This window comes from Paenibacillus sp. FSL W8-0187 (assembly GCF_037969755.1).
In the GTDB taxonomy this organism is placed as follows: Bacteria; Bacillota; Bacilli; order Paenibacillales; family Paenibacillaceae; genus Paenibacillus_AQ.
The window spans coordinates 82,501-140,000 of the sequence record NZ_CP150206.1; the positions used below are offsets into that span (position 1 = coordinate 82,501).

Annotated in this window: 49 protein-coding genes, 1 tRNA gene, 2 rRNA genes, 1 other RNA gene and 1 riboswitch (2 of these 54 only partly in view); of the genes, 37 read left to right on the forward strand and 16 right to left on the reverse strand. The window is 49.1% G+C overall.

Going from position 1 to position 57,500, the window contains the following annotated elements; genetic code table 11:
• The 11 genes from MKY48_RS00390 to MKY48_RS00440 form a co-directional block, all read left to right on the forward strand.
• Positions 1-2,414, forward strand: a 23S ribosomal RNA gene (locus tag MKY48_RS00390); it begins 512 nt to the left of the window's first position.
• A 66-nt stretch (positions 2,415-2,480) separates the two neighbouring features.
• A 5S ribosomal RNA gene (gene rrf / locus MKY48_RS00395) occupies positions 2,481-2,597 on the forward strand.
• A gap of 422 nt (positions 2,598-3,019) precedes the next feature.
• Complete coding sequence (guaB, locus tag MKY48_RS00400) at positions 3,020-4,477, forward strand: IMP dehydrogenase (RefSeq protein WP_339269244.1); 1,458 nt, start codon at positions 3,020-3,022, stop codon at positions 4,475-4,477.
• Positions 4,478-4,629: 152 nt separating this feature from the next.
• On the forward strand, positions 4,630-6,048 hold the full coding sequence (locus tag MKY48_RS00405) for a D-alanyl-D-alanine carboxypeptidase family protein (protein ID WP_339269246.1): 1,419 nt from the start codon (positions 4,630-4,632) through the stop codon (positions 6,046-6,048).
• 163 nt (positions 6,049-6,211) lie between these two features.
• Positions 6,212-7,093 carry a pyridoxal 5'-phosphate synthase lyase subunit PdxS gene (pdxS, locus tag MKY48_RS00410; protein WP_215163952.1) on the forward strand — a complete coding sequence of 294 codons (882 nt, stop codon included), beginning with the start codon at positions 6,212-6,214 and terminating at the stop codon, positions 7,091-7,093.
• A 15-nt stretch (positions 7,094-7,108) separates the two neighbouring features.
• The gene (gene pdxT / locus MKY48_RS00415; RefSeq protein WP_339269249.1) at positions 7,109-7,696 is read left to right on the forward strand and encodes a pyridoxal 5'-phosphate synthase glutaminase subunit PdxT; all 588 of its coding nucleotides are present in this window, start codon (positions 7,109-7,111) and stop codon (positions 7,694-7,696) included.
• 189 nt (positions 7,697-7,885) lie between these two features.
• A complete protein-coding gene (gene serS / locus MKY48_RS00420) occupies positions 7,886-9,169 on the forward strand; it encodes a serine--tRNA ligase (protein WP_076326360.1) in 1,284 nt (427 codons plus the stop codon).
• A 73-nt stretch (positions 9,170-9,242) separates the two neighbouring features.
• Positions 9,243-9,331, forward strand: a tRNA-Ser gene (locus tag MKY48_RS00425).
• 170 nt (positions 9,332-9,501) lie between these two features.
• On the forward strand, positions 9,502-9,843 hold the full coding sequence (locus tag MKY48_RS00430) for a hypothetical protein (protein ID WP_076326361.1): 342 nt from the start codon (positions 9,502-9,504) through the stop codon (positions 9,841-9,843).
• 107 nt (positions 9,844-9,950) lie between these two features.
• Positions 9,951-10,100 (forward strand): spore protein, encoded by a 150-nt coding sequence (locus MKY48_RS00435; protein WP_076326362.1) that lies wholly within the window; start codon positions 9,951-9,953, stop codon positions 10,098-10,100.
• A gap of 307 nt (positions 10,101-10,407) precedes the next feature.
• Positions 10,408-11,493, forward strand: a complete 1,086-nt coding sequence (locus MKY48_RS00440) for a hypothetical protein (RefSeq protein ID WP_339269253.1) — start codon at positions 10,408-10,410, stop codon at positions 11,491-11,493.
• A gap of 87 nt (positions 11,494-11,580) precedes the next feature.
• Here MKY48_RS00440 and tadA read toward each other — a convergent pair whose 3' ends face one another.
• Complete coding sequence (tadA, locus tag MKY48_RS00445; RefSeq protein ID WP_339273343.1) at positions 11,581-12,018, reverse strand: tRNA adenosine(34) deaminase TadA; 438 nt, start codon at positions 12,016-12,018, stop codon at positions 11,581-11,583.
• A 419-nt stretch (positions 12,019-12,437) separates the two neighbouring features.
• Here tadA and MKY48_RS00450 point away from each other — a divergent pair, with 419 nt between their 5' ends.
• Together MKY48_RS00450 and rluF are read left to right on the forward strand one after the other, a co-directional pair.
• The gene (locus MKY48_RS00450) at positions 12,438-14,732 is read left to right on the forward strand and encodes an ATP-binding protein (protein WP_339269255.1); all 2,295 of its coding nucleotides are present in this window, start codon (positions 12,438-12,440) and stop codon (positions 14,730-14,732) included.
• Positions 14,733-14,765: 33 nt separating this feature from the next.
• Entirely contained in the window at positions 14,766-15,467 is a 702-nt protein-coding gene (gene rluF / locus MKY48_RS00455) for a 23S rRNA pseudouridine(2604) synthase RluF (RefSeq protein WP_076326366.1), read from the forward strand.
• Positions 15,468-15,581: 114 nt separating this feature from the next.
• On the opposite strand, the gene motB is transcribed toward rluF, so the two are convergent.
• Both motB and motA read right to left on the reverse strand, forming a co-directional pair.
• Complete coding sequence (motB, locus tag MKY48_RS00460; RefSeq protein WP_339269257.1) at positions 15,582-16,388, reverse strand: flagellar motor protein MotB; 807 nt, start codon at positions 16,386-16,388, stop codon at positions 15,582-15,584.
• Entirely contained in the window at positions 16,372-17,172 is an 801-nt protein-coding gene (gene motA, locus MKY48_RS00465; protein WP_339269259.1) for a flagellar motor stator protein MotA, read from the reverse strand. The genes motB and motA overlap by 17 nt, the downstream gene beginning before the upstream one ends.
• A gap of 190 nt (positions 17,173-17,362) precedes the next feature.
• Here motA and MKY48_RS00470 point away from each other — a divergent pair, with 190 nt between their 5' ends.
• Positions 17,363-17,656 (forward strand): hypothetical protein, encoded by a 294-nt coding sequence (locus tag MKY48_RS00470; RefSeq protein WP_339269261.1) that lies wholly within the window; start codon positions 17,363-17,365, stop codon positions 17,654-17,656.
• Between the two features lie 109 nt (positions 17,657-17,765).
• The gene (locus MKY48_RS00475; RefSeq protein WP_098741259.1) at positions 17,766-18,080 is read left to right on the forward strand and encodes a 4a-hydroxytetrahydrobiopterin dehydratase; all 315 of its coding nucleotides are present in this window, start codon (positions 17,766-17,768) and stop codon (positions 18,078-18,080) included.
• A gap of 99 nt (positions 18,081-18,179) precedes the next feature.
• Here the strand turns inward: MKY48_RS00475 and MKY48_RS00480 are convergent, their stop codons facing one another.
• From MKY48_RS00480 to MKY48_RS00505, 6 genes are all read right to left on the reverse strand, one after another.
• A complete protein-coding gene (locus MKY48_RS00480; RefSeq protein WP_076326397.1) occupies positions 18,180-18,536 on the reverse strand; it encodes a cytochrome c in 357 nt (118 codons plus the stop codon).
• A gap of 161 nt (positions 18,537-18,697) precedes the next feature.
• Positions 18,698-19,198, reverse strand: coding sequence for a GNAT family N-acetyltransferase (locus MKY48_RS00485; RefSeq protein WP_339269264.1), 501 nt, complete (start codon positions 19,196-19,198; stop codon positions 18,698-18,700).
• A 138-nt stretch (positions 19,199-19,336) separates the two neighbouring features.
• Positions 19,337-19,810, reverse strand: a complete 474-nt coding sequence (locus tag MKY48_RS00490) for a C40 family peptidase (protein ID WP_339273344.1) — start codon at positions 19,808-19,810, stop codon at positions 19,337-19,339.
• Between the two features lie 437 nt (positions 19,811-20,247).
• A complete protein-coding gene (locus tag MKY48_RS00495) occupies positions 20,248-20,721 on the reverse strand; it encodes a C40 family peptidase (protein ID WP_076326372.1) in 474 nt (157 codons plus the stop codon).
• A 4-nt stretch (positions 20,722-20,725) separates the two neighbouring features.
• Positions 20,726-20,866: riboswitch (cyclic di-AMP (ydaO/yuaA leader) on the reverse strand.
• Positions 20,867-21,215: 349 nt separating this feature from the next.
• Entirely contained in the window at positions 21,216-22,043 is an 828-nt protein-coding gene (locus MKY48_RS00500) for a hypothetical protein (protein WP_339269266.1), read from the reverse strand.
• 11 nt (positions 22,044-22,054) lie between these two features.
• Positions 22,055-24,046: a M1 family metallopeptidase gene (locus MKY48_RS00505; RefSeq protein WP_339269268.1), complete on the reverse strand. Its 1,992-nt coding sequence runs from the start codon at positions 24,044-24,046 to the stop codon at positions 22,055-22,057.
• 148 nt (positions 24,047-24,194) lie between these two features.
• Here MKY48_RS00505 and MKY48_RS00510 point away from each other — a divergent pair, with 148 nt between their 5' ends.
• The gene (locus MKY48_RS00510) at positions 24,195-24,713 is read left to right on the forward strand and encodes a YwhD family protein (RefSeq protein ID WP_339269270.1); all 519 of its coding nucleotides are present in this window, start codon (positions 24,195-24,197) and stop codon (positions 24,711-24,713) included.
• 95 nt (positions 24,714-24,808) lie between these two features.
• Here the strand turns inward: MKY48_RS00510 and MKY48_RS00515 are convergent, their stop codons facing one another.
• From MKY48_RS00515 to MKY48_RS00525, 3 genes are all read right to left on the reverse strand, one after another.
• Positions 24,809-25,978, reverse strand: coding sequence for a copper amine oxidase N-terminal domain-containing protein (locus tag MKY48_RS00515; RefSeq protein WP_339269272.1), 1,170 nt, complete (start codon positions 25,976-25,978; stop codon positions 24,809-24,811).
• Between the two features lie 185 nt (positions 25,979-26,163).
• Positions 26,164-28,422 (reverse strand): heavy metal translocating P-type ATPase, encoded by a 2,259-nt coding sequence (locus MKY48_RS00520; RefSeq protein WP_339269274.1) that lies wholly within the window; start codon positions 28,420-28,422, stop codon positions 26,164-26,166.
• Positions 28,423-28,806 carry a metalloregulator ArsR/SmtB family transcription factor gene (locus MKY48_RS00525; protein ID WP_076326378.1) on the reverse strand — a complete coding sequence of 128 codons (384 nt, stop codon included), beginning with the start codon at positions 28,804-28,806 and terminating at the stop codon, positions 28,423-28,425.
• 410 nt (positions 28,807-29,216) lie between these two features.
• Here MKY48_RS00525 and MKY48_RS00530 point away from each other — a divergent pair, with 410 nt between their 5' ends.
• Positions 29,217-30,098 (forward strand): hypothetical protein, encoded by an 882-nt coding sequence (locus tag MKY48_RS00530; RefSeq protein ID WP_076326379.1) that lies wholly within the window; start codon positions 29,217-29,219, stop codon positions 30,096-30,098.
• Between the two features lie 113 nt (positions 30,099-30,211).
• Here MKY48_RS00530 and MKY48_RS00535 read toward each other — a convergent pair whose 3' ends face one another.
• On the reverse strand, positions 30,212-32,272 hold the full coding sequence (locus tag MKY48_RS00535) for a PBP1A family penicillin-binding protein (protein ID WP_076326399.1): 2,061 nt from the start codon (positions 32,270-32,272) through the stop codon (positions 30,212-30,214).
• 336 nt (positions 32,273-32,608) lie between these two features.
• On the opposite strand from MKY48_RS00535, the gene speE reads away from it, so the two are divergent.
• The 3 genes from speE (at position 32,609) to MKY48_RS00550 (ending at position 35,431) form a co-directional block, all read left to right on the forward strand.
• Complete coding sequence (gene speE, locus MKY48_RS00540) at positions 32,609-33,436, forward strand: polyamine aminopropyltransferase (RefSeq protein ID WP_076326380.1); 828 nt, start codon at positions 32,609-32,611, stop codon at positions 33,434-33,436.
• Between the two features lie 17 nt (positions 33,437-33,453).
• Positions 33,454-34,323 carry an agmatinase gene (speB, locus tag MKY48_RS00545; RefSeq protein ID WP_076326381.1) on the forward strand — a complete coding sequence of 290 codons (870 nt, stop codon included), beginning with the start codon at positions 33,454-33,456 and terminating at the stop codon, positions 34,321-34,323.
• A gap of 628 nt (positions 34,324-34,951) precedes the next feature.
• On the forward strand, positions 34,952-35,431 hold the full coding sequence (locus MKY48_RS00550; protein WP_339269276.1) for an SRPBCC family protein: 480 nt from the start codon (positions 34,952-34,954) through the stop codon (positions 35,429-35,431).
• Between the two features lie 99 nt (positions 35,432-35,530).
• Here MKY48_RS00550 and MKY48_RS00555 read toward each other — a convergent pair whose 3' ends face one another.
• Entirely contained in the window at positions 35,531-37,600 is a 2,070-nt protein-coding gene (locus MKY48_RS00555; RefSeq protein WP_339269278.1) for a serine hydrolase domain-containing protein, read from the reverse strand.
• A 155-nt stretch (positions 37,601-37,755) separates the two neighbouring features.
• Positions 37,756-38,280 (reverse strand): phosphatase PAP2 family protein, encoded by a 525-nt coding sequence (locus MKY48_RS00560; protein ID WP_071221142.1) that lies wholly within the window; start codon positions 38,278-38,280, stop codon positions 37,756-37,758.
• A 342-nt stretch (positions 38,281-38,622) separates the two neighbouring features.
• On the opposite strand from MKY48_RS00560, the gene MKY48_RS00565 reads away from it, so the two are divergent.
• The 5 genes from MKY48_RS00565 (at position 38,623) to argS (ending at position 43,408) form a co-directional block, all read left to right on the forward strand.
• Positions 38,623-39,480, forward strand: a complete 858-nt coding sequence (locus MKY48_RS00565) for a carbon-nitrogen hydrolase family protein (protein WP_339269280.1) — start codon at positions 38,623-38,625, stop codon at positions 39,478-39,480.
• 50 nt (positions 39,481-39,530) lie between these two features.
• Positions 39,531-40,202 carry a GNAT family N-acetyltransferase gene (locus MKY48_RS00570; protein WP_339269282.1) on the forward strand — a complete coding sequence of 224 codons (672 nt, stop codon included), beginning with the start codon at positions 39,531-39,533 and terminating at the stop codon, positions 40,200-40,202.
• Between the two features lie 84 nt (positions 40,203-40,286).
• Complete coding sequence (locus tag MKY48_RS00575; RefSeq protein WP_339269283.1) at positions 40,287-40,958, forward strand: GNAT family N-acetyltransferase; 672 nt, start codon at positions 40,287-40,289, stop codon at positions 40,956-40,958.
• 348 nt (positions 40,959-41,306) lie between these two features.
• Positions 41,307-41,732, forward strand: coding sequence for a DUF1934 domain-containing protein (locus MKY48_RS00580; protein WP_076326387.1), 426 nt, complete (start codon positions 41,307-41,309; stop codon positions 41,730-41,732).
• A complete protein-coding gene (argS, locus tag MKY48_RS00585) occupies positions 41,729-43,408 on the forward strand; it encodes an arginine--tRNA ligase (RefSeq protein WP_339269286.1) in 1,680 nt (559 codons plus the stop codon). The genes MKY48_RS00580 and argS overlap by 4 nt, the downstream gene beginning before the upstream one ends.
• A 102-nt stretch (positions 43,409-43,510) precedes the next feature.
• On the opposite strand, the gene MKY48_RS00590 is transcribed toward argS, so the two are convergent.
• Complete coding sequence (locus MKY48_RS00590) at positions 43,511-44,659, reverse strand: S8 family peptidase (RefSeq protein WP_339269288.1); 1,149 nt, start codon at positions 44,657-44,659, stop codon at positions 43,511-43,513.
• A gap of 367 nt (positions 44,660-45,026) precedes the next feature.
• On the opposite strand from MKY48_RS00590, the gene rpoE reads away from it, so the two are divergent.
• The 12 genes from rpoE to recR form a co-directional block, all read left to right on the forward strand.
• On the forward strand, positions 45,027-45,593 hold the full coding sequence (gene rpoE, locus MKY48_RS00595; protein ID WP_076326390.1) for a DNA-directed RNA polymerase subunit delta: 567 nt from the start codon (positions 45,027-45,029) through the stop codon (positions 45,591-45,593).
• A gap of 641 nt (positions 45,594-46,234) precedes the next feature.
• Complete coding sequence (locus tag MKY48_RS00600) at positions 46,235-47,836, forward strand: CTP synthase (RefSeq protein WP_071221150.1); 1,602 nt, start codon at positions 46,235-46,237, stop codon at positions 47,834-47,836.
• Between the two features lie 272 nt (positions 47,837-48,108).
• Complete coding sequence (locus tag MKY48_RS00605; RefSeq protein ID WP_339269290.1) at positions 48,109-48,501, forward strand: response regulator; 393 nt, start codon at positions 48,109-48,111, stop codon at positions 48,499-48,501.
• A 174-nt stretch (positions 48,502-48,675) separates the two neighbouring features.
• On the forward strand, positions 48,676-49,530 hold the full coding sequence (fba, locus tag MKY48_RS00610) for a class II fructose-1,6-bisphosphate aldolase (RefSeq protein WP_076326392.1): 855 nt from the start codon (positions 48,676-48,678) through the stop codon (positions 49,528-49,530).
• A 306-nt stretch (positions 49,531-49,836) separates the two neighbouring features.
• Complete coding sequence (locus MKY48_RS00615; protein ID WP_071222334.1) at positions 49,837-51,096, forward strand: UDP-N-acetylglucosamine 1-carboxyvinyltransferase; 1,260 nt, start codon at positions 49,837-49,839, stop codon at positions 51,094-51,096.
• A gap of 153 nt (positions 51,097-51,249) precedes the next feature.
• Positions 51,250-52,578 (forward strand): transcription termination factor Rho, encoded by a 1,329-nt coding sequence (gene rho, locus MKY48_RS00620; RefSeq protein WP_071222335.1) that lies wholly within the window; start codon positions 51,250-51,252, stop codon positions 52,576-52,578.
• A gap of 32 nt (positions 52,579-52,610) precedes the next feature.
• Positions 52,611-53,888, forward strand: a complete 1,278-nt coding sequence (locus tag MKY48_RS00625) for a radical SAM protein (RefSeq protein ID WP_339292097.1) — start codon at positions 52,611-52,613, stop codon at positions 53,886-53,888.
• Positions 53,889-54,066: 178 nt separating this feature from the next.
• Positions 54,067-54,264 carry a 50S ribosomal protein L31 gene (gene rpmE / locus MKY48_RS00630; protein ID WP_006207505.1) on the forward strand — a complete coding sequence of 66 codons (198 nt, stop codon included), beginning with the start codon at positions 54,067-54,069 and terminating at the stop codon, positions 54,262-54,264.
• Positions 54,265-54,381: 117 nt separating this feature from the next.
• Positions 54,382-54,648, forward strand: an RNA gene (gene ffs, locus MKY48_RS00635) — signal recognition particle sRNA large type.
• Positions 54,649-54,942: 294 nt separating this feature from the next.
• Entirely contained in the window at positions 54,943-56,655 is a 1,713-nt protein-coding gene (gene dnaX / locus MKY48_RS00640; RefSeq protein WP_098741282.1) for a DNA polymerase III subunit gamma/tau, read from the forward strand.
• A gap of 41 nt (positions 56,656-56,696) precedes the next feature.
• Complete coding sequence (locus tag MKY48_RS00645; RefSeq protein ID WP_009595540.1) at positions 56,697-57,008, forward strand: YbaB/EbfC family nucleoid-associated protein; 312 nt, start codon at positions 56,697-56,699, stop codon at positions 57,006-57,008.
• Between the two features lie 25 nt (positions 57,009-57,033).
• A protein-coding gene (gene recR, locus MKY48_RS00650) for a recombination mediator RecR (RefSeq protein ID WP_071222338.1) crosses the window boundary here: on the forward strand, positions 57,034-57,500 show its 5' portion. 133 nt of this gene lie beyond the right edge of the window; 467 of the gene's 600 nt are visible here — the first part of the coding sequence; the start codon lies at positions 57,034-57,036; the stop codon falls past the right edge of the window.

The following is a 57,500-nucleotide window of genomic DNA, read 5'->3' on the forward strand; positions in this document are numbered from 1 at the left end:
GAGGGAAAGGTGAAAAGCACCCCGGAAGGGGAGTGAAATAGATCCTGAAACCGTGTGCTTACAAGAAGTCAGAGCCCGATCTATGGGTGATGGCGTGCCTTTTGTAGAATGAACCGGCGAGTTACGTTCCCATGCAAGGTTAAGGCGAGAAGCCGTAGCCGCAGCGAAAGCGAGTCTGAACAGGGCGAGTTAGTATGTGGACGTAGACCCGAAACCGTGTGATCTACCCCTGTCCAGGGTGAAGGTGCGGTAACACGCACTGGAGGCCCGAACCCACGTATGTTGAAAAATGCGGGGATGAGGTGGGGGTAGCGGAGAAATTCCAATCGAACTCGGAGATAGCTGGTTCTCCCCGAAATAGCTTTAGGGCTAGCCTCGGAATGAGAGTCGTGGAGGTAGAGCACTGATTGGGTGCGGGGCCCGCAAGGGTTACCAAGCTCAGTCAAACTCCGAATGCCATAGACTTATATCCGGGAGTCAGACAGTGAGTGCTAAGATCCATTGTCAAAAGGGAAACAGCCCAGACCATCAGCTAAGGTCCCCAAGTGTGTGTTAAGTGGGAAAGGATGTGGAGTTGCACAGACAACCAGGATGTTGGCTTAGAAGCAGCCACCATTTAAAGAGTGCGTAATAGCTCACTGGTCGAGTGACTCTGCGCCGAAAATGTAACGGGGCTAAACACACCACCGAAGCTATGGCTTGATGCTTTGCATCAGGGGTAGGGGAGCGTTGTATGTAGGTTGAAGGTGTACCGTAAGGAGCGCTGGACAGCATACAAGTGAGAATGCCGGTATGAGTAACGAAAAGATCAGTGAGAATCTGATCCGCCGAAAGCCCAAGGTTTCCTGAGGAAGGCTCGTCCGCTCAGGGTAAGTCGGGACCTAAGGTGAGGCCGAAAGGCGTAATCGAAGGACAACAGGTTGAAATTCCTGTACCACCGTAAACCGTTATGAACGATGGGGTGACGCAGGAGGGTAGTGACGCGGACTGATGGATGTCCGTCCAAGCAGTGAGGCTGATGTGTAGGCAAATCCGCACATCGATAAGGCTGGGCTGTGATGGGGAGTGAAAATTATAGTAGCGAAGGTCATGATCTCACACTGCCAAGAAAAGCCTCTAGTCAGGTGAAGGTGCCCGTACCGCAAACCGACACAGGTAGGCGAGAAGAGAATTCTAAGGCGCGCGGAAGAACTCTCGTTAAGGAACTCGGCAAAATGACCCCGTAACTTCGGGAGAAGGGGTGCCTCGGTAGGGTGAATAGCCCGAGGGGGCCGCAGTGAAAAGGCCCAAGCGACTGTTTAGCAAAAACACAGGTCTGTGCGAAGCCGTAAGGCGAAGTATACGGGCTGACGCCTGCCCGGTGCTGGAAGGTTAAGGGGAGCGGTTAGGAGCAATCCGAAGCTGTGAACCGAAGCCCCAGTAAACGGCGGCCGTAACTATAACGGTCCTAAGGTAGCGAAATTCCTTGTCAGGTAAATTCTGACCCGCACGAATGGCGTAACGACTTGGGCGCTGTCTCAACGAGAGATCCGGTGAAATTTTAATACCTGTGAAGATGCAGGTTACCCGCGACAAGACGGAAAGACCCCATGGAGCTTTACTGCAGCTTGATATTGGATTTGGGTACGATCTGTACAGGATAGGTGGGAGCCTTTGAAGCATGAGCGCCAGCTTGTGTGGAGGCGACGTTGGGATACCACCCTGATCGTATCTAGGTTCTAACCTGGTACCGTAATCCGGTACGGGGACAGTGTCAGGCGGGCAGTTTGACTGGGGCGGTCGCCTCCTAAAGAGTAACGGAGGCGCCCCAAGGTTCCCTCAGAATGGTTGGAAATCATTCGAAGAGTGCAAAGGCATAAGGGAGCTTGACTGCGAGACCTACAAGTCGAGCAGGGACGAAAGTCGGGCTTAGTGATCCGGTGGTACCGCATGGAAGGGCCATCGCTCAACGGATAAAAGCTACCCTGGGGATAACAGGCTTATCTCCCCCAAGAGTCCACATCGACGGGGAGGTTTGGCACCTCGATGTCGGCTCATCGCATCCTGGGGCTGAAGTAGGTCCCAAGGGTTGGGCTGTTCGCCCATTAAAGCGGTACGCGAGCTGGGTTCAGAACGTCGTGAGACAGTTCGGTCCCTATCTGTCGTGGGCGTAGGAAATTTGAGAGGAGCTGTCCTTAGTACGAGAGGACCGGGATGGACGTACCGCTGGTGCACCAGTTGTTCCGCCAGGAGCATGGCTGGGTAGCTACGTACGGAAGGGATAAGCGCTGAAAGCATCTAAGCGTGAAGCCCCCCTCAAGATGAGATTTCCCAATTCGTAAGACCCCTTGAAGACCACGAGGTAGATAGGTTGGAGGTGGAAGTGCAGCAATGCATGGAGCTGACCAATACTAATCGGTCGAGGGCTTATCCAAAACATATTTCAATGTGCTGCAAATTCGTTTCGTATCTAGTTTTCAGGTGATCAAGCATCTGAACCGTTTGGTGGCGATGGCGGAAGGGTTCCACGCGTTCCCATACCGAACACGACCGTTAAGCCTTCCAGCGCCGATGGTACTTGGACCGAAGGGTCCCGGGAGAGTAGGACGTCGCCAAGCGAACAACCATAAAGACCGTTATCGATTACTCGATAACGGTCTTTTCCTATATTCAATAGCATGTATTTATGAAATCGAGACTATCTCGTACCAGGTTGGGTGATACTAAACGACAGCTATTCATTGGACCTCTAGGAAATGCCTTAAGGGATTGGCATATTGGCAGACGAGGCTTAAACGCGGGTGATTCTCCATTTAATAGAAGAAACCCGCCGTTTGTCCATTCCTAAGGGACAGGATAACGCGCTGGATGGATACTTGCGAACTTCGGGCAAAGGGCGAATTTCAATCCTTGACAGCCTATGGGCCCTTTGCTAAGATGGCAATAATATATTTCTGAAAATACTTGAAAATGCCGTCCGGTCCAGCTCTGACAGTAGTTGTAGTCCGCAGGAAGACGACAAAAAGGAGGAATAACCCAGGTGTGGGAAGATAAGTTTAGCAAGGAAGGCTTCACTTTTGACGATGTATTGTTGGTTCCTAGAAAATCCGAGGTACTTCCAAAAGAAGTGGATGTTAGCACCAAATTGAGCGAGCATGTGAAATTAAACATCCCGCTCATCAGTGCTGGGATGGACACCGTAACGGAAGCTCCTTTGGCAATTGCCATTGCTAGAGAAGGCGGAATCGGCATTATTCATAAAAATATGACCGTTGAGCAACAGGCAGAAGAGGTTGATCGGGTTAAACGTTCGGAAAGTGGTGTTATTACGAATCCTTTTTCCCTCCATGCTAATCATCTTGTATCCGATGCAGAGGAGCTCATGGGTAAGTTCCGGATTTCCGGTGTACCGATCGTAGATGAGAACAATAAGCTGATCGGGATTTTGACGAATCGTGATCTTCGTTTTGTTCATGACTACAATACGGTAATCAGTGAAGTGATGACCAGCGAGAATCTGGTGACAGCTCCGGTCGGAACGACTCTTCAAGATGCCGAAATGATCCTACAGAAGCATAAGATTGAGAAGCTGCCTTTGGTAGACGATGATAATGTTCTTAAAGGACTTATCACCATTAAAGACATTGAGAAGGCGATTCAGTTCCCTAGAGCAGCTAAGGACGCTCAGGGTCGCCTGCTTGTAGGTGCAGCGATCGGAATCTCCAAGGATACCTTCGAAAGAGCAGAGGCGCTTGTGAAAGCTGGCGTAGACGTCATTACCGTTGACTCCGCCCACGGTCATCACATCAATATCATTGACTCCGTTCGCAAACTGCGCGAAGTGTATCCGGATTTGACGATTATCGCTGGTAACGTGGCTACAGGCGAGGGCACAAGAGAGCTTATCGAAGCTGGTGCATCCGTCGTTAAAGTCGGAATTGGGCCTGGATCGATCTGTACGACCCGTGTCATTGCCGGGATTGGCGTACCGCAAATCACAGCAATTTATGACTGTGCAACGGTTGCTAAGGAGTATGGAGTGCCAATTATCGCAGATGGCGGTATCAAATACTCAGGCGAAATTACGAAGGCGATCGCAGCCGGTGCAAATGCCGTTATGCTGGGCAGCATGTTTGCCGGTACGGAGGAGAGCCCAGGCGAAGCTGAGATCTATCAAGGACGCCGTTTCAAGGCTTACCGCGGTATGGGTTCCCTTGCTGCCATGAAACAAGGCAGTAAAGATCGTTATTTCCAAGATGACGACAAGAAATTGGTTCCGGAAGGTATCGAGGGTCGTGTTGCTTACAAAGGGCCTTTGGCAGATACTATCCATCAGTTGATCGGTGGATTGCGCTCCGGGATGGGCTATTGTGGTACGGAAAACCTGGAGGAACTACGGACGGACACCCAGTTTATCCGTATCTCTGGCGCAGGACTTCGTGAGAGCCATCCGCATGATATCCAAATTACCAAAGAAGCACCTAACTATTCCTTGTAATTCACTCGAAAGAACAAGGATAAACAATATATGTCATTTATTTCCTGGACAGGCTGGATGAAATTCATCTAGCTTGTCTTTTTTTGATACCCCCCCTATGATAGAATAGAACAAGTTAATGACTTATTGAGAATTAGAGGGGAGTAGTTCCATTGATAGACATGTCTGTAAAGAAGAATAAGCGACAACGCATTCAAAGAACGTTGGCATCCTTGATGCTGTTTAATATACTTTGTTTCTCTGCTGCACCTGCGGTTTCACTCGCGGCACCTAATTTGCTGGCAACAGCGGATACAACGAACGCCACAGAGGACAAAGCAACAACCGAGAAGGCGACAACAAATAATGCGAAGCCGGATAAAGTGCCATCGATTGATCAGCTTGGACTGGATGTAAGCTCTGCCGTATTGATAGAGCCATCAACAGGACAAGTCCTACTATCCGTTAATGCTGATGAGGCATTACCACCGGCGAGCATGACGAAGATGATGACGGAGTACATTGTTGCAGAGAAAGTGAAGCAAGGCGAATTGGCTTGGGATGATGTGGTCACTGTAGGGGAGAATGCAGCCAAGACAGTAGGATCACGCATATTTTTGGCTGAAGGCGATCAACATACAGTGGAAGAACTCTACATAGCAATGGCTGTTGGTTCAGCGAATGATGCTACAGTAGCATTGGCGGAACGTGTGGCTGGTTCCGAAGCGGAGTTTGTTACCATGATGAACGATACGGCGAAGAAGATGGGACTGAAGACGGCTTTCTTCATTAATTCAACTGGCCTCAGCCGTGCTGATATGCCAGAGAAATATCGCCCTGCAGAAGATAAAGAAACGGTAATGTCGGCAATGGATACCGCTTTACTTGCTAAATATATTGTCGAGGATCACCCTGATTTTGCAAGATTCACAGCAATACAATCCCACAAATTCCGGGATCGAGATACGAATCCGATCATCAACTACAACTGGATGCTTGAAGCCAATAAAGATATTACCAACTTCAAGAAATATGCTTATGAAGGATTGGATGGTTTAAAAACAGGTCATACCAATGCGGCTAAGTATTGCTTCGCGGGTACCGCTGAGCGTGATGGCATGCGGCTGATTAGTGTGGTCATGGGTACGAAATCCGAAGGAGCCCGTTTTGTAGAGTCCAAAAAAGTCCTTGATTACGGCTTTGACAACTTCGAAGTGAAGGAAGCTCAAGCTGCCGGTGCAACCGTGCAAGGCTTTGAAAACGTCGAAGTGAAGAAGGGTAAAGGCAAGGAAGCTGCACTCGTAACCGATAAAGCAGTCACTTTTGTTGTACCCAAAGGCTCAACAGGCAAGAACATTACCTTTGAAGCCAAGCAGGACTCCTCCAGCTTGACAGCTCCTGTTGCTAAGGATACGAAGGTTGGTACGGTGACCTACACATATAAAATAGAAGGTATGAAGGACACCCAGACCGAAACGGTAAATCTAATCACTGCGGAGGAAGTTGAGAAGGCAGGCTGGTTCAGTTTGTTCCTGCGGGCGATTGGAGACTTTTTCGCTGATTTATTTGATTCCATCAAAAATCTTTTCTAACCACCGATAAATTCCGAGTAAATGGGTTGTGTATTTGATTTTGATGCGGTAAAATATCAAGTTAGATTCATTGCAAGCATGCACCTATACAGGTACAGACTAGGTCGCCAGGTAATGCTGTAATGGCGATGAGATACAACATATAATCGGGAGGCTAGGGGACATGGAAACAGGAACATCAACTGTAAAAAGAGGTATGGCGGAAATGCAAAAAGGCGGCGTCATTATGGACGTCATGAATGCGGAACAAGCGAAGATCGCTGAAGCTGCCGGTGCAACGGCAGTTATGGCGCTGGAGCGCGTTCCTTCCGATATTCGCGCTGCTGGGGGAGTAGCACGGATGGCTGACCCAACCATCGTTGAGGAAGTCATGAAAGTTGTATCCATTCCAGTTATGGCCAAAGCTCGTATCGGTCATTATGTCGAGGCGAAAGTGCTTGAATCTCTTGGCGTGGATTATCTCGACGAGAGTGAAGTGCTGACACCGGCGGATGAAGTGTTCCATATCGATAAATGGGATTTCACGGTACCGTTCGTATGCGGTGCGAAGGACCTCGGTGAAGCGCTTCGTCGTATTGGTGAAGGTGCATCCATGCTCCGTACGAAAGGCGAGCCGGGAACAGGTAATATCGTGGAAGCCGTTCGCCATATGCGCCTCATCAACAGTCAAATCCGTAAAGTTCGTAACATGTCGAAGGACGAGCTGTATGCGGAAGCGAAGAACCTCGGTGTTTCCTTTGACCTCCTGAAGGGCATTCATGAGACAGGCAAGCTGCCTGTCGTTAACTTTGCAGCTGGCGGCGTGGCAACACCTGCAGATGCCGCATTGATGATGCATTTAGGCGCTGACGGCGTCTTTGTTGGATCCGGTATTTTCAAATCGGACAGCCCTGAGAAGTTCGCTCGTGCGATTGTTGAAGCGACTACGCATTATGATGATTATAAATTGATTGCTGAAGTATCCAAGAACCTGGGTACTCCGATGAAAGGCATCGAGATATCCAAGCTTAGTCCAGCTGAGCGTATGCAGGATCGCGGCTGGTAAGAGAGAAGGGGTAACATGAAGGTCGGAGTACTGGCACTTCAGGGTGCCGTTGCAGAGCATATACGGAGCATTACGCTTGCTGGTGCCGAGGGGGTGCCGATTAAGAAGGTCGAGCAGCTAGACTGCATTGACGGCTTGATCATCCCTGGCGGCGAGAGCACCACCATCGGCAAGCTGATGCGCAAGTATGATTTTATGGATGCGATTCGTCAGTTCTCAGCCCAGGGTAAACCGATATTCGGAACATGCGCCGGACTGATCGTGCTGGCTGAGCGAATTCAAGGCGACGAAGAGGCTCATCTGAAGCTGATGGACATTACGGTGGCGCGGAATGCATTTGGACGTCAGCGTGAAAGCTTCGAGACCGATTTGCCTGTAAAAGGAATCGAGGAACCGGTACGGGCTGTCTTCATCCGTGCGCCGCTCATTCTAGAAGTGGGTGCGGGCGTTGAGGTCCTGTCCACTTATAAGGATGAGATCGTCACAGCCAGACAAGGACATCTGCTCGCAGCTTCCTATCATCCGGAGCTGACGGACGATTACCGACTTCATCAATATTTTGTGGAGATGGTTCGATCGCAGTCTACGGCACCACAGACGTAATAGTTACAGTAGAAGACATCTTGACTCTTTGGCAGTATGTGGGAGTCAAGTTGTCTTTTTCGCTGAAATACAATAAGATGTATCGTATGTAATAACGTACAATGCAGCCTTGTCCCAAGGCTTTTTATCAACATATAGGGCAGCTGCTTCGATATACTTGATGGATGTTTTACTTTAGGAGGGTTTCCCGTGTTAGACGTAAAAATATTGCGCAGCGAGTACAGTCGTGTAGAAGAAGCGCTGAAGAATCGAGGCAAATCGCTTGATCTGATTGCGGATTTTCCTAAGCTTGACGCCCGGCGCCGGGAATTGCTGCAGGAAAGCGAAAGTTTGAAGAATCGCCGCAACACCGTGTCGGCTGAAGTAGCTAAGCTGAAGAAGAATCGTGAGAATGCCGATGATCTGATTCTGGAAATGCGACAAGTGTCAGACCAGATTAAAGCGATGGATGAGGAAGTTCGTGAGCTGGAAGCCAGCATATCCGAGCTTACTTTGGCGATTCCGAATATCCCTCATGAGAGTGTGCCGGTTGGCGCTTCGGAGGAGGAGAACGTGGAAATCCGCCGCTGGTCGGAGCCAAAAGCTTTCGATTTCGAGCCTAAGGCACACTGGGAGCTTGCTCAGAATCTGAGTATTTTGGATTTTGAAGCAGGTGCGAAGGTAACGGGTTCACGATTTACGTTCTACAAAGGTTTGGGTGCTCGTCTTGAGCGGGCCTTGATCAGTTTTATGATGGATCTGCACAGCGACAAACACGGCTATGAGGAAATGCTGCCTCCATATATCGTCAACCGGGACAGCTTGTACGGAACAGGACAACTGCCTAAATTCGAAGAGGATTTATTCAAAATTAGCGATACCGACTACTATCTGATCCCAACTGCTGAGGTTCCTGTGACGAACTATCATCGCGAGGAAATCTTAAATAGTGAGGATCTGCCTAAATATTACGTAGCGTACAGCTCATGTTTCCGTTCGGAAGCCGGCGCGGCAGGGCGTGACACACGAGGGCTCATTCGTCAGCATCAGTTCAACAAGGTTGAGATGGTGAAGATTGTACACCCGGAAACATCTTTTGATGAGCTTGAGAAGATGACGGCGGATGCGGAGCGTGTGCTTCAGCTGCTGAATCTTCCTTATCGCGTAATGGCTCTCTGTACCGGGGATATGGGCTTTGGATCCATGAAGACATACGATCTGGAAGTTTGGCTTCCAGAGAGTGGCGTATACCGTGAAATCTCCTCATGTTCGAATATTGGGGACTTCCAGGCTCGCCGTGCCAACATTCGCTTCCGTCCGGAACCGAAGAGCAAGCCGGAATTTGTCCACACCTTAAATGGTTCCGGGCTTGCGGTAGGACGTACCGTCGCTGCGATTCTGGAGAATTATCAACAGGCCGATGGATCCGTAGTTATTCCCGAAGTACTTCGCCCGTACATGGGGAACGTTAGTATCATCGAACAGAAAAAATGAGTTGATAAAATAGTTTGTCTTGTGGTATAATGATTTTTGCACGTGATTCATTTTGCATGAATCATTACCACGTGGAGAGGTACCGAAGCGGTCATAACGGGGCGGTCTTGAAAACCGTTAGGGTGCAAGCCCACATGGGTTCGAATCCCATCCTCTCCGCCATACATAATCAAACGCAAGCCGTTTCCTTTAAGGAATCGGTTTTTTTTATTGTCTTTTTTACTAGAGGAAGGTATTGATTGTTCTGTTCTGCAGTAGGTTTCTGCTTTATGGAGGCTGCTGTATAAAACATCCCCTGTTATCGCAATTTATAGAGAAGGGGAGGTGTGAACATGAACTCAGAACTGAATGTAGATCAGTCGACGCTGGTCAATGCCTGGCAGGAAAGGCTGTCCACCATATTAAAGCCGGGAGATCGCGCAGAAGTGGCAGCAGACGAAGGGGATCCGAACGCCATCCGCATTCACATTGATGCAGCAGGTCGCCAGGATTATTCGTTTGATTTTCAATGCACGTATGTGGATTCGCGGGAAGTGAAGGTCGATCTGGTCGATGTAGAGCGTGAGGGTGCGACGACGGATGAGCGTAATGAGAATATTCAGGGCATGGTGGGCGACTATACGCGCCATATTCATGAGTGTGCCCAAACGCTGCAGCAAATCACGCATCACTAGTTCCATGAATGAGTGAGACAGTTTCCATACTGTCCTTCATGATGTGGACATCAAAGGTAGGATAGGCGTAGGACATCGTTGTGATCCATGAAATGGAGGGCTATCAGATGAGCAAACCAAAGGCGATTCCGGTACCGGAAGCACAGGAGCAGCCGAAGCAGCGCAAGGACCCTGACCGTGGGGGCCAGGAGCCGCTGTCAGGCTCGCACAGAGCGAAGATCCGTAAACAGGATGGACATTTTAATCCGGAGGGCTAGAAGCCTGTAGGAGCCAAATACGGAGAGGCTAGAAAGCAAGAATCGAGGGAACTTCCTGTATTTCGACAGGAAGTTCTTTTTTTCGATTTGAAACCTTTTGCGTCCAACTTCCGTATTAGTGTTCAAGTGTAATATTTTGGGGCCCCACCTTATTCGCATGTTAAGAAGTTTAAATTTAAGATGGATGGAAAAAGAAAGGAAATAAAATTTCAGTAAATATTCCAGAAAGTGTTTCTCATTTTGGTTAAATGGTTTATGATTAGAAGGTCTGTTATTTTTTTGACTGTTAGAGGGGAGAGAAATTTTAATGAACAAGAAGTTTGCAGCTATCATGCTGACACTGCTGCTCACAGTGACAGTTGTACTTTCCGGCTGCGCCAAAAAAGAAGAGCCTAAGGCAGCGATGACGAATGCTGCCACGAACGCGATGAAGATGACATCCTACGAAATGAAGAGTAAATTTGTCATTGAAGACCTTCAAGTTAACATACCTGCAGTTGAAGGCGATCCAAGCGTAACACAGGCGATGACGATGTTGAAGAATGCTGAGGTTACGCTGGACGGTATCTACCAAGCGGATCCAATGCAAACCGAGATGAACATGGGTATCAATCTGAAGGGTGACATGGCAATGTCCTTCAACATTGATATGGTGATGACGAAAGAGAAAATCTACGTTAAGATTCCAAGCATTCCAATGCTGCCATTCCCAGAGGACGTTGTTGGTAAGTTCCTCGTTATGGATATGAAAGAGCTTGCTGAGCAATCCGGTGAAACATTTAATCCGGAAAGCCTGGATACCGAGAAATCCCAAAAATTCGTAAACGAAATCCTTGAAGCTTTGCTGAGTGAATATGACCAAGCGAAATACTTCAAAGAGATCAATGTTAAAGATGCTGGCCTTCCAGAAGGCGTGGATGCCAAACAAGTGGTTCAATTCTTTGTAACCAATGATAACCTGAATGAAGCATTGGATATTATGGTAAACAAGGTTGCACCTAAGGTTGTTGACATTGCAGCTAAAGACGAGTACCGCGAAATGCTCGGTCTGACCCAAGAAGATATCGACTCTGCTAAAGCTGAAGTTTCCAACGTTAACCAAGACGAATTCAAAGCGGGCTTGGAAGAGATGCAGAAGTATCTGAAGATCAACACATTCAACATCAACACGGCTATCGATAAAAAGGATTTCCCTGCATATCAGGATATTGTGTTGAACGTTGATTTCAATGATCCAGAAACGAAAGAGAACGTGAAGTTGGCTGTGAAGGGTAGCACCCAATACAACAACATCAACGCTAAACAAGAGTTCAAAATCGGTATTCCAAAAGATGCTGATGTCATCACGATGGAGCAATTTGAGGAATCCATGAGCCAAATGGGCACTTATTAATATCATTCATCGTAGACAACAAAACCCGGCCATCATGGCCGGGTTTTTACGTTTCTATACATATTTATACATACAACTATACAAGGATTATATTTTCCCGCGCAAACGTCGGAAGAACTGAGTGAGTAGTGATGCGCATTCTTCCTGCAGCACGCCCTCAATCACGTTAGTACGGTGATTAAAACGCGGTTCTTGAAGCAAATTCATCAGTGTGCCGGCACAGCCGGCTTTGGGATCGCGAGTGCCATAGATCAGCTGTGGGACCCGCGATTGGACGATAGCACCCGCACACATGGGGCAGGGCTCCAGCGTCACGTACAATCGGCAGTCGAGCAGCCGCCATGCTCCAAGATGTTTGCTTGCCTCACGGATAGCCACCATCTCGGCATGGGCCGTCCCATCATAAGTCGTTTCACGCAAATTGTATCCACGGCCAATAACCTCATCACCCCGCACGATGACAGCGCCGATAGGAACTTCGCCGAGCTCTTCGGCTTTCCGTGCTTCCGCGATGGCTTCTTTCATCCAGCGTTCATGATTATCGTTATCCACAGCCAGTGGGTCTATTGAATTTGATATCAAACTAAAGTCTCCTTTCACAGCCCGTTAAAACCCTGTATTTATACCCAATGTTCAACGAACATTTATTCGTTTGTTAACATGTTGTGGACAGAATTGTGGACAACCGAGATGTTATGCACAAAGTTATGCACATTATCCACAGATAAGTTGTGTATTTGTGCGCAATCTGTGGATACGTTGTTTTTTACCGGGAATGGCCTCTTATATTGTAAGGATTCCCTATTTCAATAGCAATGCGATTGTGGAAAAAAAACCATATAGCCGTAAAGCTGCTTGTCTTTTCAAACGTTCGTGATCAAGGTATCATGAGGGTATTAGATTCGCAAGTCGTCTATGTGACAGCAGAAAGGTGAAGATGCCACTTGTCGATTAAGACGAAATTATCGATGATCATGTCCATATCGGTATTATTTATTCTTCTGCTCAACATTACGCTGAACTATTACACAACCCAGGAAAATTTGCAGCAGGATAGTGAAACCAAAATGGTGATGGCCGCTACTCAGATCGCCATCACGGTCCAGCAAACCGGCTTTAGTTCTGCATATGTGGATAATATATTCGGTGATATGCTGAAGGTAGCCGCGGTCAATGCGGCAAAAGCTTTGGATCCGGATATTAACAATATAACCAATCAGCAATTGGTGGAATTGAGTAAAGAGATCGGCGTCACCCACATATCACTATTGGTCCGGACGAATGATGATGTCGTTGTTGCCCGATCCTCCACTCCAGATGAAATCGGCCTTTCAACAAAGAACTGGGGGTACTGGCATACGGCTTTTCTGGAATTGTTCCAGTATGGTAAAGTCGTCTCCGTTACCGAGGGTCAGCGCGCCGATCATTTTTGGTCAGGACCGTTTGAGTTTTCCACATCCAATCCGGAATTCATTGATAAATGGGGATACTATTACGATAGCAAGCGCAATTATATTATTGATCCCTACATAAGGAATTCGAATATCAAGGACTTTGTGAAGATTACAAGTCCGGATACGGTTGTGAAGGAGACTTTGAAGTCGAATCCGCGAATATTAGAAGTAACAGGCATCAACCCTGAAACGTTTGGCAATGAATATATGAGAGAAGATGGAACGGATGATGTTCACCACAAGCTTCGCAATCGACCGATTACATTCGGCACCTACGACTATGGGAGCCTGGACCAAGATGCGGAAGCTGTGCAGAGGGCCGTTTCTACCGGCGATAATGTGGTGTTTGTCAGTACTATCAATAACAAGAAGGTGCTAAAAAGCTTCATCCCCATCGTAACCGAAAATAAACCGACCAGTGTCATCAGTGTCGTCATGGATTATGAAGCCATCTCCTCCGTGATGAGGGAGCAGATGATCAGTCTTGTGGCCATTTCATTGGTTTTATTGGAAATCGTGATATTCGGCAGTTATATTGTTGCAGGGTATTTTACCAAGCCGATTCAGGCCATCCTGGGGACGGTAAACGATGTGTCGGATGGTCACTTTGATCGAAGGTTGGAGGTAAGCAGCCGGGACGAGCTGGGGCAGCTTGCGGGTCGAATCAATGCGATGACACGTAATCTGGGCAACTATACGAGCCAGTTGAAGCAAATGGTCGATGAGAATCAGTCCGTTAAGGAATATCTGGAGTCGGTCATTAATCAGACAGCAGATGCCATTCATACAACCGATACCTATGAACGGGTTATTAGTGTGAATAAAGCGTTTGAGCAATTGTATGGTTGGAAAGCGCACGAAGTGGTTGGACGGAAGCCTGCACTTGTGCCTCCGGCCAAGGAGGAAGAAGAAAAGGAGCGCATCCGTCGCCTGCGAGCCGGGGAACGGCTTCCTCCGGTGGAGACGATCCGTCTTCACAAAGATGGAAGCACGATCGAGGTCAGTATTAGCACCTCGCTGGTGCATGATGAGAACGGTGAGGTCACCTCCATGATTAGCGTGTCTCGGGATGTGACGGAACGCAATCGGATCGAGGAGCTGCTGCGTCGTTCGGAGAAACTCAATACCGTTGGCCAGCTGGCTGCTGGCGTTGCTCATGAGATCCGGAATCCGCTTACGACCCTCCGTGGATTTCTGCAGCTCCAGCAGCAGACCCACAAGGTTAATCCGGACCATATTGATCTAATGCTGTCGGAGCTGGATCGAATTAACCTCATTGTCAGTGAATTTCTGATATTAGCGAAGCCGCAGGCGATTCATTTCCAAGAGAGGGATGTACGACTCATCATGGGAGATGTCATTTCATTCCTCGACAGCCAAGCTCATTTGTACGGCATCGAGTTCAAATTGAAATTTACTGATGAACTTACCAACGTACACTGTGAGGAGAATCAGCTCAAGCAGGTGTTTATCAATTTGCTCAAGAATGCGATTGAAGCGATGCCCGATGGCGGCAGTATCTGGATTGAGCTTTCAAGGCCGAAGGGCGAATGGGTACAAATCGATATTCGGGATGAAGGGCAGGGCATACCGGAAGATCTGATGCCGCATCTTGGCGAACCGTTTATTACGAATAAGGAGACGGGCACAGGGCTAGGATTGATGGTAAGCCAGCGTATTATTCAGGGTCACCGGGGTATGATGGAAATCGAGAGTGAAGTAGGTGTGGGCACGAAGGTGAGTATAGTTCTGCCTGTAGTCCAGCCGAATGCTATTGAGAATTAAGCAAGAAGTAGTTACAGATAAGGGGATGGCATCTTGAGAATTAATAAATTTATCAGTGAAACGGGATATTGTTCCCGTCGTGAAGCAGATAAGCTGGTGGAGAGCGGGAAGGTCACCATTAATGGCGTGGTTGCTGTCCTGGGAAGCCAGGCAGAGGAAGGCGACGATGTCCGGATCCAGGGAAAGCCGCTTCAGGATAAGAAAAAGCATGTATATATTGCTCTTAATAAGCCGGTCGGGATTACAAGCACCACCGAATCGCATATTAAGGGCAATATTGTAGACTTTGTAGGCCACAACGAGCGTATTTTTCCTATCGGACGATTGGATAAGGACTCTGAGGGACTGATTTTGCTGACGAATGATGGAGATATCGTTAATAAGATCCTTCGCTCTGAGGGGAAACATGAGAAAGAATACATTGTGACGGTGGATCGCCCGGTAACGGAATCCTTCCTTAGCGGGATGTCCAGCGGCGTAAAGATTTTGGGTGAGATAACGCTACCTTGTGAGGTCACTCGAATGTCCGAGCGCGTATTCCGAATCATTCTGACCGAAGGTAAAAATCGCCAAATCCGCAGAATGTGCAGCGCTTTTGGTTATGAGGTCCGAAAGCTGCAGCGAATCCGGATTATGAATATCCGTCTTGGCAGTCAACGCATCGGTTCATGGCGTGATCTTAGCGAGAAGGAGAAGGAAGAGCTTGGTCAGCTGCTGAACTACAGGCTCGAGTAGCTGGCTAAAATACTTCTATAATCTTAAACAAAAACAACCGATGGGATCTGTAAGACCAGATGCATCGGTTGTTTATTGTGTGTTATAGTCTGTAGGGACCCGTTCCCATTTGGGTTATTCATTCACGCTTGTAAAGGTGGCGCTATCCTGGTATTTACGTATAATGGATACCTCGACTCTGCGGTTCTTCGCTCGCCCAGCTGGGGTGTTGTTATCAGCAATCGGATGATATTCACCATAACCGATCGGCATGAACCGTTTAGGATCCAGCTCCGAGTTGGCAAGCAGAATCTTCATGAACTGCAAGGCTCGATCCGAGCTTAAATCCCAGTTTGACGGATAGCGGCTGTTAGAGATTGGCACATTATCCGTATGGCCGGATACAATGATTTCATAGTCCGGGAACTTGTGAAGCATTTGCGAGATGGCCTTGGCCAGTTTACGGGCTTCCGGCTTCACAACGGCTTCGCCGGAAGGGAATAAGGCGTTGTCCCGTATCGTAATGACAAGCTGGGAGTGGTTCAACTTGGTGCTGAGCTCCGAGGTTAAACCGTTATTTTTAATATAATTATCGAGCTGCTTCTTCAGCTTTTCCAGATCCTGTTGTTCCTGACGCATCAGCTCTGCACGCCGTTGGTCAGGTGTTGTTGCGGGAACGGAAGGAGATGTCGCTTTATGATCCTTAATATTGGGCGGATTATCGCTGGATTCCGTTTTGCTGTAATCCAGCACACCGGTTCCGCCGGTGAGAGCAACACTGAAGGCTTCGCTCATTTCTTGAAATTTGCGTGCATCCGTCGCACTCATGGCGTATAGCACCAGGAACAAGGCCAGAAGCAAGGTCAGTAGGTCTGCGTAAGGAAGAAGCCAGGATTCGTCGGCATGCTCCTCATGCGGCTCGTGTCTAGTCTTTTTGCTCACTAGCACCAGCCTCCCTCTCGCTGAGCTCAGCCCGTTCGGACGGTGTCAGGAACACGGAGAGCTTCTGATTGATTGCAATGGTGGATACACCGGACTGAATGGACAGCAGGCCTTCTACCATCATCAGGCGGATTTCAACCTCACGTTTGGATAGACGCTTGAGTTTATTCGCAATCGGGTGACAGAGGACATAACCGGTGAAAATACCGAGCAGGGTTGCAATAAACGCAGCCCCGATGGCATGGGCGAGTTCGCCCATATCTTCCATATGGGATAATGCAGCGATCAAACCGATAACGGCTCCAAGTACCCCGAGGGAAGGTGCATACATACCGGCTTGGGAGAAGATCAATGAGCCGGAACGATGGCGCTCTTCGGTGGCATTAATATCTTCCATTAATACATCACGTACGAATTCCTGATCGTTGCCATCGATGATCATGCGCATCCCGTTACGCAGGAAGGTGTCATCGATCTCATCGACTTTGGTTTCAAGAGCCAGCAGACCTTCACGGCGTGTGATCGAAGCCCATTCCATAAACAGCTTGATCATTTCCGTTTTGTCCATCAGATTCTGTTTCACAAAGGTCATCTTGACCAGCTTCGGAATCTTTTTCAGCTCGACTAGCGGAAACCCGATGAATAAAGTTGCTGCCGTACCGCCAAGAATGATTAGATAGGCTGCCGGATTATACAAAGCGAGAAGGGAGGCACCTTTCAGAACCATGCCCACCAGTACCGCGACGATACCGATTATTAAGCCTATAATTGTTGAAATTTCCATACCACACCTCATCCGTGAGAAATAAAATAACGAATCCATTCGTCAGAACGGTTCTCATGGAGAACCGGACCCCTTTTGTGGGGCGTTATCCTATTTATCGTCAGGTCGGGCTTTTTTTTTAGTTGTAATTTCCGGTATAATGGAAGGAAGGGAAACGAAGCTAAGTACGGCAAGGAAAGGAGTGATGGAGATGGGCGTTAAACACGGAAGAGATTACGGCGAAATTCTGGCAGAACTGACCGAGGCGGTCGGACGAATTACCGACAGCTATGTCTTCTTTGAAATGGAAGCTGAGGATTGGGACAATCTGGGTGAAGCCGAGAGAAATGAGGTTCATGAAGCGCTGGCTGAGGATTTGTTCTATGCGCTAGGCACAGAGCCGGTGATTAATGTTGGCAGCGGCGTGGTCATGCATGATCAAACGAACCATCGAATACATATTTTGATTGGTGAAGAAGAGTTGGCCTTTGTGGCTCTTGTGTAATCACTCCAGTTATCAACAGATACAGGGCAGAATAGAATAGATGACAGAAAGACCATATTACGTGTAAGTCGGCTTTAAGATAGGTTTTTTTCGGGGAGGAAGATAAAAGATGCTTTATACGCAGCAAGAAGTAGAGGCTCATCTGGAAAAGCTTGAGGGTTGGGAATTTGAACAAGGGAGATGGATTGTACGGAAGTATACCTTCTCCTCCTTCATGAAGGGAATTGCTTTTGTTGATGAAGTGGCAGCTATTTCAGAAGCTTTCGGACATCACCCCTACATCACCATAGATTATAAAGTCGTTACACTTCGTCTCACCTCTTGGGACGACGGTGGCATTACGGCTGTGGATATTAAGGAAGCGCAGCAGTTTAACGAAGCCTATGAGAAGAGTCGTTCGAAGGATGGCAAGGCGGCACAATAGGAGGGGGACGGTTAGTCCCCTCAGAGGTCCCGAATATGTAAAAACACGCTTGCGCCGGGAAGAGCTCCAGGTGCAAGCGTGTTTTGCGTATAAGCTGATTTATTTTTTCTCAGCAAGGTATAGCGCGATGTTTGCGATTTCTTCGGGCTTAAGTTGATCTTTAAAGGAAGGCATTCCCTTACGACCTTTGGTTACAACGTTGAAGATTGCGTCCGCATCCATGTGTCCGCCTACTTGATTCAAAGCCGGCCCAGCGCCGCCTTGAAGTTGGTCGCCGTGACAGCTAATACAGCTTGCTTTCATTGTGGCTTCCGCTGCGGCAGCATCGAGAGTCACTTCCGGCATGGTCGGCTTCTCTTCCTGAGCCACCTGTTCCTTACCTGGGAGCGTAAACATCAGCGCGATAGCCAACGCACATGCGACGAAGAACAATCCGCTCATGATCCATTTTTGCATCGTCATATCGTCCCTTCTATGTATACTGCACTCTTGCACTTGTCTCCATTATAAACCAACATCCATAGACAGCATAGCCAGTTGTGACAAAAAAAGCAACTATCCGGCGCGGCTTCATAAAAAGTACACAAAATTGTGCTTTTTCATATAGACAAAGATTACTATTCCTCATTAGCCGGCGGCTCATACACCATACAGTGGAAAAGGGCATTTCCCGTTGGTGTAAGTCGCTCATACGTATCGGTGATATGAAAGCCTGCCTTTTGATACGTGCGGATCGCGCGCTCATTCCAGGTCAACACCTCAAGGTCGATTTCGTCGACAGGCCGCCTCCGCCTGGCTTCCCGAACAATCGCCTCCATAAACCGTTTACCCATTCCGCGCCCGCACCAATCAGGCCGCATGCCAAGTCCGATTCGTGTCACCTCGTGCATCGGAAACAGCTGGGCAAATCCCCACAGGGCCTCCCGTTCATCCAGAATCGAGATGTACTGCCTCTGGCGAATGTCGGGATCGCCAAACTCGACCTCAAGTCCTTTCATCTGCTCCCAGGGAAGAAAGCCATAGATATTATAGGGAGGAGGATAGGTCCAGGCGCATATTTCCTTTGCGTGCTCTTCACGCATGACTACGGTGTGAAATGAAATCGGTGTTGCATCCATTGGTGAAGTCCTCCTATCGTATATATGAATGATAACCCTTTTCCGAATATCCAAGTCGCATCAAAAAGCCCGTCAAAGAGAGGTAAGGGCTCCTTTAACGGGCAAGCAGTATGTATAGGGATGATTAGCCTCTAAAGCTTAGGATGATTCACCAGCCGACTCTTCATACGTATCATCGCTCATGATACGCTTTGCACCCACGTATCGCTGATCATAGTACTCCTCTGCAAGGCGGTTGATAACCACGCCGCGGTTGGTCGAGGCATGGGCAAATTTGTCATCGCCGACATAAATGCCGACGTGGGAGATGCCCTGGCCCGATGTGTTGAAGAACACCAAATCGCCAGCGCGCAGATCCTTACGGGACACGCTTGTCCCCATGTCGAATTGAGAGCCGGATTGATGCGGGAGCTTCAAACCGAGTTTGGCATATACATACATGGTGAAGCCGGAGCAGTCAAATCCGCTCGCGGTCGTACCGCCGTAGCTGTATCGTGTACCTAGCACCTTATCGATTTCCTGATCCAGCGCACTATCAGCAAACACGCTGCCAACGCCCAAAGTGAATAGCAGTGTGATACTAAGGGCTGCTGTTGATAATGTTTTCTTCAGCATGGAAAGCTCCTTTTCGCTGCCGCGAGGCATAGCAATCTATGTATTAAAGCACTTACATTAATGACAAAGTTGTTACTGCGTCCATTCTATCAGACAGTAAGCGGGATTGGCAATTATTTCTTGATGAATTTTGCTATTTTTCAATCGTATTAGCTGTCGAAGCGTCAGATAAAATCAATATTTTCCCAAAACGGTGTTTAATGAAGAGAGAGAAGGGTATATAAAGAATAAGAGGATATTGGGGATGGAATAACCAAACGAAGTCATTTCAATATCTTCATTCATTTTTTTTTGAAAAGTGGAAACTTTTTCGTTGTCTTAAACGTTATAAAGGTATACACACAATCAACAAAAGAAAAAAGCCGCTGGATGAGATCGGCACAATCTCATAAACCCAGGGCTTCTTATAAGAGTAAATCAATAAAGTTCCAACATTAATTGTAGTTCACAGCTACAGATTTGTACGTATTCTGACTCATAATTCTCTTAGCGCCTACATATCGGTTGGCGTAATAGCTCTGGCTTAGCGGACTGATCATGACACCACGCGAAGATGAGGAATGAGCAAATTTGCCGCTTCCAACATAAATACCCACATGAGAGATACCTCTACCGGATGTGTTGAAGAACACGAGATCGCCAGCTTTCAGGTTGCTCTTGGATACTGCCGTTCCTACTTTGTATTGAGCTGCAGACGTTCGCGGCAGGCTAAGGCCAAGCTTCTTGTAAACATAGCTGGTGAATCCGGAGCAGTCAAAACCATTCGTTGTGGTTCCACCCGTTTTATAAGAGACACCAATGGCTGGTTTGATTGCTGTATTTAATTTGGAATCGGCGAAAGCGCTTCCGGTCCCTAATGTGAGTGCGAGTGCGAGGCCGAGAGAAACAGCCGTTAACTTCTTTTTCAAAACAAAAAGCTCCTTCCATTGCCTGCGAGGTTAGCTTAAGGGTTCGGTTGAAAGGTCCCCTATGATCCCTCTCTTGCGAGATCAATTCACCCAAAACGGATCCCCCGCTTCCCATATCGTTATGGGAATTCGGCTCCTTAAAATGTTGATGAACCCATTCATTGACGTCTGACGTTCCAACATAGTTAACGAATTTACATCGTTCCAACAAAAAAGTTACAGTAAAGATGACAAAGTTGTTACTAACATATTCGTTATTTTAGCAGAGTATTAACAATTTGGCAAACGAGGAAAGATCATTTTTAAACAAAAAAACCTGTCCCCATCTTGGGGAAACAGGTTTTTTTGTAATTTGGCGCTCAGAAATTTGTAATATAGAGGATAAATGAATGCTTATTCTTTGTAAAATCAAGCTCGAGATAAAAACGTGTCACTTCGGATTACAGCTTATTCGCGAGCATGATTCACCATATCAGGGTAACGAATTGTAACGATTAAGAATGCTGTGAGGAGGAATCTCTCCACAAATGATATTGGGTGGAAATTACCCAAATTTGGAATAATCCATTCAGGAAATAAGAGGCCTGCTGAATAATTAAGCCGATCAACCCGGCCCAGAAGAGCGAAGCCGAGCTCAGGAGCAGCAGAATGATACAGGCTGATCCGCCGATGGTGATGGACAACAGCACTGCCGTGCCCAAGCGGCGGAAGAGTGCCAGAATAGAGCTGATCATACCGAACCCCCCAGTGCGCCCGAATTGCATATAGAGCAATAACAGGCGGATCAGATAGGCGTACAAGAACCACCCAGCTGCATAGGGCAGTGCATGAAGCAGCAGAACAGGCTCTTGAATCCCATTCAGCAGAATCGGAAGGATTTTGGGCAGAATCCAGTAACCGGGCGCAAAGGTGAGAATGAGCTCTATCAGATAGAATAGCGTTACGGGTTTCCACAGTTTCCGCATGCCAATGAAGAAGAATAAACCGCGCTCGCCCTTAGCTTCCTGGTGAAGGTTGTAGAAGATGCCGGCCCGAATGAGCGGGGTGAAGATTATCCTGATCAAGAGCAAACCGGCCAGAAGCCATGCGTAGGTGTGGACCGTGCTGCTCAGGGATAGGCTCATCTCGCCCTCGTAGAAGAATAAAAGACGGCTGAGCTCGTTAGGGGCAGAATCCGGATATCGCATAAGAAGGGGAACGACTGCCGATTTTACGAGTCGGTACAGGCAGTATCCCCACAGCAAACGGTATAAGAAGAGCAGAATCGAGACGTATAGCTGGTCTTTAACACTGATCCACCCTTGGCCTGCGTAACTTTTCATGTGCTCCCCCCTCACCATGACAGGCTGCCGAACAGCGTCTCCACAAGCTTGGTAATACTGAGATTCCAGCGTGTAACCACCTTCGGATCCATTCCTGCCTTCATATAGTTATTGATGTGTTTATTCTCTAGGACGATGGAATATTTCGGATCAACCATGGCCCAGGCGAGCGGAGTGCTGTACTCCAGGGTGTAAGTAACTTTTCGGTCCTTGCCGCTCCAGGTTCGCTCCACCGTTTTGCCGTCCTCAAAGGCGAACACGATTGGCACATCGGTTATATCCCCGTCCCTGCTCGTTATCTTGACCGTAGATTCATACCGAGGATGTTCCGCCGTGCCTTTATTTTTGGTTTTGATCACGTCGATGGCAACGTCCGCCATCTGGCTTCCATATACATATTGGTCAAAATACGGCTGCCAGGACGTTTTGCTTACTTGCTCTACAACTTTCTGGAAGTCGGACGTGGTCGGGTGCTTGAAGCGGTATTTCTGGGCGTACGTATGAAGAATCTTCTCCATCATCCGCGGACCGACCTGTCGTTCGATGCCTTGCAGCACCAGCTTGCCCCTCGTGTAAACATTCAGTGCGTAGTTTTCGTGCGAGCTGTATTTCCAGGATTCCATCTTCAGCGGTGCAGGGGAAGTGATGGATGCTCCCTGAGCCGCCGTATTGGAGGTAATCCCGTATTCTTTTTCCATCACTCGTTCTTCTGCATAGGTTGCGAAGGCTTCGTCCAGCCACGCTTCCTCAAATTCGTTACTTGCGATCATTCCGTAAAAATATTGATGGGCAATTTCATGAATGACGGTCCGCTCCAGCTCATATCCCGGCGAATCGTTTTTGGCCCCGAAGGCCGTGACCAGCGTCGGGTATTCCATGCCGCCTGCACCGTTGCCCGATTCTGGCGGAACGACGATGGACAACGTGGAATACGGATAGGTTCCGTACCATTTTCCAAACGAAGCGAGTGCCGACTTGGCAGCATCAAAGTAACGCTCCTTTAAGTCTTTATGGGCTGGATCGAGATACAGCTTGATGCGGACGCCCGGTACGCCTGGTGCGGAGAATGCTTCTTCTGCCGTGACAAAGTTCGGCGATGCCGACCAGGCAAAATCATGTACATCATCCGCATAGAACTGATAAATTTTTTCCCCGTTAATTTTTTGGGCAGGCTTGGTAGGGAATCCAGTCGCAGCAACAATGTAATTTTCGGGTACTCTGATGCGAACGCTATAAATGCCGAAGTTAGAATAGAATTCGGAGTTGCCATGGTATTGATGAAGATTCCAGCCTTCCTCTGTTCTTCCGCGAAGACCAGCCGGTTCATAGACCGAAATTTTAGGAAACCATTGCCCCGCCATAATAAAATTCTCGGTGGTACCCATGCGAGCAAATATTTTGGGGAGCTCGACCTCAAACTCCAAGTGAATGGTGACACTCTCGCCACTCTTGATGGGTTTAGGCAATCGGAGCTTGACAAGGCTGTGATCCTTGATGTTACCGTCGTCAGGTTGGACAAATTGAAGGCGATGGGTCAGGGCCAGACCTTCGGTTGTTTTCACGCTGGTAATCGTCATGGAGCCGAATCCGTCGTCTGGCATGGGATCGGAACGAAGCCGGCCACCCGATTCCTTCATAAAGGTCGTATCATTGGAAGCAAATGCATTGGGGTACAGATGAAAGTACAGCTCGTTTACGCTTTTTTTGCCTGGATGAGTCCAAGTGAGCGTCTGTTTGCCCTTAAGCTTGTTCTCCTCAGGCTCGTACCGAACATCCATATGATATTCCACTAGTCGGTCGCTTAAGGCCGGAGCGGGAATATTAGGCTGCACCTTAGGCGGTGAGAGAGGGGCCTTCTCCACAGCAGAGACGGAGGGCTTGCCCGCATTTGGGGCAAGAGCAGACGCTGAGGACCCTGGATTCAGAAATATCGGCATCGATCCTGCAAGCAAACCTATGGCAAGCAGGGATGATAGAAAGACTTTAGCACGTGGTGGGACCATATCGAACAACCTCCCGTTGACAAGCATCTAGTGCATGTATATGTTTGCTTTTGGGGGATTATTAGTTAAAATAAAATTATTGGGACAAAGGTTATCAATTTAGCAGCTGATACGTAAGAATCGGCTCTGATATAGGAGGTCGGCAGCAGTGGAGAATGAAGAGCAGAAGCAGGGTGCGAAGAAACCGATTGCTTTGAATATTATTAATAGTAAGAGTAAGCATAAAGGGTTTGGATCAGGCTCCATCGATCTGAACAGTCTGTCGCCTGTCATTATCGACAATGGCGAGGCCCGAGTTGATATTGGAGCCATGCATGCGAAGAGTAAGGTGGAGAAGGGTATCCGTTTCAGCATGAACCGGGATGAAGTGCCGAATGGACGCCAGGTATGGATCGTGTGGGTCGCTGTAGACCGTACCGCCGAAGGACAGCATTATGCAGGCATGACCGCCTGTGAAATGTGGATCGACCAGGAGGCCCGTCGTGGTTGGAAGATCCTCGCCGATCATGTGAATAAAATGGATGCGGCGATGAAGCGCAAGATCATTCTGGATGGCCTTGGCGACGTCGAGAAGAAAGCACTGCGTGAGCTGCTGATTTCACGTAACGAGGAATGGTGGAATGCAACACCAGAGGAATTCAAGGAAGCCCTTCGAACCGAGGCATGATACCATAAATAAAAGTGATTATTCTAGATGCTAAAGTGGAAAGACCGGTTGGATTCGTGAACGAATCCCGCCGGTCTTTTTGTCATTGCATATGGTTAGAATGGAAGGGTGTAGGTCCGTTTTTCTTTTTGACCGAGAAACGGATTATTGTATTGGAACGTCAGCTTGCCGCCGGCATATCCGATATACGTTAAACCGTCACCAATGAAGCCCACCTCGTTCGGCGGCATTTCCTCAATGACCTTGATGGTTTCCTCATCTAGAAGTTCAGGATAGATAAGCTTCGCTGTCTTGCCTGTCGGATGAACGATATATAGGGTCGCCTTCGTGTAGGGTCGGACGAGCAGGAAGTCCTGTTCGATCGCTTCTACGATAAAACTATCCTCTACTCCCGTGAGCGCGGCCAGGTCATAAGATTTGACCGTTTTGCCTGTCGGATGAACCAGCTCAAGCGTACTGCCGTTCATCATGGCAATATTGCCTTGGAAACTGAGTTGGTCTGGTTTGTAGTTTATTCCGGCAAAATTGGAATGATTGGTTTTGGATAGCTTCAGGATTTTGTTGTCCTGAATGAGCACCCGATATCTTCCCTCATGAATATGAGGTTCGCCGTAATAATTGGACAAGTCGACGACATAGGTATTGCTGTTGATACGATGTGCGCTTAAGCTGACTTGATCGATCTCCTCAACGGGGATCATGCCAACTTGGGCTGGCATGGATCCAACTTTACCCATGGACAGCATCCCATTCTCGCGATTTACCCAGAACAGCATATTGGCCTTGGAAGCATAGGCGTATTTTGACCAAGCATCAAAGGTCGTTCTAAGTCCGGATTTACTGTCATACTTCAGAGGAATACCGAAGGCTTTGGTAATCAGACTGGCTGGAACATAAGTCACGCCTTTCTTCACAACCGGAGCCGCTTCGAGCTTCAGAGCGGTCCCTTTGGCATTGACTGCGCGCGACTGTCCGATGGTAATGCGAACAGACTGTGTCGGGCTGTTAATGTACAGTTCGTTTTTTCCCGGGGTAATCAAATGTAGCTGCAACTGTTCGGAAACTTCCTTCAATGGAATGAATACAACGCCTTTATTCGTATAAGGTTTATGTTTCACATCCAGCGTGCTCCATGTTACCTTGCTCTGTGATGTGGAGGCTGCTGCCGCATGGGCAGGAATCGTTGTGAGCGATGAGGACGTAAGCAATAAAGACATGGCTATGGATGCGGTACCTGCTAATTTGATGATTTGCACGGATTTCATATCATTTCCTCCTTCTGGTTTTCACACTCCCGTCTATATAAACGGCTAAATAATGGAAAATGTTTCACCCCATCACAAAATCATGTAAAAAAGGATATACGCGATGGCGAAGGATTAGAGCTGGCGCGCCAAAGGGCGAACTAAAAAAAACGGAGCTGCCCTGAAGGGGCGAAGCTCCGGTGATATCAATATCCTGATTTCAGCTCCTGATCCTTGCCAAGCAGAATGGTGAGACCCAACAAGGTAACGATAATGGTTGCCCCCATGTCCGAAATGATGGCGATCCACAGGGTCAGCCATCCTGGGATCGTAAGCAGTAAAGCAATGGCCTTCAGCGACAAGGAGAGCCCGATATTCCACTTAATAATCTGATTGACCCGTCTTGCGGTTTGGATGGCCCCTGGCAGCTTGCCAAGGTGATCCTGCATTAATACGACGTCTGCCGTTTCGATGGCACTGTCAGTCCCTTTCCCCATCGCGATACCCAGATCGGCAGCGGCCAATGCAGGGGCATCGTTAATACCATCACCAACCATGCCGGTTTTTTTGCGGGAAGAGAGCTCCTTAATCTTGGCAACCTTCTGTTCCGGCAGGAGGCTTGCGAATACCCGAGATACACCGGATTGCTTCGCAATCGCCTGTGCGGACTGCTCGTGGTCGCCTGTCAGCATGACCGTATCCGTGATACCGGCCTCATGGAGCTTGCGGACAACGGCTTCGGTCTCCGGTCTGATCTCGTCGGCAAGGCCGAACTGACCTAATACGCGATCCTCGCTTACGGCGGCAACGATCGTATAGCCTTGGGCCTTCATACGCCGAATGTCTTCCTCTACGGCGCTGATATGATCTTGCGGGCCGTTCACATGCTTCAACACTTCCTCGCTTCCGACCCAGAACAGTTTCCCACCAATTTCAGCTCGAATGCCTTCACCTGGCAATACCGTTATCTGTTGAGGTTCATTAAACATGCACTGCGGATTCTTGATCTCCAGATGCTTCATGACGGCTTTAGCCAACGGATGAAGAGAAGATTGCTCAAGTGCGCCTACAACGGCATAAAATTTGGTTTCATCATATACCGTCTCCGCATACACGGCAGGCTCGCCTTTGGTCAAGGTTCCCGTCTTGTCAAAAGCGATGGCTTCCAGCCGGCCAAGCTGCTCCAGATGGACCCCGCCTTTGATCAGAATCCCGTTGCGTGCCGCGCGGGTCATCCCGCTGACCAGTGCAATCGGAGAAGAAAGCACGAGCGAGCAAGGGCACCCGACAATGAGGATGGACAGCCCCTGATAGATCCAGGTCATCCAGGGCTGATTCAGCAGCAGTGGAGGAATTAGCGTAACCGCCAGCGCGATGATCATAATCGCCGGAGTATAGTATTTAGCAAACTTATCGATGAAGAGCTCTGTCGGCGTCTTGCTGTCCTGTGCTTCCTGTACAAGATGCATGATCTTGGCCAGGGAGGAATCCTCATAGGCCTTCGATATGGCGATATAGAGAACGCCATCGGTACTTACACTGCCGCCAAATACAGCATCGCCCTCCCGTTTCGTAACAGGTACCGATTCCCCGGTAATGGCGGCTTCGTTCACCGCCCCGATTCCTTGGGTTATGGCCCCATCCGAAGGAATCTTCTCCCCGGGTCTTACCCGGACAACGTCTCCGGGAGAGAGACTCTCGATCGGTACGCGCTGGGTTTGACCATCTTTCCATAGATCGGCTTCTTTCGGTGCAGCAGCCAGCAGGGCTTCCATCGATTGTCGGGCCCGATTCATGCCGTAACCTTCCAGCAGCTCGTTAAGACCAAATAGAATGGCAACCAGCGTGGCTTCCCGCCATTCCCCGATGATGACGGCGCCCACGAGCGCAACGGTCATCAGAGTATCCATATTGAATTTGAAGCGGGTCAGATTGCGCAGTCCGCGCAAAAATGTCGTATATCCGCTCAAAATCATAGCCCCTGCATATAATGCGATCACAATCGGTTCAGGGACTTTTCCTTCTAATAGAAAGGTTAAGAGATAGAAAACAGCGGAGATCGACAGCAGCCATTTCATGTTCCCTTCGCCGCCATGACTGTGTTCATGAGCATGACCATGGCTATGTTCGTGATCATGACCTTGTGCCGATCCGTGAGAATGCGATGAATGGGCAGGCTGTGCTTCAGCGCCGGCGGCCGATAAGGCTGTCTGCGGAGCATGAACGATGCGCGCACCGTCACTTTTCAGAATGGTCTCTACCCGGCTTAGATTCACATGGGGAGAGAGGGTCAATTTCCCGCTGTTGTAACTAAGTCGGGCATTGTTTCCATGATCCAGCTTCTGGATCTCTTCCTGCATTTCGCGTGTACAGTTAGGGCATGAGAGGCCATGTACCCGGTATTCAATAAGTTCTCCGCTTGCCTCCGGAGATGATTTGGAACGTTGATGGTTGTCTGTGCTCATCTACATCTTCTCCTTCTGGTGCTCCAGCGTCATGTGAAGCAGTGTCCGGATATGGTCATCTTTGAGCGAATAGTATACATTCTTTCCGGCTTTCCGCGATTTGGCGATATCTTTGTTCTTCAGCGTACGCAGATGATGGGAGGCTGTTGCCGTTGAACTTCCGAGTACTTCGGCTACATCACAAACACATAGCTCGCCGCCACGGTCCAGCATATAGGCTACCTTGACCCGCGTCGGATCGGCCAAAGCCTTGAAGATTTCTGCCATGCCGATCATATCATCATCGGAGATCGTTTCTTTTAACAAAGCAACCCTTTCGGTTGAAGGACATTCCGTTTCACACAGCTCAAGGGAGACTTCTTCGTTCATCGTCCGGGCATTCATAGGAACAACCTCCTTGGATTAGGAGCAATAAGTGCTCTTTATTCTTTATATTCAAACGTTGATTTGATTGTTAGTCATAATATACCCGATTTACACACAATATTCAAACGGATATTTGATTGTTCACAAGCATTTCACAGTCCAAGAATGAATCGACAAGTCCTATAGTATTAACCAATACCAACGGTTAGGTGCAGCGTCGCTCCTCAGAAAATCCTTCCATTTCATATCACGCCAACTTATACTATTAGCAAAAAGATGTAAATTCGCATAAGAAGCATACCTGGGTCCAGGACACCTCATGCGCTGCATAACATCTTTGCACGGGCCAAACGTTTCAATTCGAATGTGTACATTATCTAATACCTATCCTTCGATTTGCGGATGTGTATAATAGGGGAGGCCAGAGTATGACTTGTCCAATATGTCGATATGAAACGGGAGATGGGAAGTATTGCAAGAAATGCGGGGCAAGGCTGATTATCGAGGATTCACCCGTATTTGCCGCCATGAAAGAGCAAGCAGCAACGTCGGAGGTCTATAGTGTGAATAGACGAAGTGCCAGCAGTAAAGGGGAGATACCTCATGCACGCCAGATCGAATCTGCTCTGCCGGTGTATACCCCGCCGGATATTCCGTTCCGAGCGGCAGGCCGGCAGCATGCCGAAGAAGAAGAGGAACCTAATCCTTATTGGACCAGCTTAAAATTGTACGGGCAGCTCTACGGGGATTATTTTCTGAAGGGACTCAGACATCCCTTTGGCGCAGCTGCCGGAACGGAGAGCGGTCAGTTCTTCAATGCGATCGTGTCCATGGTGCTCTATGTTGTTCTTTTTCCACTCGCGCTGTATGCAGCGCTTCATCATGAACTGCAAGGGCTGCCTGAGGGGGCATTTGCAGATCTTGTCCTAAAGCCTATCATTTGGACTGCGATTTTCTTATTCCTGTTGAACGCCTTTACCTTCGCTGCGGTCAAGCTGTCCTTCAACCCGACTGCTAAGCTAAAAGAAGTGATGGCAAGATTCGGGGCTTTGCTGCCCATATTCCTCGTATTGTATGTGGTTAGTTTTCTGTTCCTGTTCCTGAATGGTGATATATCCAAGGTTATCATCCTTCTCTCGTTCATCAGCACCGTGATGACCGTGCCGTTATTCGTCATGACCAGCTACAAGAGAAGAATGGTTGGCGGTGGCCTGGATCCGTTGTATGCGATCCTGCTGGTTTATGTTGCACTGATGCTCGTGATCGTGATTCTGGGTAGTTCCATGATCGAATATATAACCGTTTTATAATGAAGCCATCTACATAACCTATTGTGAAAAAGAGAAAAACAGCAGGTCCTCTTGCGGGGAAGTCCCGTAATAGGAGCTTGCTGTTTTTTTGATGTGACGGTTCGCGATCCGAGTTACTCAACCCACCATCGTTTGAAATCTTTCCACCAGGAACGTTCTTCCTGTTTCTCGGCCGCATCTGCAGGGTCCGCCTTCTTCGCAGGCTCTCCGTTTCCGTGTTCATCACAATATTCGGTAGGCTCCGTACCCTTAACGAAGACCTCCAGAATTTTGCCAGGACAGTCGGTGCCTGCGAGCTTCCCGGTCTTGGGATCCACATAAGCGCTGATGACTTCATCCGGGATCGGAAAAATCTTGGGCGGTACATTCTCCAGCGCTTTCTCCGTATACTGGGCGAAAATCGGCGCTGCCCGCCGCCCGTCGACTTTGCTGATTTCCCGCCCTTTATCATATCCAACCCAAACCGCCGTTGCCAGCTCCGGTGTATAGCCCACAAGCCAAGCGTCGGAGTCGGTGGTGCCCGTCTTCCCGGCAACCGGCCGTTTCATTAGGGTAGAGACGCGGTTGCCCGTGCCACCTGTCTCGAATACCCCCTCCATCATGCGAGTCATCACGTAAGCTGCAGCAGGTTCAACCACTTGTTCACCCGACTCTTCCGGCGCTGTATACAAGCTGCGGCCAGCGGCATCGGTGATGTTCAGTACGGCGACAGGTGATACCCGTTTGCCGTTGTTAGCCATAACAGCATAAGCGGAGGCCATCTCCAGCGGGCTGACGGGTGAGGTTCCCAGGGCCAGCGAGGGGACAGGCGCAAGCGGACTTGTGATGCCCATCTTTTTCGCCATGTCGGCTACTTTATCCGGGCCTATCTTCATAATGGTATTCACGGCATAAATATTATCCGAAGCGGCGATGGCTTCCCGCATGGGAATTTCCCCTAAATATTTATCGCCGAAGTTGCTGGGCTGATACGTTTTGCGGTTGTTATCGTAATGAAACAGAGTGGGCTGGCTGTTGAACACGCTGGTGCTCGTCATTTCCTTGGATGCAATGGCTGTTAAGTACATAATCGGCTTAAATGACGACCCGGGCTGCCTTGTTTTGGCCAACGCGTGGTTGTACTGATTCTCCCGGTAGTTCTTACCGCCAACCATGGCTTTGATGTGCCCGTTACGCGGGTCGACGGACACGAGCGCCGTTTCCAGCTCGCTCTTGTTGTCCATACCTTCGGATACAGCCTCTTCTGCTGCCTTTTGGGCCCGCGGGTCCAGGGTCGTATAGATGTTGAGGCCACCCTGTTCGAGCTGCTGATCCGTAATGTTCAGCTGTTTGGTGACGAGGCTCCGGACATAATCCCGGAAATAGGAGGCAATCACTTTATTCTCCTGACGGTCCTGAGGAAGCAGGGCGAGCTTGGCCGAGGCGGCTTTATCGGCCTCGGTCTCGGTAATGAACCCAGTCTCCGCCATGGCATTGAGGACAATCTGCTGTCTTTTGAGCGCGTTGTCCATATGATTGTAGGGCGAGTAATACGTCGGACCTTTTGGAATGCCAGCCAGCATCGCGCTTTCGGCCAAAGTCAGTTTTTTTGCCGGTTTGCCGAAGTAGAGCAGGGACGCCGATTCGATACCGTAAGCCCCGTGGCCGTAATAAATTTCGTTGAGGTACATTTCAAGTATTTGATCTTTCGTATATTTCATCTCAAGCTGGGCAGTGAATTTGGCCTCCTTGAGTTTGCGAGTCCATGTTTTTTCATGAGATAGGTATAAGTTTCGTGCAAGCTGCTGGGTTAATGTGCTGGCGCCCTGTTTGCGATCCATATGCTGCAGGTTGACCAATACGGCTCGGGCCATGCCCTTCATATCAAACCCTGGATGATCATAAAATTTCCGGTCCTCCACCGACAAGGTAGCCTGGATCAGATGAGGAGATATATCATTCAAACTCACTTGCTCGGATGTATGCCCCGTGGTCGAGAAAGTGGCGATTAAATCTCCTTGGCTGTCAAGCAGACGGGAGTAGCGGGATGTTTCCGCGACGGGCAGTGGCGTTATAAATAAATAGGCGAGCAGAATGCCGCCGGCGATGATCGAAATGCCAAGGAGTACGAACAGAAATGTAGCAAGCCGGACGAAACGACGTTTGCGCTTGGGTGATTTTTTTTGTCCCGGCATCAGTGGTTCTCCTTCCAGTCCTTTTTGTAGAGTCGAGGCTTTTGCGCTGCCAAAAATGGAGATATGCTCAAATTCCCCTTGGTTGCCTTCTTTTTCTATATAGTATGGGGCTGCTGAGGGCAGGATATTCATCGAAAGCGATGATGTTTCTGCTTCCATTCGTTTGTGCCGGAAGTTTTGGTTGCAATTTGGGCTTGATTTAATATAATCTAATTTGTTTGGTACAATAGGAAAAGTGTGAAACTGTAAGCTAAAGGCATCTGCCCCGAATAAAGTTTTGCGGCTTGGATCTGGACGGCTGAACATTATTCTAGCGGAAAGAAGGTAGTGACGACGATGGAATTATGGTACACAGAGAAGCAAACCCCGACTTTTGGCATCACGGCTAAAATCCGGGAGACTTTTGTACATGAGAAGACGGAGTTTCAACAACTGGACATGATCGATACTGAGGAATTCGGGCGTATGCTCGTTCTGGATGGTATGGTTATGACTACAATTAAGGATGAATTCGTCTATCATGAGATGGTCGCTCACCCCGCGCTGAACACGCATCCAAATCCGAAGAAGGTTCTTGTTGTCGGCGGAGGAGACGGTGGCGTCATTCGCGAAGTGATCAAGCATCCGGGCGTAGAGAAAGCAGTACTCGTTGAAATTGATGGAAAAGTTATTGAATATTCGAAGCAGTATTTGCCTGAGATCGCCGGCAAGCTGGATGATCCGAAGGTCGAAGTACTGGTTAACGATGGATATATGCACATCATAGAGAATAAGAACGAATACGACGTCATTATGGTAGACTCCACCGAGCCTGTGGGCCCGGCCGCTCCATTGTTTGAGCGCGGATTCTACCAAGGGATCTACGAAGCGCTGAAGGAAGACGGTATTTTCGTGGCGCAAACGGACAACCCGTGGTTTAAAGCGGACCTGATTCAGCAGGTCAACAAAGACGTGAAGGAAATCTTCCCGATCGTCCGAGTGTATGGAGCGAACATTCCAACCTACCCAAGCGGTCTGTGGACCTTCACCATGGGCAGCAAAACGTATGATCCGCTTGAAGTGGACGAGTCCACGATTGATGAGATGGATACGAAATACTATTCGCCTCGCCTGCACAAAGCCGCATTCGTGCTGCCTAAATTTGTTGAAGACCTGGTGAAATAAGGAGGAGCGATAAACTGATGAAACTGGATCAAGGTTACTCCGGCAACGTATTTATATTGAGTTCTGAGGATTATGAGGGGTCCAAAGCTGTCATTTACGGTATGCCGATGGATTTCACGGTTAGCTACCGTCCCGGCTCCCGTTTTGGCCCAGCTCGTATTCGCCAGGCTTCCGTAGGCTTGGAGGAGTACAGCCCGTACTTAGATAAAAGCATTGAAGACATGACGTATTTCGATGCAGGCGACCTTATGCTGCCTTTCGGCAATGCGGGCCGCAGCCTTGAAGTGATTGGCGATTATGTAGGCAAACTGCTGGATGACGGGAAATTCCCGATCGGACTTGGCGGCGAGCACCTCGTATCCTGGCCGATCATTCAGAAGGTGTATGAGAAGTATCCGGATCTTATTCTGATCCATATCGATGCCCATGCTGACCTGCGCGAGCATTATGAGGGAGAGCCGTTGTCCCACTCCACACCGGTCCGCAAGGCGGCGGGCATTATGGGCGGCAAGAATATTTATCAATTCGGTATCCGTTCCGGCTCCCGCGAGGAGTTCCAATATGGACGGGAGAACATTAATTTTTATCCGTTCGAAGTGGCGGCGCCTCTTAAAGAAGCCTTGCCTTCCATGGGCAACCGTCCGGTCTACGTGACTATCGACATCGATGTGCTTGATCCATCTGCCGCACCGGGCACCGGTACTGCAGAAGCAGGCGGCATCACATCGAAGGAGCTGCTGGAAGCCGTGCACCTCATTGCGGGCTCCGACGTGAACGTGGTCGGCTGCGATCTCGTGGAAGTGGCGCCGATCTATGATCCTTCGGAGCAGACCCAGATCGTAGCTGCGAAGTTGATTCGTGAGATGTTGTTGGGATTCGTTAAGTAGTCCACCCGCCCAAACCCTCCCTGCCAGGGAGGGCCCCAAGGGCGCTGCCCTCTGGACACCCGGAACTTCGGCGTACGGAGTTGGTACGAGGATCTGAGCGGGGCTGGTGCTTGTGCCCGGCCACCGCTCGGTCTCCCCTGGCGGGGACGTCCTCGTGGCCTCTATTGCGTCCATATTTCAGCCGAGGCTTCGCCCCTCGGCTGATGAAGAAAAAGCAAGCCTCCCCTACCTAAGCCTACGGCTATCGGGGTCGGCTTGCTTTTTCGCGTGGTTTCGGCCCTCTTGGCAGCTTCCCTGGCGGGTCGCTCGAGGGCCTGCATTGCGTGCATGAGCAGCCGAGGCTATTCGCTCCTCGGCTGATGAAGAAAAAGCAAGCCTCCCCTATCTAAGCCTACGGCTATCGGGGTCGGCTTGCTTTTTCGCGTGGGCCTGCACTGCGTGCATGCTCTGCCGAGGCATCGCCCCCCGGCTGAAGAAAAAGCAAGCCTTCCCTACCTAAGCCTATGGCTATCGGGGTCGGCTTGCTTTTTCAACTGAGCAATTGAGAAGAAATTATGGGTGGTCATATGTTATAAACTTAAGAAAGCTTGACCCGGATTTTGATGACGCCATAAGGAGGTTAACATCAATGGGGGATTCGTCCAGCAAGAAGAGAATTGACTCTGCCTCGAGAATGATTAAGGCATCGCCACAAACCATATATCAGGCATTTACTGACCCCAAGGCTTGGGTATCGTGGCTTCCCCCAGAGGGGATGTCAGGTCAGATCGACACCTTTGATGCCTGTGAAGGCGGGACTTATCGAATGGTACTCACCTATAATGGAACGGACCAAGTTAATCTCGGTAAATCATCGGAAGGTACGGATATCGTCCAAGGTAAATTCCTGGCGTTGGTGCCAAACAAGAAAATCGTGCAGTGTTTTGAATTCGAGTCGGAAGACCCCGCTTACGGGGGCCTGATGACCATGACATGGACGTTGACAGCACTTGCGGAAGGCACGGATGTGACGATTGTTTGCGAGGACGTTCCTGAGGGCATACGTCAGGAAGATCACGAAGAGGGCTTGAATTCTACGCTTGAGAATCTCGCGGTCTTTACTGAATGATAGCGGACAGGCTGCCGCGCCTCACAACGTCCCTTGGCAGTAAAAAAAGCAAGCAACCCTACGTAAGCCTAGCGGCTAATCGGGTTGCTTGCTTTCGTGTTATTTCAGGGTGATACCGAATGCGGAGCTTGGAGCACCGGCAAATACGACAGCTCCATTGGCTGGGAGCTTCACTTCATTACTGCCGCTGACGATGCTGTAGTTCACAACGGCACCTTTTTCGTCATACACGGCGAATGCGCCTTGTGCCGGCAGGGTGACGGTCATCGTTTTGCCTGCAGCTTGTTTAGGGACGGTGTACCATTTGGCATAGCCATCGGCTTGCAGGGTAACGGTTGATTTTTTTCCTTTATAAAGCGGCTTAACGTCCTTACCGCTCACAAACAGGGAACCTGCCCCTTCGAGATACTCTACGCCCTTTTCCTTATAGAAACGGAATTCGGACGTATCCCGGCTGCCGATCGCCGGAACCTGATGCTGGCTTACTGCGGTATCCGAGTCGATGATCTTCTTGTCGATCAGATATCCTTCCAGACCACTCTTGCTGTTAATCTCTACCGTCGGTTTCGTGATGAAGTACATCAGCGATGTGAATTTCTCGTTCAATGGATAGAACGTTTCGCCTTCCCGCTTGGCCCAAGCGGCAGCGGTCTCCTTGGATAACGGGTTCGCTTCCATTTTCTCGGCGGTATAATGCGATAAAGCCATTTGCCCAAGTCCAGGAATCGTTACATATTGTCTTACCCACAAGTAGAGGCGGTCATTCTTTTCTTTGACAAAGCTAACCTTCGTGCTGCCATCCGCGCTGACAAATGTTCCATCTGCAGTGTATACATATTTCTCTGCAGGATAGTCTGGCACCATCGGTACGGTAATGGACAGTTCGCCGTCCTTGATATCGACTTTCATCTGCTGATTCGTCACGCCATAGTAACCTGCATTTTTGGCGATGTCGCTAGGCATGTCGGCCTTGACTGGTTTGCCGAATGATTTTTCCGGCTTGAATTCCTTGATCGTGCCTTTTTCCTTAAGGGCATGCAGCAGAATGTCGTTGGCCAACAATTGGTTGGTTGAGCTGGAACCCCCGGAAGATAATACGGCGGCAGCCATATTTTGCTCTGGAAGAACTACGAGCGAAGCATGATACAGGATAGTGTCTCCGCCTTTGGTTACGGCTTTCATGTCATATTGGTTAAACGGGAACAGTCTCACGCTGTCCCAGCCGAGTCCGTAATCGAACGAGTTATCGGCATCTTCGGGCCACAGACCTTTTTTATATTCTTCCTGCTCCATGGCTTTAACGGATTTGTCGGAAAGAATGCCTTCGGCTTCCCCAGTGAAGATCTGCGCGAACTGCACCAGGTCTTCAGCCGTAGAATAGATGCCGCCGGTTCCGATCACATTGACCGTCTCGTTAGGAAGCTGTCCTTGGTGAGTAGGAAAATACAGACCCGCCATTTGGCTTAACTCCAACGTATCTTGGGATGTCTTCGTGTGGTCCAAATCTAACGGCTCGGTAAAAGATTGATGAATGAATGCGGTAAACTCCTTGCCGCTCACTTTCTCTACCAGTATCTCAGCTAGCGTGAATCCATCATTACAATAAACGGAAAATGCACCCGGGTCTGCTTTCAGATTTTGGGTGGACAGCTGCTTCAGCAGCGTGTCATGTGCATGAGGGTCATTATCTTCGAACAAAAATGCATTGTTCAGGCTGGAACCCTGCAGTCCGGAGGAATGGTTGAGCAGCATGCGCGGCGTGATTTTTTTGTAACGTTCGTCTTTCATCGTGAATTCGGGTATGTACTGAACCAGAGGCGTATCCAGGTTGATTTTCTCCTCATCCACCAATTTCATGACCGCAGCGGCGGTGAACACTTTACTCGTGGAGCCGATGCCATACATCGTTTCCTTGGTCAGCGGTTTCTTTCCTTCGATATCATTGACGCCCGCTTGACCGGACACGGTAATCACTCCGTTGTCGATAAGGGCATATTGAACGCTTGTCGTACCATAAGTCTCGGTGAGCAGCTTGGCTTTCTCTGCGGCGGTTTTCTGAAGGCCTCCTCCAGCAGCAACTTGGCTGTTATCTGCTGCCATTACCCCAGCAGGAAGAACCAGTGTGACTGCGAGAAGGGTTACGAGCATCCGTGATAGTCTTTTCTTCAATGAATAAATACCTCCTTATTATGAATGTACTTAGTTAGTACGATTTACCAGCCCAAATGGTTCAATCTTTTTTCGGGAAATTTACAAAGTGCGGGGAGGAACAAAAAAACAGGCATCCCATCCATAGCCGTAAAGCCATGTGGGGATACCTGTTTTTAACTGAGTACGATAAGCAGCGCCGAGGTGGTTCCGACGAAACAGCCTGCCAAACAATCCGAAGGATAGTGAAAGCCAAGATAAATGCGTGACAGGCTGACCGTAAGGGCCAGCAGGATCAAGAGCAATGACAGCCAGGGTGTTATAAACAGAAACGGCGTGATAATGGAAAAGATGGCCGTCGAGTGTCCGGAAGGAAACGAATGGTCCTTCATCGGTTTTTTTTCGAACCGTACCTTTTCAAGTGCCAGATAGGGCCGGATGCGCCGCATCTTCCTTTTGATGAGGGCCGTAATCAGGAAGCTGAGTGAAAGTGCAATAAAACTCTGCCACCCCATCGTATTCCATGGCTCAGGTGCAAAAAACGCTATCGAAAGTGTCAGCACAATGGTAAAGATAGCACCCCCCATATGGGTGACCAGCGCGAGCATCGAATCCACCGTTTTGTTGCTGATCTTGCGGTTTAACCAGCGGAAGATAAGGTGGTCATGTTGCTGAAGCCAATCCATCGAACGAGTAATCATTGTGAACAGAACACCTCACATTATAATTTTGTAAGCAGTCAGCCCAAAGTTAAATAGGCTGCAATATATGCTTGTAAGGGCCGAGATTCATAGTGTAGACAAGAGGCTTACATACGACAGTATACAGGAGAATTGTTAAGCGTGGGTATGAATGACATGTATTTTTTCATAAATTGAACTTTCTTTGTCGCAGGTGGGTTTGATGATAGCCGTTTTGAGTGTGTTGTAAGCACGCTTCACAAGATTATGGTTTCCCAGGGATGATGACTTCATGTCCCCATGTTCTCGAAGCCCGGAATCCGATATAATGAAAGCATCTAACCATGCCTAAGGAGGAGAAGCATGAAATTCCGCGTTTCTGCCGTGCAATATCATCTGCACACCATTCAATCCTTTGACGATTTTGCCCGTCAGTCGGAGCATTATATCCGGACGGCGGAGGAATTTGAAGTCGATTTTGTGCTGTTTCCGGAATTTTTCACAACCCAACTGATGTCCATCGGGGATGATCAGGGCAAGGCATTGACGATCAATGATCTTCCGGATTTCACAGACCGTTACCGCGAGCTGTTTCAAGGCTTTGCGAAGCAATATAACATGCATATCATTGGCGGGACGCACGTCATTCGCCGGGAAAGGAAGCTGTACAATGTAGCGCATCTGTTCTATCCGGACGGCCGCATTGCGGAGCAAGCCAAGATCCATATCACGCCTTCGGAGATTAGCGGATGGAATATGGGAGCGGGTGAAGGACTCGAAGTGTTCGAGACGGAAAAAGGCACCATTGCGATGCTGACCTGCTATGACATCGAATTCCCTGAGATTGTGCGCATGGCCAAGGCTAAAGGGGCCGACGTCATTTTCTGTCCGTCCTGTACGGATGATCGGCACGGATTTCACCGCGTGCGTTATACCAGCCATGCCCGCGCCATTGAGAATCAAATCTATGTGGTGCTGACCGGTACCGTTGGCTCGCTGCCAACCGTGGATCTGATGCGTGCCAACTTCGGACAGGCGGCCATCATTACCCCGAACGATATCCCGTTTCCTCCGCAGGGCCTGCTGGCCGAGGGAGAGCTGAACAACGACATGATCATTACCGCCGATCTTGATCTGGATTTATTGTATCAAGTGCGCGAGAAGGGATCCGTCACGACATGGCGCGATCGCCGCACGGATTTGTATCCGGATTGGGAATAAGCCCGTTTATCAGCACGTGAGGAAAATAGGACAAAGGCGGTGCAGAGGAAATGGCCCGGTTTCATCAACAGTTTTATGTATTTGACGACGCTCGGCCGGTGCCGGTTGTCATTCGAAGCTACACGGAAGCGGATTTTGACGAGCTGATCTTCATTCAATCCGAGACGTTCCCGCCCCCATATCCGCCGGAGCAGTGGTGGAACAAGGAGCAGCTGAATCAGCACGTCACTTTATTCCCTGAGGGCGCTCTGTGCGTTGAAGTGGGCGGGATGCTCGCCGGGTCGATTACCTCGCTCATTGTGGATTACGATCCATGGGAGCCTGCGCACTCCTGGGCGGAGACCACGGATAACGGGTATATCCGGACCCATAAGCCGGACGGGAATACGCTATACATTGCCGACATTTGTGTCAGGCCGCGCTTCCGTAAGCTTGGACTCGGCAAATGGTTGATTCAGTCGCTGTATCATGTGACGGTGAATCGGGGACTGGACCGACTGCTTGGCGGCGGACGGATGCCCGGCTATCATCGGCATGCCCATGAAATGTCGGCTGCGGAGTATCTGGACGCTGTTGTCCGAGGAGATCTCAAGGATCCGGTGATTACCTTCCTGCTGCGTTGCGGCCGGACGCCCGTCGGGGTGGCAGCGGAGTATTTGGAGGATGAGGAATCCTGCAATTATGGGGCTCTGATGGAATGGAAGAATCCGTTTAGAGGATGAAGAAGTTTCGCTTGAACGATAATGAATGGACTTCATATATAAAGATGGATTTTTTTATTACATATATAAGGAGGCTTTTATTTGATGGAATATATCCGTATTACAAGCATCGACGATCCTTTGTTCCGCAAAATGCACAATCTGATGAAGGACGTGTTCCCTCCGGAAGAGGTGCTGGAATTCAGCCTATGGAAAGAACCGCTGGAGGATCCGGGTATTCGGGTGTTTGTTGCCCTGCATGAGGACGAAGTGGTGGGCACTACGGAATACCGCTATTACGAGGATTGGAATGTAGCGATGACCGATTTTACTATTATCGGGCGCGAAGGGCTTGGTATCGGCCGATTCCTGGCACAGCATCGCTTGAAGGATCTGAATGAGCTGGCGGCCGCAAACGGCAAAGCGTTGTTCGGCATGTTTGCCGAGATCTACGATCCATATCGGGTACAGGACTATGCATTCGGCGGGGTAAAGCCGATGGATCCGTTCGTTCGCCGCGAGGTGCTGTCGCATCTTGGCTACAAACGCACGGATATCGCCTACGTTCACCCATCCTGGAATAATGATGGCGAAGCGGTGAGCGGGCTCGACTTCTGCTTCATGCCGGGCGATGATACTGTCAATGAATTGCCTGCAGAGCTGATCGTGAACTTCCTGAAACGTTACTATTCTGTGCTGCCTGAGAAACCACAGGCCTGGAACGACATGGTGGCCAAGCTGGAAACGCAGGAGAAGGTATCCCTGCTCCCGCTGTAACTTATACGATAGCGCATGCCTGATTCGTTACGAATCAGGCATATTCTTGTCGGGTTACGCCCACAGCATGTGATATTTTGGTATTCTGATCGTAGAATGACCCTTATATTCAAACATGGAGTGTGTAGAGCCATGATCCGGCAGCTTATTTTGGCAAGGAAATCACAGAAGTAAGTTATAGTGAATGGCACAAGCAATGGGCCGAGAAATACGGGGATTGAGGATGCGGTCGGTTTTCCGGGTAAGCACGTGGATAGGCTTTTTCTTCACATTTGCTAAAATCCTCATTTGAATTGCAAGGCTATACTGGATATAGTAATACAATAGGCAAGGAAAAGAGGAACATACATGAACGACCGAAAACAAGTGAGCATCCGTCTTCAAAGCCTTCACGAAGGGGAGAATACGATACAGGAGCTTCCGGCGGAGGCGTTTATTAAAGGGAATGTCCTGTATGTTCGCTATACAGAACCAGCGCTTGGACCGCATCAAGGGGAGACCCGGGCGATGCTTAAGCTGACGGAGGACGAGCTGAAATTGATTCGTCACGGCGAGGTGGAGTCCGAGCAGTCGTTTCGGTTAGGCCAGCGATTGCCGGGGTATTACCGCTCCCCGTTCACTTCATTTAATCTCTCTACGTACACGCAGCGTCTGGAGCTAGCGCTTGAAGGCGTGTCCGGACGAGCGGCTTGGGCGTACGATTTATATGTGTCGGGCGAGTTATCAGGACACTTTTCTATTAGTTTGACTATTCAGGAGGCACATGAATCATGACAATGAATCCATTAGATCACATTAACGGGCTGGTTGCAGAAGCGGTGGCTGACGCTGCCGTTGCTGCAGGACTGGTTTCCCGTGAGGAATTGCCGGGCATAACGCTGGAAGTTCCCAAGGATAAGTCGCATGGCGACTTGGCTACGAACGTAGCGATGCAGTTGACACGAATCGCCAAGAAGAACCCGCGGCAAATTGCGGAGGCTATCTTGGAACATTTGGATATGGCGAAAGCTTCGATTGAAAAAGCGGAAATAGCCGGACCCGGATTCATTAACTTTACCTTGGACAAGGGATACCTCTATCCGATCGTTGCATTGGTAGAAGAACAGGGTGACAACTACGGACGGATTGCTACGGGCGAGGGGCAAAAGGTTCAGATGGAGTTTGTCAGCGCTAATCCCACCGGAAGTCTGCACCTGGGACATGCCCGCGGAGCAGCGGTAGGCGATGCCCTCTGCAATGTGCTTGATTTTGCAGGATACGAGGTTACGCGCGAATACTATATCAATGATGCTGGCAACCAAGTGGTGAACCTGATTAAATCCCTCGAAGCCCGTTATTTGCAGGAGCTCGGCCAGGATGCCGAAATGCCGGAAGATGGATACCACGGCGAAGATATCAAAGGGTTTGCCAAAGAGCTTGTAGCTGAGAAGGGCGAATCTTTGCTGTCCATGGATCCAGGCGAGAGAACGGCATTCCTTCGTCAGTTCGGACTTGAGAAGGAACTGGATAAAATCAAACGCGATTTGAATCGATTCCGCGTTCATTTTGACGAATGGTTTAGTGAGACATCCCTGTACGAGAATGGACTTGTGGAGAAATCCCTGGAAGAGCTGAAATCGAAGGGCGAAGCTTATGAGAAGGATGGGGCAACCTGGCTTCGTACAACTGACTATGGGGACGACAAAGACCGCGTCCTCGTGAAGAATGACGGAACCTATACTTACCTGACGCCGGATATTGCATACCACCGCAATAAATACGAGCGCGGCTATGACAAGATTCTTAATATTTGGGGAGCCGATCACCATGGTTATATTCCACGGATGAGGGCTGCTATGGAGGCACTCGGCAATGATCCGGACAAATTAATTGTATTGATCGCCCAGATGGTCAGTCTGTTCCAGGATGGCGAGAAGGTGAAAATGTCCAAGCGTACCGGTAAAGCGGTCACGATGGAAGATCTGATGGATGAAGTCGGCGTGGACGCAATCCGCTATTTCTTCACCATGCGCAGCATGGACTCCCACCTGGATTTCGATATGGATCTGGCGGTGTCTACGTCCAATGAGAATCCGGTCTTCTATGTTCAGTATGCCCACGCACGTATTTGCAGCGTATTCCGCCAAGCGGAGGAGCAAGGCGTTAACCTCCTGCCGCTTTCCGAAGCGAACCTGAGCGTTCTTACAACCGAGCATGAGTACGACATTTTGCGCAAAATAGGAGAGCTCCCGCAGGAAGTGTCGCTTGCTGCTGAGAACTATGCTCCGCACCGACTCATTCGGTATGTATATGAGCTGGCTTCCTTGTTCCACAGCTACTATCGAGCCGAGCGCGTGATTACGGAGGATGCGGATCAAACGCAGGCTCGCCTGGCTTTGCTTCGAGCTGTTCGTGCGGTCATCGCTAACGTGCTTCGCCTGATGGGCGTATCGGCGCCGGAACGGATGTAATGGATTTTTGCTTTAATATGTGACAACAGCCGTCTTTCCGAGGAAAGGCGGCTGTTTTTAATTTGTAAACGGACATTCTTTTATAGTTGTTGAAGAATCAGTTTATAATTTCATGCCCTCGCGCAAAAATTTCAAGGCATTTACCTCTCCATCGGAGGCGCTGTGTCCTTTTTTGAGCTTAAGGGGAGAGGAGGTGCGTCGCAGCAGGGCCTTAAGGGTAGCCGTTTTTTTCAGGTCGGGCTTCTGCGCAAGCAGTAGGGCAATCGCTCCGCTGACGTGGGAAGTCGCCATGGAGGTGCCACTCATCTCGTGGTATTTTCCTTGCAGCCACGCGGACACGATTTTATCTCCAGGTGCATAAATATCGACAAATTGTCCACGATTGCTAAAGGAAGGGATTTTCCGGTTGCGGTCGGTAGCTCCGACGGATATGGTTTGAGGATAACGGGCAGGATAGTCCGCGGTACGGCGCTTACCGTCATTGCCGGAGGAGGCTACAATAATGACGCCTGCTTGGTTGGCCTTGCCTACAATATCCAGCAGCGTACGGCTTCGGGTCTGCATACCGAAACTCATATTAATGATATCGATCTCGGACCGCACGCACCAGTCGATGGCCAGAATGATGTCCGACACAAAGGCGGATCCGTTATGATCAAAGGCTTTGACTGGATACACTACAGATCTTGGAGCAACGCCAATCATTCCCTGCGTGCTGTTCGCAGCAGCGATGGTACCCGAAATATGTGTTCCGTGCCCATTGTCATCATATGGCGGTAGGTTTCGGTGGACGAGGTTAACCCCTCGAGTCAGCGAATACTTCAGATCGGGGTGAGCGAAATCCACCCCCGTGTCGATAACGGCAATCTTCATGCGGTGTCCTGTCGAGACCGACCAGGCTTGAGGGGCTTTGATTTGCTTGATACCCCATGGGATCCCGGTTAACGTTCCAATTGTCCCCTGTATGGCATGGATATGAACCTGTTCATCCTCTTCAACCATCAGTTCATTCTGAAACTCCGACTCAAACTTCGCGGTTTGGGGAGCTGGAGCGATGATGGTGCGGGTAAGCGGCGAATAGCTGACCGAACTCGGAAAACGCCTTTTCCCGACAAGTCGATTCCATTCGCGGATACATTCCTGGTACAGCTTAGGGTCATGAAACGTAAGGAGCCGCCGGTTCATTTCCCGGACGTTCCGCATAGGGTTCGTCTCTGTAAGTAGTGATTGCATGATCCGGGTGTAATCCATATGTGGCAATCTCCCTTCCCGATGAACCGTTGCTTCAGTATTGTATGAACCGGGGAGAGTGCCCGAATGGGATGTTGCCCTTTTTCCGGGAAATAGGCCCTGTTTACCGTGTCAAAGCAGCAGGGCTAACATAAGATACATGAAGAGAACATCAAGGTTCTCTTATCTAATCCCGTAAGGAGTCGATCCTTGGGGCGGGTACAGTCAGAAGACGGGGACAATTGTCTCCGTCTTTTTCCTTTTTGGTATCTGATGGGTAATGGTGCATAAAAACTTGATTTTTATTTCCAAATAGGTTTTACTTAGTTTTGATAATGGATATGTTGAGGGTATAACGTGAAGATTGTGTGAGAGGAAGTGTGCGTTAGTGAGTAATCCGCTCAATTTAAAGATCGATCCGGAGAAGATTCAGGAAATCCCAATGGTTGACCTGGCTTTTATGGTTCTGAAGGCGGCGAATACGCCGTATTATTACCGTGACCTTATGAATGAGGTGGCCAAGCTTCGTGGCTTTACGGAAAAGGAAATTAACGAAACGATTGCCCAGTTATATACCGAGATCAATATAGACGGACGTTTCGCATGTGTAGGAACGAATCTGTGGGGACTAAAGCGCTGGTATCCGCTGGAGAAGTCCGAAGATCCGATTGCGAACGCCAAGCGTCCGCGGATCATCAACGATGAAGATGATGATGACGATGACTTCACCGATGAAGAGGAGACTTACAGCGGTGACGATGCCGAGGAGGATTTCGACAGCATCGATGACGAAGATGATGATCACGATGATCTCTTCCCGGATGATGACGATGCCGAGGACGATGTAGACGAAGAGGTTGTTCTGGATGATGACGAATTGGATGACGAGGATTCGGAATCCGAAGAGGAAGATGATCTGGAAGAGGAAGCCTTTGAGGAAGACGATAAGGATTAATCCGTCATACAGCAGGGTCTTTAGGACTTGTCTGCGCTGATAATGACTGTGTTTTACAGTGTCAGCCAATTGGGCAATTTTGAGGTTGCTTCTTCTCTTGACAAGCAGACAAGGCACAGAGTAAACTATTGCTTGGGCTTATGATTGTGGATTAAATATGTTTAATATAAAAGTGCCCCGTTATTTTTTCGGGGTCACTTTTTTTGTTTTTAAGGCTCAGAAAGTGTAAATGACGCTAGCTTCTGGACCTAATAACGCTAGAGAACTACCTTATCAAAAGCGGTCTGTCTTCTGGAAGTTTGTCGATAGACATTTTTTCTTTGGGCTGTGGAAGCATCCTTCCTGTGTGGACTGGACTTTCATGGTTTCTTGCAGTGAATATTCCAAGTTGTTTAAGATGAGGTATGGAAACCGCTCGTCTTGAAGCCTCATAACGTATGCCGGGTTAAGCGGCTCGATATGAGGATCATTTAAGCGTCAATATATGCGGTTTGTAATAGGTCGGAGGTCAGCTCGCTCACCATTTTTGGAAGCGAGCGATGCTTTTTGTTGGTCCCTCTGATGAATCAGGGGAAAACGGGTTAGGATAAACATCATATGTCGCCTGAAGTTATGGAGATTATATAGGAGGGTTTTTAACAGTGACAAAGTATATTTTTGTAACAGGCGGGGTCGTGTCATCTCTTGGTAAGGGAATTACCGCCGCTTCGCTCGGTAGATTGCTTAAGAACAGAGGGCTCAAGGTAACGATTCAGAAATTCGATCCGTACATTAATATAGATCCAGGCACCATGAGTCCTTACCAGCATGGCGAAGTATTCGTTACGGACGACGGTGCGGAAACCGACCTGGACCTGGGACACTATGAGCGCTTCATCGATATTAACCTGTCGAAGAACAGCAATGTGACAACAGGGAAAGTATACTCTTCTGTTATCAGCAAGGAACGTCGGGGAGAATATTTGGGCGGTACCGTGCAGGTAATCCCTCATATTACGAACGAAATCAAGGAGCGTGTGTTCCGTGCAGGCCGTGAAGCGGGTTCGGATGTGGTTATTACCGAAATCGGCGGTACGGTTGGCGATATCGAAAGCCTTCCTTTCCTTGAGGCTATTCGTCAGATTAAGAGTGACGTTGGCCGTGAGAACGTGATGTATATTCATGTAACCCTCATTCCATATATTAAGGCAGCCGGTGAAGTGAAAACGAAGCCGACCCAGCACAGTGTAAAAGAACTCCGCAGTATCGGCATTCAGCCGAATGTTATCGTGTGCCGTACGGAGCATGAGCTTTCAACCGAGATGAAAGCAAAAATCGCGCTCTTCTGCGACATCGACCCTAACGCGGTTGTAGAGTGTCGCGATGCCTCCTCGCTGTATGAGGTACCGCTGAATCTGCGTGAAGAAGGCCTTGATGAAATTGTTGTCAATCATTTGAAATTGACCACCCCTGCGCCGGATATGAGCGAGTGGGAGGATCTGGTGGAGCGTGTATCCAAGCTGGAGAAGACCGTTGAGATTGCGATTGTCGGTAAGTATGTCGCACTGCACGATGCCTACCTCAGTGTTGTTGAATCCCTGTCTCATGCAGGCTTTGATGCTAATGCCGATGTGAAGATCCGCTGGGTGAATGCCGAAGAAATTACGGCAGACAACGTGGAAGAGGCGTTAAGTGGGATTGGCGGTATTCTTGTACCGGGTGGATTTGGAGATCGGGGTATCGAAGGCAAGATCAGCGCGATCCGCTATGCTCGCGAACGCAATATTCCATTCTTCGGCATTTGTCTTGGGATGCAAGTGTCCGTTATTGAATATGCCCGTTCGATTGTCGGCCTGAACGGCGCGAACAGCTCGGAAATTGATCCGGCTACCGAATATCCAGTCATTGACCTGCTGCCGGAGCAGAAGGATATTGAGGATCTTGGCGGAACGATGCGCCTGGGTCTGTATCCATGTAAGCTGGTTCCAGGATCGCTTGCAGAGTCCTGCTACCAGGACGAGCTGGTTTATGAAAGACATCGCCACCGGTATGAGTTCAATAACCAATACCGCGAAGATATTGAAAAAGCAGGCCTGCGTATATCCGGTACTTCTCCGGATGGACGTCTGGTAGAAATTGTAGAGCTGCCAGGACACCCTTGGTTCCTTGCTGTGCAATTCCATCCGGAATTCACGTCCCGTCCGAACCGTCCGCAGCCGCTGTTCCGTGAATTTGTAAAAGCCTCGATCCAGCATCAGGCATAATGGGAAGAGCCTCTTTTGCAGAGGCTCTTTTTTGCGTATAAAGCCGTTGTCATAACTGTGGACAGGGTAAGCTGACGTTCAGATCGGATGTCCAGAGCTGTCGCTTTCGGATACAACAAATTCATACATCTTTTTTTCTTAGTTTTTTTAGGACAGGAAGGAATTCGACATCTACAAGCGAATACAAATAATGGTCGGTTTATGGGAAAGTTAGGAACTTTCGAGTTTGCATATACTCATTGTACGATTTAAGTATCGGGGAGGTTGAAGGGATGAGCAAAGAAAGCAAACACAAAGTGCTGATTGTGGATGACCAGAATGGTATCCGCATCTTGCTTGTAGAAGTGTTCAGCAGTGAAGGATATGAGACGTTTCAAGCGGCGAATGGCAAGGCTGCACTTGAAATTGTGAAGACGCATACCCCGGATTTGGTGCTGCTGGATATGAAAATTCCTGGAATGGACGGGCTTGAGATTTTGAAGCATATTAAACAGATGAATCCGGACATTAAGGTGATCATGATGACTGCCTATGGAGAGCTTGACATGATCAAGGAAGCAACCGATCTTGGTGCGTTGATGCATTTTACCAAACCCTTTGATATTGATGAGATGCGGCAAGCCGTCAATATGCAGCTGAAAGGGACCGCCAATAATATCGGTTGAATGATGAATTCTGCTCAAAGGGCGGAATTCTTTTTTTTGTCAGAATGTGAGGTCCTTCGCAGCATTTTAGGAAATGCTTGTTTAGTATTTATGACGCGATGTGGTATAATAAGTCCGTGTGTTATATCGGCTAAAAACCATAGACAAACTAAGCATCTATAGGAGGATGAAACCATGCCATTAGTATCAATGACAGACATGCTGAACAAAGCACTTGAAGGTAAATATGCTGTTGGTCAATACAACATCAATAACCTGGAGTGGACATATGCGATTCTTGAAGCGGCTGAGCAAGAGAAATCACCAGTAATTCTTGGTGTTTCCGAAGGCGCAGCTCGTTATATGGGTGGATTCAGCACCGTCGTACACATGGTAAAAGGTTTGATGGAGGACCTGAAAGTGACAGTTCCTGTTGCCATTCACCTTGACCACGGTTCAAGTGTTGAGAAATGTAAAGAAGCAATCGATGCAGGATTCACTTCGGTTATGATCGATGATTCCCACAGCCCGATTGAGACGAATATTGCAACAACGAAACAAGTCGTTGAGTATGCTCATGCCAAAGGCGTTTCCGTTGAAGCTGAAGTCGGCATGGTCGGTGGACAAGAAGATGACGTCATCGGTGATGTAATGTACGCGAAGCTGGACGATTGCGTGCGCATCGTGAACGAGACAGGCATCGACACATTGGCGCCTGCACTTGGTTCTGTTCATGGTCCTTACAAAGGCGAACCAAACCTTGGTTTCAAAGAGATGGAAGAGATTCGCAATGCTGTGAAACTTCCGTTGGTGCTTCATGGTGGTACAGGCATCCCGACGCATGACATCAAGAAAGCTATCTCCTTGGGTACTTCCAAAATCAACGTGAACACCGAGAACCAAATTTCTTTCTCTAAAGTTGTTCGTGAAGTGCTTGCTGCTAAACCAGAAGCTTACGATCCACGCACATTCCTGAAACCAGGCCGTGAGGCAATCAAGGAAACTGTGGTTGGCAAAATCCGTGAGTTTGGTTCCAACAATCAAGCCTAATAAAGTCGCTTGTAGTCTAGTGGCCACAACATGATGATTGGAATCACCTAAGATATTTAGGCTGTCTTATGCTGTAGTATACAATGAAATGGAAAGCACACCGCATAGCCGGTGTTTTTCCATTTCATTTATTAAGTATCAAAAGTACAAGCGGGTTGTGAGCTTCACAACCGGATAATCGAGAACAAAAAAGAACGCAAAATGCGGTCTGTCATCCTTTAGGAACGTCGATAAGACGTTTTTCTTGTATGACGGCCATCAGAACCATTTCCGGCTGCGAAGTGATGTAGGGGGACCCGAAAGCTTATGGAAAAATTGATGATCAGCGGTGGACGCCCACTGCGAGGTACTGTAACAATCAGTGGTGCCAAAAACAGTGCTATTGCGTTAATTCCCGCCGCAATCCTGGCGGAATCGGAAGTCGTACTTGATAATTTGCCGCTTCTCAGCGATGTGGCTGTATATGCTGAGATTTTGGAAGAATTGGGCGGGCAAGTTTCATGGGAAGGCAATCAGATGAGAATTGACCCTTCTGATATCAAATCTATTCCGATGCCTAACGGACCCGTTAAGAAACTGCGCGCGTCCTACTATATGATGGGCGCCATGCTTGGAAGATTTAAAGAAGCCGTGATCGGCCTGCCGGGCGGCTGTAATTTTGAACCTCGTCCCATCGATCAGCACATCAAGGGCTTTGAAGCGCTTGGCGCAACCGTCACCAATGAACACGGTTCGATTCATCTGCATGCCAAAGAGCTGCGGGGCGCGAAGATCTATCTGGATGTGAGCAGTGTTGGTGCAACGATTAATATTATGCTGGCGGCTGCTAAGGCCAAAGGCTCCACAATTATTGAAAATGCGGCGAAAGAGCCTGAAATTATAGATGTTGCAACACTTTTGAATTCCATGGGAGCTGTCATTAAGGGCGCCGGAACGGAAACGATCCGGATCGAAGGCGTAACCGAGATGCATGGCTGCCGACATTCCATTATTCCAGACCGGATTCAGGCCGGTACATATATGATTGCTGCCGCAGCTACACGCGGCGATGTTCTGATTGACAATGTCATCCCGAAACATCTTGAAGCCCTTACGGCCAAGCTGATCGAGATGGGTGTTGGTATTGAGGAGCTGGACGAAAGCATTCGCGTGATCGGTAAGGATCGATACCAGCATGTGGACGTTAAGGCGCTTATATATCCTGGATTTGCAACGGATTTGCAATCACCGATGACCAGCCTGCTTACGCAAGCGGAAGGCGTCAGTGTCCTTAGTGATTTTGTATATAGTAACCGATTTAAACATGTTCCGGAGTTAGTTCGCATGGGCGCCAAAATCCGCGTGGAGGGACGCTCTGCTATTATAGAAGGTGGTCCGCTGAACGCAGCCAAAGTCAAGGCGACCGACCTGCGCGCAGGCGCGGCTCTTGTCATTGCTGGACTAACCGTACCCGAAGGGGTAACGGAGGTAAGTGGTGTAGAATTCATTGACCGCGGCTATGACCATCTGGTATCCAATCTGCGTATGCTGGGTGCCGACGTATGGCGTGAAACTGAGGAAGAATGATTTTTTTTACCAAAACGAGGGAAATGTGTGGTTAAAACTGCATATCTCCCTCTGATTTGGGTAATGCTCCTAGTAAAGCTCTCATAGAATAATAGACTACATGCAGCAGGACTTGCTGTGACAGAAACAAATAATTGAATAGGTGGTTATTGAATGGATTTACAAATAGCCGATTTGGAAGGCATGAAGCTGACGGATCTGTATAAGCTGGCCAAAAAGTATCAGATCCCTTATTATGGCCAGTTGAAGAAAAAAGAATTGATATTTGCCATTCTCCGGGCGCAGGCCGAACAGAGCGGCTTGATGTTCATGGAGGGCGTACTTGAGATTTTGCCGGAAGGTTACGGTTTTCTTAGACCGATCAACTATTTACCGAGCACGGAGGACATCTACATTTCGGCCTCCCAGATTCGTAAATTTGATTTAAGGACCGGAGATTTGGTTTCGGGCAAATGCCGGACACCTAAAGAGAACGAACGTTACTTCGGGCTGCTGCAGGTCAACGCCGTGAATGGTGAGAATCCTGCCGTCGCAGCGGAACGATTGCACTTCCCAGCCTTGACTCCTCTATATCCGCAAGAAAAGCTTGTTCTTGAAACATCCCCTAATCAGTTGTCAACCCGAATTATGGATCTGCTTGCACCTGTAGGTTTAGGACAACGCGGTTTAATCGTAGCACCGCCAAAAGCAGGGAAAACGCTCCTCTTAAAAGAAATCGCCAACAGCATCTCAACCAACAATCCAGAGATTGAACTGTTTGTTTTACTCATCGATGAACGGCCTGAAGAAGTGACGGATATGCAGCGTTCCGTTAAGGGCGAGGTGGTTGCTTCTACTTTTGACGAGCTTCCGGAGAACCATATTAAAGTGGCGGAACTGGTATTGTCCCGTGCCTTGCGGTTGGTGGAGCATAAGAAGGACGTTGTTATATTGCTGGACAGCATCACCCGTCTTGCCCGTGCGTACAACCTGGTCATTCCTCCGTCCGGCAGAACGCTGAGTGGCGGTATTGATCCTGCGGCATTCCATCGTCCGAAACGTTTCTTCGGTTCGGCGCGTAACGTGGAGGAAGGCGGAAGTTTGACGATTCTGGCTACAGCCTTGGTTGAAACCGGATCGCGGATGGATGACATTATTTATGAGGAATTTAAAGGGACAGGCAACATGGAGCTGCATCTGGACCGCCGCTTTGCGGAACGCCGTATTTTTCCGGCGATCGACATTCGTCGCTCCGGTACCCGGCGTGAAGAGGTGCTGCTGAACAAGGATGAATTGGATACCATTTGGGCGATCCGTAAAAATATGAACGACTCTGCTGACTTTGTGGAAGGATTCCTCAAAAAAATGCGTGACAGCAAGAATAACGCGGAGTTCTTGGCATCATTTGATGTGAATGCCAATAACGGGAGCGGAACCGGGACTCAGAGCCAGACAGCTAGACGCCCATCGCGCGCATCGGCTGCGACGGCCCCTCAGAGCTAAGTCCTGAATCAACCGGAGAATAGGAGATCAACATGTATTTGGTTTATGCAGATGAGCAAGGGAATGTATATGATCATTCTGATCTGTTTGGGCTTGCCCGCAGCGGAGATATGATCGTTGAGATATTGGATGATGAATTAATCCCTTTGCCAGAGGGGGCTACATTGGTCGGACTACCGAGCACCCGAGCGATCGGAATGGATCCAGAGACTGGTGATATGATGCCGCTTGAGGACGGGTACACTGCTGTCGGAGCGCTGTTGCCGCAAGGCTATACCCGGTTGTGCTTGCCAGGATACGTGAAGTCGGACAAGGAATATAAGCTGCCGCTATTTGGTTACTCGGCGGTGGTATGGAAGGATGGCGCTTTCTATACAACAGCGCGTTTATCCGATGACCCGGAGAAGTGGAACCCGGTGAACTGCGATCTGAACGATCTTGAGCTTGGGGTTAAGACGCTGAAGGAGAAATATCCGGAGAATCGGCTCTATGAGCATCTGTCTAACTGTGCATTAGGTTATGAATGTCTGACGGCTTCCAATACGTTCCTGAATCGCTGGGAAGGCGCTGTTCCTGTATCGTACTCTTGCAATGCCGGTTGCTTCGGTTGTATTTCGGAACAGCCGGATGACAGCGGCTTTGTCTCGCCACAGACCCGTATGAACTTCCGTCCGAGAGTGGATGAGTTGGTACAGGTCATGCTGGAGCATCTGAAGACACCGGAGTCGATCATCAGCTTTGGCCAAGGTTGTGAGGGAGAACCCTCCACGCAGGCGAAGATCATTATAGAAGCCATGAGAGAAGTTCGGGCACAGACTGATATGGGATACATCAATATTAATACCAATGCGGGACTAACTGATTTTATCAGTGGTATCGTGGATGCGGGTCTTGATCTGATGAGGGTCAGCACGATCAGTGCATTGGATGATCATTATAACGCATACTACAAGCCAAGGGGCTATACGCTGGCCAATGTGGAGAAATCTCTTCGTTATGCAACCGATCAAGGTGTATATACCTCCATCAACTATCTGATCTTCCCGGGCGTAACTGATCGCGAGGAAGAGCTGGAAGCCATGATTGAGTTTGCCCGCCGCACGGGTCTCAAATTGATTCAGCTCCGCAATCTCAACATTGACCCTGAGAGCTATCTCGAGCTTATTCCGCCTGCACAAGGCGAGATTCTGGGGATGAAGCAGGCGATTGAGATTATGCAAGAGGAGCTGCCAGATGTGGTGATTGGCTCCTATACGCATGTGCCGCCTGCAGGACAGGCAAGACCGAAGAAGAGACCATCGATTATTTAACAGAACCGTACTGAACATCGGATGTGTTAAAAACAGGTTGAAATTCCAATTGTGGACTTGTCTGATGATTTGTGTATGAGCTATTGCGCATTCATTTTGCTCGTGATATACTCCATTTATGTGTCCATATAACTCTGGGTCCGCATGAGGCTCAGGGCGGAAAGAGGTGAAAGCTACAATGAAACAAGATATTCAACCGAAATATCACGTTACTACAGTTACTTGTGCTTGCGGTAATACGTTTGAAACAGGTTCTGTAAAACCAGATCTTCGTGTAGAGATTTGCTCGAACTGTCATCCGTTCTTCACAGGTAAACAGAAATTCCTGGATGCTGGCGGTCGTGTTGATAGATTCAAGAAGAAATACGGTATCTAATAAACAAACCCTTCGCCCTTGCGGTCGAAGGGTTTTTGTCTGTTTACAGGGCTGGTGGAGTATGCAACTTCTTCCGTCGGTTGCTTTTTTGATAGCCATGCGATATACTAAAGTTCGCCGTGCTAGACGGGGAGGTAGCGGTGCCCTGTAACTCGCAATCCGCTGTAGCGAGGTTGAATTCCTGTTAGAGGTATTGTCGATGTGAGGCTGGTCCCTGCGCTCAACGTTGACGGTTGGGTCCTCCGCAATGAGCACTTGTGAACCTGGTCAGGTCCGGAAGGAAGCAGCCATAAGCAAGATCGCTTTTGTGCCGGAGGGGTGCCTAGCCCGAGTTGTTGCTCAGGATTGCCGCTCGGATCGCAATTATCAATAACAGGTGCACGGTATACATATCTGCACATAACACCTTTGCCATATTGGCAAGGGTGTTTTTTGTCGAAACGGCTATCCATTCAAGCTGATCCTTCATGTGCACTTTGGATAAAGTTTTCCAAGTAAACGTTTTGCTAAGGCAGGGGAAAGTAGTATAGAATGTAGTATAATATAACCGTTAAACTCACGCCTTTTTGGCTGGGAATGACCATGAATGCAACAGTAAAGCACGCGAGGATCGGGTTTAGTATAAACTTAAGGTTTTCTCGATCTCGTGAAGTGGAAGTTGAAAGAGGGTAAAGCACAGTGGAACATATCGCGTTATATCGTGCTTGGCGACCACAGTCGTTCGGCGACATGGTGGGCCAGCAGCATATTATCCAGACCCTGCAGAATGCCATTCGCGAGCAGCGGGTTTCGCATGCCTACCTGTTCAGCGGTCCACGGGGTACGGGCAAGACCAGTGCCGCTAAAATTTTGGCCAAAGCCGTGAACTGCGAGCATGGTCCGGCTGAGGAACCCTGCAATGAATGCGAGGCCTGCCGGCGTATAACGTCCGGAGCCGTCATGGATGTTCAGGAGATCGATGCTGCATCCAACCGCGGTGTCGAAGAAATCCGTGATTTGCGGGAGAAAGTCAAATACGCACCGACCGAGGTGCGGCGTAAGGTTTATATTATCGATGAAGTACACATGCTGACGACGGAAGCGTTCAATGCCTTATTGAAAACGCTGGAGGAACCGCCGGCACACGTGATGTTTATACTAGCGACAACAGAGCCCCACAGGCTTCCGGCAACGATCATCTCACGCTGTCAACGGTTTGACTTCCGGAGGGTTTCCTTGGACGAACAGACCGGGCGTCTGGAGCAGATTTGCGGAGAAGAAGGCATTACGGCAGAGCCTGAAGCACTGCAGTATATAGCACGTCTATCGGATGGCGGTATGCGGGATGCACTGAGCATTCTGGATCAGATTGCCTCCTTCACAGGAGGCACGGTATCTTACCAGCAGGTCATGGACATGACGGGCGGGATTGCCTCGGAGCAGTTTGGCCGTCTGGCCAGTGCCGTGAAACAGGGGGATGCCGGACTTGTGCTGCAGATCGTGGAGCAATTCATGCAGGAGGGAAAAAGTGCAGATAAATGCATGGAGAATCTCCTGTATTATTTCCGCGATTTGCTGATGATCAAGATGGTTCCTAGCGCCGATAAGCTGACCGACCGGGTTTTGAATCCGGCAGAGTTTCAGGAGATGGCGAATGCCTTCAGCCGAGACGAACTATTTCAAATGATCGATACGCTGAACCGGTATCAGAGTGAGATGAAATACGCCTCGCAGCCGCAGACTCTGTTTGAGGTGGCATTGCTCAAGCTTTCCGGTATAACTCAATCAGCGGGTGGGGCCAGAGCTCAGAATACAGCCGATGCGGGGGAGCTCGCTCAGCTGAAGCAGCATGTAGCCTCACTTGAGAAAAAGCTGGAGCGACTGATACAAAACGGTGTTCCTGCATCTGGTCAACGTGAACCGGCCAAGTCCACCCGTACACCGGCACCGAAAGCAGCTTCATCAGCCAAGATCCCGCAGCATATGGATCAGTATATATCTTGCCGAACGGGGGAGGATTATACTTCTGTTCATCGACAGTGGGCCCAAATTCTGCAGAATGTGAAAGAGGAGAAGGTGACGGTCCACGCTTGGCTGATGGATGGAGAACCTGTGTCCGTATGGGAAGACAAGGTTCTTGTCGCTTTTAAAAACAACATCCACCGCGAAACCACGGAGAAACCTGCCAACAAACAGGTGATTGAAGGGGTTCTTGAGTCCACGCTTGGCAAGCCGTATCATCTGGTTACCATGATGCTTCGTGATTGGAGTGACGCGGTAGAAGGAGTGGGCAAACCTCAGGCAGAGGAGCTTAAGCTTGAGCATGAAGAAGCGGAGGCCGGTGGGGAGAAACCATGGATTGATGAGGCGATCCAGTTGTTTGGAGAAGACCTCGTTGTCATAAAAGACTAGCACGTCCCTACGTGCACCCTATTTATAAGGAGAGATGAATCATGAATAATATGAACCAAATGATGAAGCAAGTGAAAAAGATGCAGGAGCAAATGCTGAAGGCTCAGGAAGAGCTCGCTACGAAAACCGTTGAAGGAACTTCCGGCGGTGGCGTGGTTACCGTGGAAGCGAATGGACATAAACAAATTTTGTCCATCAACATCAAGCCTGAGGCAGTTGACCCGGATGATGTGGAAATGCTGCAGGATCTGGTACTGACTGCGGTTAACGATGCACTTGCCAAGGCTGAAGAAATCGCAAATGCTGATATGGGCAAATTCACAGGCGGCATGAAAATTCCGGGCTTGTTCTAATCTAACCTAGAAGGAGTAGTTACATTTGTACTATCCTGAACCGATCGCGAAGCTCATCGACGCCTTTACGCGACTGCCGGGTGTGGGGCCGAAGACGGCCGCCCGCCTGGCTTTTCATGTTCTGAACATGAAGGAAGATGACGTTATTGATTTTGCCAAAGCGCTAGTCAGTGTCAAAAGGAATCTGCACTACTGCTCCGTCTGCTGCAACATCACCGATACGGATCCATGCCGGGTATGTCAGGACAAGACCCGGGATGCTTCGACCATCTGCGTTGTACAGGATGCCAAGGATCTTGTGGCGATGGAGCGTACGAAGGAATTCGATGGCTACTATCATGTCCTCCACGGAGCCATATCTCCGATGGAAGGGATCGGACCGGATGAAATCCGTCTGAAGGAGCTGCTGACACGTCTTAGTGATGAGAGAGTGAAAGAGCTGATTCTGGCCACGAATGCCAATATCGAAGGAGAGGCAACGGCGATGTACAT

Excerpts from the sequence above, each read along its gene's own strand:
- MKY48_RS00475 (WP_098741259.1), top strand. The coding sequence starts at position 17,766 with ATGCTTTATACGCAGCAAGAAGTAGAGGCTCATCTGGAAAAGCTTGAG.
- MKY48_RS00530 (WP_076326379.1), top strand. The coding sequence starts at position 29,217 with ATGACTTGTCCAATATGTCGATATGAAACGGGAGATGGGAAGTATTGC.
- MKY48_RS00575 (WP_339269283.1), top strand. The coding sequence starts at position 40,287 with ATGGAATATATCCGTATTACAAGCATCGACGATCCTTTGTTCCGCAAA.
- MKY48_RS00550 (WP_339269276.1), top strand. The coding sequence starts at position 34,952 with ATGGGGGATTCGTCCAGCAAGAAGAGAATTGACTCTGCCTCGAGAATG.
- rho (WP_071222335.1), top strand. The coding sequence starts at position 51,250 with ATGGATTTACAAATAGCCGATTTGGAAGGCATGAAGCTGACGGATCTG.
- MKY48_RS00535 (WP_076326399.1), bottom strand. The coding sequence starts at position 32,272 with ATGCCGGGACAAAAAAAATCACCCAAGCGCAAACGTCGTTTCGTCCGG.
- fba (WP_076326392.1), top strand. The coding sequence starts at position 48,676 with ATGCCATTAGTATCAATGACAGACATGCTGAACAAAGCACTTGAAGGT.
- speB (WP_076326381.1), top strand. The coding sequence starts at position 33,454 with ATGAAACTGGATCAAGGTTACTCCGGCAACGTATTTATATTGAGTTCT.
- MKY48_RS00580 (WP_076326387.1), top strand. The coding sequence starts at position 41,307 with ATGAACGACCGAAAACAAGTGAGCATCCGTCTTCAAAGCCTTCACGAA.
- MKY48_RS00605 (WP_339269290.1), top strand. The coding sequence starts at position 48,109 with ATGAGCAAAGAAAGCAAACACAAAGTGCTGATTGTGGATGACCAGAAT.
- rpmE (WP_006207505.1), top strand. The coding sequence starts at position 54,067 with ATGAAACAAGATATTCAACCGAAATATCACGTTACTACAGTTACTTGT.
- MKY48_RS00480 (WP_076326397.1), bottom strand. The coding sequence starts at position 18,536 with ATGCAAAAATGGATCATGAGCGGATTGTTCTTCGTCGCATGTGCGTTG.
- MKY48_RS00625 (WP_339292097.1), top strand. The coding sequence starts at position 52,611 with ATGTATTTGGTTTATGCAGATGAGCAAGGGAATGTATATGATCATTCT.
- MKY48_RS00570 (WP_339269282.1), top strand. The coding sequence starts at position 39,531 with ATGGCCCGGTTTCATCAACAGTTTTATGTATTTGACGACGCTCGGCCG.
- MKY48_RS00590 (WP_339269288.1), bottom strand. The coding sequence starts at position 44,659 with ATGGATTACACCCGGATCATGCAATCACTACTTACAGAGACGAACCCT.
- pdxS (WP_215163952.1), top strand. The coding sequence starts at position 6,212 with ATGGAAACAGGAACATCAACTGTAAAAAGAGGTATGGCGGAAATGCAA.
- MKY48_RS00645 (WP_009595540.1), top strand. The coding sequence starts at position 56,697 with ATGAATAATATGAACCAAATGATGAAGCAAGTGAAAAAGATGCAGGAG.
- MKY48_RS00435 (WP_076326362.1), top strand. The coding sequence starts at position 9,951 with ATGAGCAAACCAAAGGCGATTCCGGTACCGGAAGCACAGGAGCAGCCG.
- MKY48_RS00520 (WP_339269274.1), bottom strand. The coding sequence starts at position 28,422 with ATGAGCACAGACAACCATCAACGTTCCAAATCATCTCCGGAGGCAAGC.
- MKY48_RS00505 (WP_339269268.1), bottom strand. The coding sequence starts at position 24,046 with ATGGTCCCACCACGTGCTAAAGTCTTTCTATCATCCCTGCTTGCCATA.
- MKY48_RS00515 (WP_339269272.1), bottom strand. The coding sequence starts at position 25,978 with ATGAAATCCGTGCAAATCATCAAATTAGCAGGTACCGCATCCATAGCC.
- pdxT (WP_339269249.1), top strand. The coding sequence starts at position 7,109 with ATGAAGGTCGGAGTACTGGCACTTCAGGGTGCCGTTGCAGAGCATATA.
- MKY48_RS00470 (WP_339269261.1), top strand. The coding sequence starts at position 17,363 with ATGGGCGTTAAACACGGAAGAGATTACGGCGAAATTCTGGCAGAACTG.
- motA (WP_339269259.1), bottom strand. The coding sequence starts at position 17,172 with ATGGAAATTTCAACAATTATAGGCTTAATAATCGGTATCGTCGCGGTA.
- MKY48_RS00560 (WP_071221142.1), bottom strand. The coding sequence starts at position 38,280 with ATGATTACTCGTTCGATGGATTGGCTTCAGCAACATGACCACCTTATC.
- speE (WP_076326380.1), top strand. The coding sequence starts at position 32,609 with ATGGAATTATGGTACACAGAGAAGCAAACCCCGACTTTTGGCATCACG.
- MKY48_RS00485 (WP_339269264.1), bottom strand. The coding sequence starts at position 19,198 with ATGGATGCAACACCGATTTCATTTCACACCGTAGTCATGCGTGAAGAG.
- argS (WP_339269286.1), top strand. The coding sequence starts at position 41,729 with ATGACAATGAATCCATTAGATCACATTAACGGGCTGGTTGCAGAAGCG.
- MKY48_RS00565 (WP_339269280.1), top strand. The coding sequence starts at position 38,623 with ATGAAATTCCGCGTTTCTGCCGTGCAATATCATCTGCACACCATTCAA.
- MKY48_RS00615 (WP_071222334.1), top strand. The coding sequence starts at position 49,837 with ATGGAAAAATTGATGATCAGCGGTGGACGCCCACTGCGAGGTACTGTA.
- MKY48_RS00525 (WP_076326378.1), bottom strand. The coding sequence starts at position 28,806 with ATGAATGCCCGGACGATGAACGAAGAAGTCTCCCTTGAGCTGTGTGAA.
- MKY48_RS00430 (WP_076326361.1), top strand. The coding sequence starts at position 9,502 with ATGAACTCAGAACTGAATGTAGATCAGTCGACGCTGGTCAATGCCTGG.
- tadA (WP_339273343.1), bottom strand. The coding sequence starts at position 12,018 with ATGAAAGAAGCCATCGCGGAAGCACGGAAAGCCGAAGAGCTCGGCGAA.
- MKY48_RS00500 (WP_339269266.1), bottom strand. The coding sequence starts at position 22,043 with ATGAAAAGTTACGCAGGCCAAGGGTGGATCAGTGTTAAAGACCAGCTA.
- MKY48_RS00440 (WP_339269253.1), top strand. The coding sequence starts at position 10,408 with ATGAACAAGAAGTTTGCAGCTATCATGCTGACACTGCTGCTCACAGTG.